Origin of the sequence: Pseudomonas sp. ACM7 (assembly GCF_004136015.1) — a bacterium.
Lineage (GTDB): Bacteria > Pseudomonadota > Gammaproteobacteria > Pseudomonadales > Pseudomonadaceae > Aquipseudomonas > Aquipseudomonas frigoris.
On the sequence record NZ_CP024866.1, the window covers coordinates 4,768,523 to 4,824,704 of the forward strand.

At 58.8% G+C, this 56,182-nt stretch carries 59 protein-coding genes (1 of these 59 only partly in view); 46 read left to right on the forward strand and 13 right to left on the reverse strand.

The genetic code is table 11. The features are described from left to right. The 21 genes from CUN63_RS22650 to CUN63_RS22750 all read left to right on the forward strand — a co-directional run. Positions 1–292 carry the 3' portion of a structural protein gene (locus CUN63_RS22650; protein ID WP_129442652.1) on the forward strand. The gene continues 200 nt to the left of window position 1, outside the view, so only the last 292 of its 492 coding nucleotides appear in the window; the start codon falls outside the window, past its left edge; it ends in the stop codon at positions 290–292. Then, positions 289–507: a hypothetical protein gene (locus tag CUN63_RS22655; RefSeq protein ID WP_129442655.1), complete on the forward strand. Its 219-nt coding sequence runs from the start codon at positions 289–291 to the stop codon at positions 505–507. The genes CUN63_RS22650 and CUN63_RS22655 overlap by 4 nt, the downstream gene beginning before the upstream one ends. Next, the gene (locus CUN63_RS22660) at positions 504–716 is read left to right on the forward strand and encodes a hypothetical protein (RefSeq protein WP_129442658.1); all 213 of its coding nucleotides are present in this window, start codon (positions 504–506) and stop codon (positions 714–716) included. Before CUN63_RS22655 ends, CUN63_RS22660 begins: the two co-directional genes overlap by 4 nt. After that, positions 703–1,305 (forward strand): lysis protein, encoded by a 603-nt coding sequence (locus tag CUN63_RS22665; protein WP_129442661.1) that lies wholly within the window; start codon positions 703–705, stop codon positions 1,303–1,305. Before CUN63_RS22660 ends, CUN63_RS22665 begins: the two co-directional genes overlap by 14 nt. A gap of 6 nt (positions 1,306–1,311) precedes the next feature. After that, the gene (locus CUN63_RS22670) at positions 1,312–1,533 is read left to right on the forward strand and encodes a TraR/DksA C4-type zinc finger protein (RefSeq protein WP_129442663.1); all 222 of its coding nucleotides are present in this window, start codon (positions 1,312–1,314) and stop codon (positions 1,531–1,533) included. Beyond that, positions 1,530–1,835, forward strand: a complete 306-nt coding sequence (locus tag CUN63_RS22675; protein WP_129442666.1) for a DUF2730 domain-containing protein — start codon at positions 1,530–1,532, stop codon at positions 1,833–1,835. The genes CUN63_RS22670 and CUN63_RS22675 overlap by 4 nt, the downstream gene beginning before the upstream one ends. Further along, positions 1,832–2,125 (forward strand): ArsR family transcriptional regulator, encoded by a 294-nt coding sequence (locus tag CUN63_RS22680; protein ID WP_129442669.1) that lies wholly within the window; start codon positions 1,832–1,834, stop codon positions 2,123–2,125. Before CUN63_RS22675 ends, CUN63_RS22680 begins: the two co-directional genes overlap by 4 nt. Positions 2,126–2,127: 2 nt before the next feature. Then, positions 2,128–2,679 (forward strand): phage protein Gp27 family protein, encoded by a 552-nt coding sequence (locus CUN63_RS22685; RefSeq protein ID WP_129442672.1) that lies wholly within the window; start codon positions 2,128–2,130, stop codon positions 2,677–2,679. A 101-nt stretch (positions 2,680–2,780) separates the two neighbouring features. Then, a complete protein-coding gene (locus tag CUN63_RS22690) occupies positions 2,781–4,280 on the forward strand; it encodes a hypothetical protein (protein ID WP_256657570.1) in 1,500 nt (499 codons plus the stop codon). Further along, positions 4,277–5,773, forward strand: a complete 1,497-nt coding sequence (locus tag CUN63_RS22695; protein WP_129442678.1) for a DUF935 family protein — start codon at positions 4,277–4,279, stop codon at positions 5,771–5,773. Before CUN63_RS22690 ends, CUN63_RS22695 begins: the two co-directional genes overlap by 4 nt. Beyond that, positions 5,773–6,603, forward strand: a complete 831-nt coding sequence (locus CUN63_RS22700) for a phage minor head protein (RefSeq protein WP_129442680.1) — start codon at positions 5,773–5,775, stop codon at positions 6,601–6,603. The genes CUN63_RS22695 and CUN63_RS22700 overlap by 1 nt, the downstream gene beginning before the upstream one ends. 10 nt (positions 6,604–6,613) lie before the next feature. Beyond that, the gene (locus CUN63_RS22705; RefSeq protein ID WP_129442683.1) at positions 6,614–7,090 is read left to right on the forward strand and encodes a phage virion morphogenesis protein; all 477 of its coding nucleotides are present in this window, start codon (positions 6,614–6,616) and stop codon (positions 7,088–7,090) included. Positions 7,091–7,325: 235 nt separating this feature from the next. After that, on the forward strand, positions 7,326–8,432 hold the full coding sequence (locus CUN63_RS22710; RefSeq protein ID WP_129442686.1) for a peptidase: 1,107 nt from the start codon (positions 7,326–7,328) through the stop codon (positions 8,430–8,432). 12 nt (positions 8,433–8,444) lie between these two features. After that, complete coding sequence (locus CUN63_RS22715) at positions 8,445–9,368, forward strand: hypothetical protein (protein WP_129442688.1); 924 nt, start codon at positions 8,445–8,447, stop codon at positions 9,366–9,368. Between the two features lie 7 nt (positions 9,369–9,375). Continuing rightward, the gene (locus CUN63_RS22720; protein WP_129442691.1) at positions 9,376–9,729 is read left to right on the forward strand and encodes a hypothetical protein; all 354 of its coding nucleotides are present in this window, start codon (positions 9,376–9,378) and stop codon (positions 9,727–9,729) included. Continuing rightward, entirely contained in the window at positions 9,726–10,058 is a 333-nt protein-coding gene (locus CUN63_RS22725) for a DUF2190 family protein (RefSeq protein ID WP_129442693.1), read from the forward strand. The genes CUN63_RS22720 and CUN63_RS22725 overlap by 4 nt, the downstream gene beginning before the upstream one ends. An 8-nt stretch (positions 10,059–10,066) precedes the next feature. Beyond that, a complete protein-coding gene (locus CUN63_RS22730; protein WP_129442696.1) occupies positions 10,067–10,498 on the forward strand; it encodes a gp436 family protein in 432 nt (143 codons plus the stop codon). Further along, a complete protein-coding gene (locus CUN63_RS22735; RefSeq protein WP_129442699.1) occupies positions 10,498–10,986 on the forward strand; it encodes a Gp37 family protein in 489 nt (162 codons plus the stop codon). The genes CUN63_RS22730 and CUN63_RS22735 overlap by 1 nt, the downstream gene beginning before the upstream one ends. After that, positions 10,983–11,216 carry a hypothetical protein gene (locus tag CUN63_RS22740; protein ID WP_129442702.1) on the forward strand — a complete coding sequence of 78 codons (234 nt, stop codon included), beginning with the start codon at positions 10,983–10,985 and terminating at the stop codon, positions 11,214–11,216. The genes CUN63_RS22735 and CUN63_RS22740 overlap by 4 nt, the downstream gene beginning before the upstream one ends. A 5-nt stretch (positions 11,217–11,221) precedes the next feature. Next, a complete protein-coding gene (locus CUN63_RS22745) occupies positions 11,222–12,646 on the forward strand; it encodes a phage tail sheath subtilisin-like domain-containing protein (protein ID WP_129442705.1) in 1,425 nt (474 codons plus the stop codon). Next, positions 12,647–13,171: a phage major tail tube protein gene (locus CUN63_RS22750; protein WP_129442708.1), complete on the forward strand. Its 525-nt coding sequence runs from the start codon at positions 12,647–12,649 to the stop codon at positions 13,169–13,171. A 1-nt stretch (position 13,172) separates the two neighbouring features. Here CUN63_RS22750 and CUN63_RS22755 read toward each other — a convergent pair whose 3' ends face one another. Beyond that, positions 13,173–13,616, reverse strand: coding sequence for a hypothetical protein (locus CUN63_RS22755; RefSeq protein ID WP_129442711.1), 444 nt, complete (start codon positions 13,614–13,616; stop codon positions 13,173–13,175). Here CUN63_RS22755 and CUN63_RS22760 point away from each other — a divergent pair. Both CUN63_RS22760 and CUN63_RS22765 read left to right on the forward strand, forming a co-directional pair. Then, entirely contained in the window at positions 13,615–13,851 is a 237-nt protein-coding gene (locus tag CUN63_RS22760; protein WP_129442714.1) for a hypothetical protein, read from the forward strand. The two genes, CUN63_RS22755 and CUN63_RS22760, sit on opposite strands and share 2 nt — an antisense overlap. A 173-nt stretch (positions 13,852–14,024) precedes the next feature. Beyond that, on the forward strand, positions 14,025–14,339 hold the full coding sequence (locus CUN63_RS22765; RefSeq protein WP_129442717.1) for a phage tail assembly protein: 315 nt from the start codon (positions 14,025–14,027) through the stop codon (positions 14,337–14,339). Between the two features lie 59 nt (positions 14,340–14,398). On the opposite strand, the gene CUN63_RS22770 is transcribed toward CUN63_RS22765, so the two are convergent. Continuing rightward, positions 14,399–14,659, reverse strand: a complete 261-nt coding sequence (locus CUN63_RS22770) for a hypothetical protein (RefSeq protein WP_129442720.1) — start codon at positions 14,657–14,659, stop codon at positions 14,399–14,401. A 19-nt stretch (positions 14,660–14,678) separates the two neighbouring features. Between CUN63_RS22770 and CUN63_RS22775 the strand changes: the two genes are divergently transcribed. The 12 genes from CUN63_RS22775 to CUN63_RS22830 all read left to right on the forward strand — a co-directional run bounded on the left by CUN63_RS22775 (position 14,679) and on the right by CUN63_RS22830 (position 24,569). Continuing rightward, on the forward strand, positions 14,679–17,204 hold the full coding sequence (locus tag CUN63_RS22775; protein ID WP_129442722.1) for a phage tail tape measure protein: 2,526 nt from the start codon (positions 14,679–14,681) through the stop codon (positions 17,202–17,204). Then, positions 17,204–18,085: a phage tail protein gene (locus CUN63_RS22780; RefSeq protein WP_129442725.1), complete on the forward strand. Its 882-nt coding sequence runs from the start codon at positions 17,204–17,206 to the stop codon at positions 18,083–18,085. Before CUN63_RS22775 ends, CUN63_RS22780 begins: the two co-directional genes overlap by 1 nt. After that, positions 18,085–18,291, forward strand: a complete 207-nt coding sequence (locus tag CUN63_RS22785) for a tail protein X (protein ID WP_129442728.1) — start codon at positions 18,085–18,087, stop codon at positions 18,289–18,291. The genes CUN63_RS22780 and CUN63_RS22785 overlap by 1 nt, the downstream gene beginning before the upstream one ends. Next, complete coding sequence (locus CUN63_RS22790) at positions 18,279–19,388, forward strand: phage late control D family protein (protein ID WP_129442730.1); 1,110 nt, start codon at positions 18,279–18,281, stop codon at positions 19,386–19,388. Before CUN63_RS22785 ends, CUN63_RS22790 begins: the two co-directional genes overlap by 13 nt. An 18-nt stretch (positions 19,389–19,406) precedes the next feature. Further along, positions 19,407–19,958, forward strand: a complete 552-nt coding sequence (locus CUN63_RS22795; protein ID WP_129442733.1) for a phage baseplate assembly protein V — start codon at positions 19,407–19,409, stop codon at positions 19,956–19,958. Positions 19,959–20,013: 55 nt separating this feature from the next. Further along, positions 20,014–20,391, forward strand: a complete 378-nt coding sequence (locus CUN63_RS22800) for a GPW/gp25 family protein (protein WP_129442736.1) — start codon at positions 20,014–20,016, stop codon at positions 20,389–20,391. Next, entirely contained in the window at positions 20,375–21,496 is a 1,122-nt protein-coding gene (locus tag CUN63_RS22805) for a baseplate J/gp47 family protein (RefSeq protein ID WP_129442739.1), read from the forward strand. The genes CUN63_RS22800 and CUN63_RS22805 overlap by 17 nt, the downstream gene beginning before the upstream one ends. Continuing rightward, entirely contained in the window at positions 21,489–22,070 is a 582-nt protein-coding gene (locus tag CUN63_RS22810; RefSeq protein WP_129442741.1) for a phage tail protein, read from the forward strand. The genes CUN63_RS22805 and CUN63_RS22810 overlap by 8 nt, the downstream gene beginning before the upstream one ends. Next, a complete protein-coding gene (locus tag CUN63_RS22815; protein ID WP_129442744.1) occupies positions 22,070–23,008 on the forward strand; it encodes a hypothetical protein in 939 nt (312 codons plus the stop codon). The genes CUN63_RS22810 and CUN63_RS22815 overlap by 1 nt, the downstream gene beginning before the upstream one ends. An 8-nt stretch (positions 23,009–23,016) precedes the next feature. Further along, positions 23,017–23,448, forward strand: a complete 432-nt coding sequence (locus CUN63_RS22820; protein ID WP_129442746.1) for a phage tail assembly chaperone — start codon at positions 23,017–23,019, stop codon at positions 23,446–23,448. 165 nt (positions 23,449–23,613) lie between these two features. Continuing rightward, entirely contained in the window at positions 23,614–23,805 is a 192-nt protein-coding gene (locus tag CUN63_RS22825; RefSeq protein ID WP_129445140.1) for a Com family DNA-binding transcriptional regulator, read from the forward strand. After that, entirely contained in the window at positions 23,775–24,569 is a 795-nt protein-coding gene (locus CUN63_RS22830; protein WP_129442748.1) for a DNA adenine methylase, read from the forward strand. The genes CUN63_RS22825 and CUN63_RS22830 overlap by 31 nt, the downstream gene beginning before the upstream one ends. 38 nt (positions 24,570–24,607) lie before the next feature. Here CUN63_RS22830 and CUN63_RS32785 read toward each other — a convergent pair whose 3' ends face one another. After that, positions 24,608–29,068, reverse strand: a complete 4,461-nt coding sequence (locus CUN63_RS32785) for an RHS repeat-associated core domain-containing protein (protein ID WP_371928187.1) — start codon at positions 29,066–29,068, stop codon at positions 24,608–24,610. 263 nt (positions 29,069–29,331) lie between these two features. Here CUN63_RS32785 and CUN63_RS22840 point away from each other — a divergent pair, with 263 nt between their 5' ends. After that, positions 29,332–30,027, forward strand: a complete 696-nt coding sequence (locus CUN63_RS22840) for an HAD-IA family hydrolase (protein ID WP_129442750.1) — start codon at positions 29,332–29,334, stop codon at positions 30,025–30,027. 124 nt (positions 30,028–30,151) lie between these two features. On the opposite strand, the gene CUN63_RS22845 is transcribed toward CUN63_RS22840, so the two are convergent. Then, positions 30,152–30,898, reverse strand: a complete 747-nt coding sequence (locus tag CUN63_RS22845) for a 3-oxoacyl-ACP reductase family protein (RefSeq protein WP_008146002.1) — start codon at positions 30,896–30,898, stop codon at positions 30,152–30,154. Positions 30,899–31,023: 125 nt separating this feature from the next. Between CUN63_RS22845 and CUN63_RS22850 the strand changes: the two genes are divergently transcribed. Further along, positions 31,024–31,947 carry a LysR family transcriptional regulator gene (locus CUN63_RS22850; protein ID WP_129442751.1) on the forward strand — a complete coding sequence of 308 codons (924 nt, stop codon included), beginning with the start codon at positions 31,024–31,026 and terminating at the stop codon, positions 31,945–31,947. A gap of 117 nt (positions 31,948–32,064) precedes the next feature. On the opposite strand, the gene CUN63_RS22855 is transcribed toward CUN63_RS22850, so the two are convergent. The 3 genes from CUN63_RS22855 to CUN63_RS22870 form a co-directional block, all read right to left on the reverse strand. After that, complete coding sequence (locus tag CUN63_RS22855; RefSeq protein WP_129442753.1) at positions 32,065–32,793, reverse strand: aspartate/glutamate racemase family protein; 729 nt, start codon at positions 32,791–32,793, stop codon at positions 32,065–32,067. A gap of 56 nt (positions 32,794–32,849) precedes the next feature. Further along, complete coding sequence (locus CUN63_RS22860; RefSeq protein WP_129442755.1) at positions 32,850–34,391, reverse strand: NCS1 family nucleobase:cation symporter-1; 1,542 nt, start codon at positions 34,389–34,391, stop codon at positions 32,850–32,852. 571 nt (positions 34,392–34,962) lie between these two features. Further along, positions 34,963–35,703 (reverse strand): phosphoadenylyl-sulfate reductase, encoded by a 741-nt coding sequence (locus tag CUN63_RS22870; RefSeq protein WP_008042297.1) that lies wholly within the window; start codon positions 35,701–35,703, stop codon positions 34,963–34,965. 174 nt (positions 35,704–35,877) lie between these two features. Between CUN63_RS22870 and thrH the strand changes: the two genes are divergently transcribed. Beyond that, entirely contained in the window at positions 35,878–36,495 is a 618-nt protein-coding gene (thrH, locus tag CUN63_RS22875) for a bifunctional phosphoserine phosphatase/homoserine phosphotransferase ThrH (protein WP_129442758.1), read from the forward strand. Between the two features lie 99 nt (positions 36,496–36,594). Here the strand turns inward: thrH and pabB are convergent, their stop codons facing one another. The 4 genes from pabB to CUN63_RS22895 form a co-directional block, all read right to left on the reverse strand. Then, positions 36,595–37,932 (reverse strand): aminodeoxychorismate synthase component I, encoded by a 1,338-nt coding sequence (pabB, locus tag CUN63_RS22880; protein ID WP_129442761.1) that lies wholly within the window; start codon positions 37,930–37,932, stop codon positions 36,595–36,597. Between the two features lie 113 nt (positions 37,933–38,045). Further along, on the reverse strand, positions 38,046–39,032 hold the full coding sequence (locus CUN63_RS22885) for an alpha-L-glutamate ligase-like protein (protein ID WP_129442764.1): 987 nt from the start codon (positions 39,030–39,032) through the stop codon (positions 38,046–38,048). After that, a complete protein-coding gene (locus CUN63_RS22890; RefSeq protein WP_129442767.1) occupies positions 39,032–40,567 on the reverse strand; it encodes an inactive transglutaminase family protein in 1,536 nt (511 codons plus the stop codon). The genes CUN63_RS22885 and CUN63_RS22890 overlap by 1 nt, the downstream gene beginning before the upstream one ends. Positions 40,568–40,572: 5 nt before the next feature. Further along, positions 40,573–41,109, reverse strand: coding sequence for an ATP-dependent zinc protease (locus CUN63_RS22895; RefSeq protein WP_129442770.1), 537 nt, complete (start codon positions 41,107–41,109; stop codon positions 40,573–40,575). 303 nt (positions 41,110–41,412) lie between these two features. Here CUN63_RS22895 and CUN63_RS22900 point away from each other — a divergent pair, with 303 nt between their 5' ends. The 6 genes from CUN63_RS22900 (at position 41,413) to prpD (ending at position 50,090) form a co-directional block, all read left to right on the forward strand. After that, a complete protein-coding gene (locus CUN63_RS22900; RefSeq protein ID WP_177327884.1) occupies positions 41,413–42,132 on the forward strand; it encodes a GntR family transcriptional regulator in 720 nt (239 codons plus the stop codon). After that, complete coding sequence (gene prpB / locus CUN63_RS22905) at positions 42,129–43,019, forward strand: methylisocitrate lyase (RefSeq protein ID WP_129442772.1); 891 nt, start codon at positions 42,129–42,131, stop codon at positions 43,017–43,019. The genes CUN63_RS22900 and prpB overlap by 4 nt, the downstream gene beginning before the upstream one ends. A gap of 205 nt (positions 43,020–43,224) precedes the next feature. Further along, positions 43,225–44,352 carry a 2-methylcitrate synthase gene (gene prpC / locus CUN63_RS22910; protein ID WP_129442775.1) on the forward strand — a complete coding sequence of 376 codons (1,128 nt, stop codon included), beginning with the start codon at positions 43,225–43,227 and terminating at the stop codon, positions 44,350–44,352. 206 nt (positions 44,353–44,558) lie between these two features. After that, positions 44,559–47,156, forward strand: coding sequence for a Fe/S-dependent 2-methylisocitrate dehydratase AcnD (gene acnD / locus CUN63_RS22920; protein WP_129442777.1), 2,598 nt, complete (start codon positions 44,559–44,561; stop codon positions 47,154–47,156). 54 nt (positions 47,157–47,210) lie between these two features. Then, complete coding sequence (prpF, locus tag CUN63_RS22925; protein WP_129442780.1) at positions 47,211–48,413, forward strand: 2-methylaconitate cis-trans isomerase PrpF; 1,203 nt, start codon at positions 47,211–47,213, stop codon at positions 48,411–48,413. Positions 48,414–48,605: 192 nt separating this feature from the next. Further along, positions 48,606–50,090, forward strand: coding sequence for a 2-methylcitrate dehydratase (gene prpD, locus CUN63_RS22930; protein WP_129442783.1), 1,485 nt, complete (start codon positions 48,606–48,608; stop codon positions 50,088–50,090). Positions 50,091–50,204: 114 nt separating this feature from the next. Here the strand turns inward: prpD and CUN63_RS22935 are convergent, their stop codons facing one another. Beyond that, positions 50,205–51,137: a DMT family transporter gene (locus CUN63_RS22935; RefSeq protein ID WP_129442786.1), complete on the reverse strand. Its 933-nt coding sequence runs from the start codon at positions 51,135–51,137 to the stop codon at positions 50,205–50,207. Between the two features lie 92 nt (positions 51,138–51,229). On the opposite strand from CUN63_RS22935, the gene CUN63_RS22940 reads away from it, so the two are divergent. Continuing rightward, entirely contained in the window at positions 51,230–52,639 is a 1,410-nt protein-coding gene (locus CUN63_RS22940; RefSeq protein ID WP_129442789.1) for a PLP-dependent aminotransferase family protein, read from the forward strand. A gap of 124 nt (positions 52,640–52,763) precedes the next feature. Here CUN63_RS22940 and CUN63_RS22945 read toward each other — a convergent pair whose 3' ends face one another. Then, entirely contained in the window at positions 52,764–53,582 is an 819-nt protein-coding gene (locus tag CUN63_RS22945) for a pyruvate, water dikinase regulatory protein (protein ID WP_033055694.1), read from the reverse strand. 174 nt (positions 53,583–53,756) lie between these two features. On the opposite strand from CUN63_RS22945, the gene ppsA reads away from it, so the two are divergent. Beyond that, the gene (ppsA, locus tag CUN63_RS22955; protein WP_129442792.1) at positions 53,757–56,132 is read left to right on the forward strand and encodes a phosphoenolpyruvate synthase; all 2,376 of its coding nucleotides are present in this window, start codon (positions 53,757–53,759) and stop codon (positions 56,130–56,132) included. Positions 56,133–56,182 lie beyond the last annotated feature (50 nt).

Consider the following 56,182-nt stretch of genomic DNA (forward strand, 5'->3'; position numbering starts at 1 on the left):
CCGCATCGACAGCGTGAGAGAGATCATCGAGCGCTGGGCGCCGGCCTCCGAAAACAACACCGAGGCCTATGCGCTCACCGTGGCCCGTGCCCTTGGTATCGATCCTGATTACGAAGGTCTGGACGTCTATAACTTCGACACCATGCGAGCCCTGGTGCGAGCGATCATTCGCCATGAAAACGGACCCGGCCCGTTACCAGGTGGTCAGTGGTATGGCGACGCGATCATTGCTGACGGTCTGGCGCTGGCAGGTATCGAACGCGGCATCGTGCACGGTCAGGTGGCAGCATGAGACTGATCTGTGATTGGCGTTGCTGCTACAAACTCTACAGCGTCCAACTTGGCGTGTTGATCGCCTTGTTTGGCTTCGCTCAACTGGAGCTGCTGCCGTTGTGGCAGGCACAGCTTTCCCCAAGAGCCTACGCCGCGTTCAATAGTGGTCTGGGCTTGCTGCTCTTTTTCGTTCGCCTGATCAAACAAGGCCCTGATCAGGAGGTTCAGTCATGAGATTGAATCTGTTTGGTCGAACCTTCGCCGCGCTGATGGCGGGGTTGATTGGGGCCTGGCGCTGGACCATTCCCACCGCAGCGGCTGGCAGCTGGATCAAGCCCACGATCATTCATCCTTCCCGTCACGGCAAGACCGGTATCGCAGCGGCAAAACGTCGTGCGCGTAAATCCCGCAACCGTATGAGGCATCACCATGGTCGTGCTTGATCGGTTGCCGTCAGGGTTGGCGGTCGCCGCGCTGGCCTGCGTGCTCAGTGCCACGGCGGCCGGCTCAATCGCCTATGGCGTCGGCTTTCGGTATGCCCAGGCCTTGGGCAAGTCCGAGCTGGAAACCCTCAAAACCAACCATGCGGAACAGGCGCTCGCCGCCGATTCCGCCAATCGCGTGCAACTCCTGCAGCAAATCACCCGTGCCACCGAAGCCGAGGCCCTGCTGTTCGACGCCTTCGACCGTTTTACCGAAGAAAAACGCCAGCTCCAGGAGCGCATCCCCCATGTCACGACCCAATACATTGCAGCGCCTGGCGCTGTTGCTAAGCCTATCCCTCGTTGCGTGTTCACTGCTGGCTGGTTGCGCGACTACAACACCGCCCTCGGTGTGCCCACCTCAGGACAAGGCACCGCTGCCACGTCTTCTGAAAAAGCGGCCTGGCCCGCCACCGGCACTGACACCGAGCTACTGGAAAGCGGCGTCACTCCGGCCGACATCCTTGCCCACGCCCAGGACTACGGCGTGTGGGCCCGATCCAACCTGGTCCAACTCAATGCCCTGCTTGATCTCCAAGAAAAGGACTGACGCCCTATGGATGTAGCTGAACACGCTACAGAAGAAGACGACATCGAAGAGGCCGTATTGCGAGTCCGACATAGCGGATTGCAGCGGCGCTCGGGCCGTTCGGCCTATCGCTGCGAGGAATGCGGTGACGCCATTCCCGAAGACCGTCGCCAGGCGGAGCCTGGTACCGAACATTGTTTTGATTGCATAGACGCCTTGGAACACTTGGCCACGCGGGGTTTTGAATGAACTTGAACGAACTCAACTTCGGTTTCCAAACCGTGCAGTGGTTGATCCTCACGGTACTTGGTTTCTACACATGGCTGACCAAACGTCAGGCCGCCAGCGCTCAGGAGCTGCTGGAGCTGCGCACACGCATCGTTGCCCTGGAAGAACACGTCCGACACCTTCCAGACCAGACGGCCGTTACCGATCTGCTGGGCGACATGAAAGCCGTACGCGCCGAACTGTCGGGGGTCAAGGAAGCGCTCGGCCCTTTAGCTCGTTCGCTGGACCGGATCAATGATTACTTATTGCGAGAAAAAGCATGACTCAATACGCCGATTTTATCCGCCAAGACGTTCGCCTGGTGATCCTGCGCCTACTGGTCGAGATGACGGCTTATCGCGCCAACAGTTCTGTGCTGACCATGGCGCTTGATAGCTATGGCCACACCCTCAGCCGTGACCAGGTGAAAACCGAGCTGCATTGGCTGGCTGAGCAAGGCGCTCTGACTGTTGCCGATGTCGGCCCGGTGCTGGTGGCCACACTCACTGAGCGTGGCCAAGACATTGCTGCGGGGCGCGCTCGCGTTCCTGGTATCAAACGGCCGGGGGCATAACCATGGCGGGCAAGTCATCCATCAACCGTCTGCCGCCGATGGTCAAGGCGTACATCCAGAAGCTGCTGCGTGAAGATCGCATGACGCTGGATGACATGCTCTCTGACATCCAGGCGCGCTTCCCCAATGAGAAAGCCCCCAGTCGTAGCGCGCTGGGTCGCTTCAAGATGGGGTTTGACCTGCTGACCGAAAAGGCCCGCCAGCATCGTGAGCAGGCGGAAGCGTTTGTTGGTGCGTTCGGTGAGGACTCCACCGACAAAACCGGCGCCTTGCTGGTCGAGGCAATATCGACCCTGGCTTACCAGGCCGCTATGGGGGCGCATGAAAAAGATGAGGTGACCACCAAGGAAGTTGCCGAGTTGGCGCGAGCGGCCAAGAACACCATGCAGGCTCGCACGTTGAGCATGAAGGAGCGTCAAGCTGCAGAACAGGCCGGACGTGATCGCCTGCTCCAGGAGCAAGCAACTGAGCTGGATAGCGCCGTTAAGGCCAAGGGCATGACCGAAGACCAGGCCATGTTCTGGCGCCAGAAATTCCTGGGCGTGAAGCAATGAAACCCTCAGCCAGCACGCTACGTGTCATTGAATGGGATGAACTACCACCGAGCGTTCGGGAAATCCCCGAAGGATACAACCCGCTTATCGAAGGGATCTTAATGGCCCACCAGTCTGAATGGCTGGGCATCGATGCGCAGATCAAGCTTTGTGAAAAAGGCCGACGTACCGGCATCACCTTCGCCGAGGCATTGGATTCGGTCATCACCGCTGCTTCGCAAAAATCTGCGGGCGGCATGGATTGTTTCTACATCGGCGACACCAAGGAAAAGGGCCTGGAGTTCATCGGCTACTGCGCCAAGTTCAGCCGGGTGATGGCCGAGGCTCAGGCGTCGGGCGTCAGCGAGATCGAGGAGTTTCTGTTCGACGACCAGGACGAAGCGGGCAACACCCGGCAGATCAATGCCTACCGTATCCGCTACGCGTCGGGCTTCAAGATCGTCGCCTTGTCCAGCAACCCGGCTGGCGTGCGTGGTTTGCAGGGTAAGGTCATCATCGACGAAGCCGCGTTTCACCGTGACGTGTCTGCCGTGCTGGATGCCGCCACGGCGCTGCTGATTTGGGGCGGCCGGATCGTCATCATCAGTACCCACAACGGCAAGGGCAATCCGTTCAACCAAATGGTCAACGATATCCGGGAAGAACGCTACGGCGACAGCGCCGAAGTCTACCGGGCCACCTTTGACGATGCCGTTGCCAATGGTTTGTATGAGCGGGTGTGCTTCATGGCCGGCAAGGTGGCCACTGCGGAAGAAAAGGAAGCCTGGTACAAGAAGATCCGCAACGCTTACGGCCCACGGAAGGCGCAGATGCGCGAAGAGCTGGACGCCGTTCCCCGCGATGGCAACGGCGTATGCATTCCTGGTGTGTGGATCGAGGACGCCATGCGCGCAGGTCGGACGGTGTTACGTCTCGCGCTGGACGATGATTTTACGCTGCAGTCGCTTGCCCGCCGTGAAGCGTACGTCGATGACTGGATTGAACGCTATCTCGCGCCACTGGTGCAGGCGCTGACGCCCGAACTTCGGCATTACCTGGGCATGGACTATGCGCGTCATCGGGACTTTTCGGTCATCTGCCCGATGTCCGTCGACCAGTCTCGGCACCGCGACGTGCCCTTCGTGGTGGAAATGCACAAGGTGCCATACCGTCAACAGAAGCAGATCGTGCTTTACATCCTGCGCCGACTGCCGCGCTTTGTCGGTGCGGCTTTCGACGCCACGGGTAGCGGTGAAACCCTCGCCGAGGAAATAGCGGATGAACTTGGCCATGACCGCATTCAACAAGTGAAACTCAGTCGTGCTTGGTACGGCGCCTGGATGCCGAGGTTCATCCAGCTCTTTGAGGACGGCACGATCACCATCCCTCAGGATGATTCGCTGCAGCAAGACGTTCGCTCGATTGAGATGGTCGAGGGCATTCCTCAGATTGTTAAAGCCCGCTCGCAAGACCTCAAAGACCCGGATCTCTACCGTCACGGTGACTTCGCAGGCGCTGGTTCATTGGCCAACTTCGCAACACTGGAGAGCGATGCAGGACCGGTCTCCGTTAAATCCCGTCGTCCACGTCAGGGCGCCCGTATGACTCAGGGGTACGCATGAAAAGTAAAGGTGTGTGGGTTACCCCCACCGAGTTCGTCAACTTCGCCGAGCCGAAGCGTGACAAGGGGTTGACCGACCATATCGCCAGCCGAGCCCGTAGCTTTGACGCTCAGGCGCTCGGCATGTACCTGCCGAACCCCGACCCAATCCTCAAAGCCCAAGGCAAAGACATCACGGTCTATCGCGACCTTCGCAGCTCGGCCCTTGTCGGCGGCAACATCCGCCGCCGCAAGTCGTCGGTGCTCGCCCTGGAGCGAGATCTGAAGCGTGGCGATGCGCCCGTTCGGGTCGAGCGCTTCATTCGTGATTGGCTGACCGACCTTGATCTTGATCGAATCATCCGCGAGATGCTGGATGCACCGTTGTTCGGGTTTCAACCCATTGAACTGATGTGGCGTCCTGTGGGGCTCAACCTTGTTCCTGAGGATCTGCTGGGCAAGCCCGCTGAGTGGTTCCTGTATGACCAGGACAACAACCTGCGTTTCCGTGCACGCGATGCAGGCTTGACCGGTGAGCTGTGCAATCCGCAACGCTTTGTCGTGGCCCGCCAGGATGCGACCTACAACAACCCGTATGGCTTCGCTGATCTGTCCATGTGCTTCTGGCCAGTGATCTTCATGAAAGGCGGGCTGAAATTCTGGGTCCAGTTCACTGAGAAGTACGGCTCGCCTTGGGTGATTGGCAAGCATCCGCGTGGCGCCACCTCAGGTGAAACTGATCTGCTGCTCGACAGCCTGGAGGCAATGGTCCAGGACGCGGTTGCCGCGATCCCGAATGACTCTAGCGTTGAGATTGTCGAAGCCGCAGGCAAGGCTGGCAGCGCCGAGGTCTATCGTGAGCTGCTGGTTTATTGCCGCAGTGAGATCAACGTTGGACTGCTGGGGCAGAACCAAACCACCGAGGCGAGCAGCAACAAGGCCAGCGCGACGGCAGGTTTGGAAGTTGTCCGCGAGATCCGTGATGGTGACAAGGGCATTGTCGCCGCGACCATGAACGCGATCATTCGACGAATCGTCGATCTGAACTTTGGCGAAAACGTCGCGGCACCGATGTACGAATTGTGGGAACAGGAAGAGATCGACAAAACCCAGGCCGACCGCGATAAATCGCTGAGCGAGTCGGGGGTGAAATTCACACCGCAGTATTGGAAGCGCACCTACAACCTGCAGGACGGTGACCTGGACGAAACAGCAGCACCAGCTGAGTCATCGGAGTTTGCCGAGTCCACGTTGAAACCCATCCTCGACCAGGTGGCGCTCGACCAGGTCATCAACAATCTACCTGCCGATCTGCTCCAGAATCAGAGCGAACAGATCATTGCTCCGGTGATCGAGGCGTTGTTGCGAGCGCGCTCTGATACCGAAGCCCTCGGCCTTCTGGCCGAAGCGTTCCCGCAGATGGATGACCAGGCACTTCAGGAAAACCTCACACGGCTGCTATTCGTGGCGGACATCTGGGGCCGCTTGAATGCCAGTGCGGATCGGGTGGACTGATGGCAACCACCACGAAAGCCCCGAATCCGGCCGACCTCAAGGCCATCTTCGGCCTTGAGCCGGAAAACGCCTTGGCCTACCTGAAGTCCAAAGGCTACGCGATCACCTGGAACTGGCAGGAAATGCTCGACCAGGCGCACGACCAATCCTTCACCGTGGCCAAGGCCATGCGCCTTGATCTGCTGTCGGACATTCGCGGCGCCCTGGAAACCGCATTGCAAGATGGCCAGACCCTCAAACAATTCATCGCCGCGTTGCAGCCCACTCTGGAATCGCAGGGCTGGTGGGGCCAGCAGGTCATTGTCGACAGTGAAGGTGTCGGTGAGCTGGTCCAGTTGGGCAGCCCGCGCCGTCTCAGGACGATCTATCAAACCAACCTGCAGAGCGCCTACATGGCCGGCCGCAAGGCCAGCATGGAAGAAACCACCGACACCCATCCGTACTGGATGTACATCGCCATCCTGGACGGCAAGACCCGGCCGAGTCACCGGGCGCTGCACGGTCAAGTGTTCCGTCATGATGACCCGATCTGGGCGGCGATCTTCCCGCCCAATGGTTTCAACTGTCGTTGCCGTGTTGTCGCCTTGAGCGAAGCCGCAGTGAAACGCCGAGGTTTGAAGGTCGTGTCGAGCGAAGGCCATATGTTCACCGAAACAGTGGAGACCGGCACCGACAAACGTACGGGCGAGATCAGAACCGCTCCTGTCACCGGCATCCGTACAACTGACGCCGCAGGCAAAGCCATCACATTCCGCACCGATCCTGGCTTCAACCACGCACCAGGTACTGGTCTCGCCGATATGCTCAAGCGCAAACAGGCAGCCGCTTAGGAGGTTTCAAATGTTCACCGTCGAACTGGACCACCAACGTTTACAGACCGTCCTGCGTAAGGTTGAGTGGGCCGTGGGTGATCTCGCGCCACTGATGCGCGGCATCGCTGCTGAGCTGGGCAGCCAGACCGAGGAAAACTTCGAAGAGGAAGGTCGCCCGGATTGGGCCGACCTCTCCGATGTCACCACCACGCGCCGCGAAAAAAACGGCAACTGGCCAGGCCAGATGCTTCAGGTCAGTGCGGCAGGGTTGGCCGCTTCGGTCACTACTCGTGCGACTGACAGCTCAGCACTGGTCGGTAGTAACAAACCCTATGCGGCAATGATGCAGTTCGGTGGTGACAAGTCGGACTTCCCCCATCTGTGGGGCGACATTCCAGGTCGCCCATACTTGCCGATGAACGCCGAGGGTGAGCTGCAGCCCGAGACAGAGGACGCCATCCTGGAACTCGCCATGAGTCACCTGGAAAAAGCCGCTCGCCTGTAAGCCCTTCAGAAGCGCCTGAGCGCGTATGTGGCTGCGGTTCATCGAACCTCACAGGTCAAGATCGTTGTAAAAGCTTTATAAAGCCTTGCCGCCTCACTCCAACCACACTGCGCGGGTGCCAATCGCACCTCGACCGCATCAAGCCTCCCGCAGCACTCTTTAAACTCGATTAAAAGTCCTGGGCCAATCATTGGCTCAGGCTGTGCGTATCACCTTCAACCGAAGCGCACAGCCCATGAAGCCACTCCATATTTTCAAGCCAGGTACGCACGTCGCCATGAACGGCGTCAGTATCAATTTCGGCGAGTCAGATTTGGCTGCCACAGTGCTTGCCTACGATCCAGCCTTGCACGAAGCCCCTTTGGTCATTGGCCATCCCAAGCACGATGCACCGGCCGCTGGATGGGTTAAGGCGTTGTCGGCATCCGCGCTGGGGCTGATGGCCGAAACACAACAAGTCGATGTTGCGTTCGCTGAACTTGTGAGCAAGGGCAGTTACAAGAAAATCTCTGCCTCCTTCTATCACCCCGATGCCGCGAACAACCCGGTACCGGGCGTGTACTACCTGCGCCATGTCGGCTTCCTCGGTGCGCAACCGCCATCCGTGAAAGGCCTGCGCCCCATCGAGCTGGCAGAAGATGAGGAAGGCGTCATCGAGTTTGGCGACTTCGGCGACAGCATCACGGCCGGCGTCTTCCGTCGCTTACGCGAATGGCTTATTGGTCAGTTCGGCCAGGAAGCGGCTGACCAGGTAGTGCCTGGTTGGGACGTGGACAACCTGGCTGCCGAAGCCCTCCGCGACGATGTCCGACCCTCATTCACCGAACCCAACCAACCCCGCAAACCCATCATCGAGGAACACACCGTGAGCCCAACGGAACAGGCCGCCCTGACGGCGGAGAACAAGCGTCTCCAAACCGCGCTGGATGAACATTTGGCCCAGCAGCGAAAGGATCAGGCCGATCAACGTCATACCAAGAATCTTGCTTTCGCTGAAGAACTGGTCGGTGCGGGCAAGCTACTGCCCAAACACGTTGCCGCGCTGATTGCTGCACTGGACTTCGCCGAAGCCGGCGATGAACCGCTGGAGTTCGGCGAAGGCAAAGAGCGCAAGCCGGTCATCGAAGGGCTCAAGGCGATCTTCGACGACCTGCCGGCACAGATCGACTTTGCTGAGCAGGCGAGCAAAGGCCGTCAAGGCGACCTCAACGTCAGCGTCGATCTGGAGTTCGCCGAGAAGAACACCGATCCGGATCGCTTGAGCCTGCACAACCGTGCAAGTGCTTTGGCCGCTGACAAAAACATTCCCTACGAGTCGGCGGTTCGCCAGCTCATCAAGTAACAAGGAGTCATCATGGCTGACCGTTTGAGCAAACTGCGGGTCGTTGACCCGGTCCTCACCAACCTGGCGCGGGGCTATCGCAACGCCCAGTACATCGGCGAGGGCTTGTTCCCTATCGCGTTGATGGACAAGGAAGCCGGGATCATCCCGCTGTTCGGTAAAGAGGCTTTCGAGCTTTACGATACCGAGCGGGCCATTCGTGCCCAGTCCAACATCATGACCCCGGATGACCTGGATGGTCTGGATGTTGTGCTTCGTGAACATGACATCGCTTATCCCGTCGACTATCGCGAGCAGAACGAATCCATGTTCGACGCCGAATCACGGGCGTCTCGTCGCGTGGTCAATGTCATCGATCTGCGCCGTGAAGTGACCTGCGCCAAGCTTGCGCAGAACCCGAGCACTTTCGCGGCGGGCGCGAAGGTCACCCTGGCCGGCTCCAGCCAATGGAGTAATGGCGGTGGTGACCCCATCGGTGTGGTGGAAAACGGCAAGGAAGTGATCCGTAGCCGCATCGGTATTCGCCCTAACACGATGACCATGGGTGCCTCTGTGTACCAGTCGTTGAAGTTTCACCCCAAGCTTTGGGCTGCCCTGGGTGCCGATGAGCGCAAGCTTATTACCGTCGAGCACCTCAAGGCGTTGTTCGGTATCGAGAACATCCTGATCGGCGAAGCCCTCTCTGGTGCCACCAATACCTCTGACATCTGGGGCGACAACCTCACCCTGGCCTATGTGGCCAAGCCAGCGGGAGGCTCACAGACGGACTACGAAGAGCCGAGCTTCGGCTACACCCTGCGTCGTAAGGGCATGCCGGAAATCGATACGTTCGATACCGCTGGCGGCAAGGTTCGTTACGTTCGTAACACCGACATCTATAAGCCCGTGGTCGTGGGCTCGGATGCTGGTTACCTGATCTCCGACATCAACGGCTGAGGTTCCCATGGCAGCTAAGAAGACAGAGCAAGACCAGGGTGGCACTTCGGAAAAGGCCGCTGATGTGGCTCAGGGTGATGTCAACCAAACCACAGCAGCGGCTGCAGTACCTCCGCTGGCAGAGGCTGCACCTGCTGCTCCGGCAATCCCGTCACCAAGCGCACCGGCTGCTGATGCAGCTGCTGCTCCAGGTGGTGTCACGGGCACGCCGGAACTGGCTGGCTATCTGGTGACCGAGGTTTCGTCCGTGCTGCACGACGGCACCTGGTATCACCAGGGCGACGAAATTTTCTTGAGTGATAAGGAGGCGAGTCCACTGTTGTATCGCCGAATTATCGAACCGTCCTGGAGCAAAAAATGAAGACTCAACAACCTATTCTCATCACTTCGGTCGTGGCCCTGGTCGATCTGCCACGTAACCGTTTCGCCGGCTTCTCTGGCGCCTTGTGCGCTGCCGGTGCCAAGGCCCTGGGCACAGTCCAAGCCGACACCGAAGCCGACAACGTGGCTCCGATCAGTGTTCTGGGTATTTGCCTGATCACCAGCGGTGGTGCAGTGGCGGTCGGTGACCAAGTGGAGTCTGATGCCACTGGCCGAGCGGTGAAACTCGCTGCAGGCGTGCCCAACGGTTTCGCCATGGATGTTGCGACTGCCGCTGGTGATGTTATCCGCATCGTTCGAGGCATCTGAGGTCAACCATGCGCTACTGCACTCGCGCCGATATCGGCAACGCTATCCCTGTAATGACGCTGATTCAGCTCTCGAATGATGATCCAGCTGCGGAGTTACCGAATGAGAGCGTCATCGAGGACAGCGTCCGTCAGGCTGAGGAACTGGTCGATGGCTATCTTCGCGGTCGCTACGACTTGCCGCTCGATCCGGTTCCAACTGTCTTGCGCGATGCAGTGGTGTACCTGGCGCGACACTGGCTGTATCAGCGCCGCCCCGAGGGGGCATTACCTGATGCGGTTAAGGACAACCGCAAGGACACCATCAAGCTCCTGGAAAGTATCCGCGATGGCGTAGTCACCTTGGGCATGCCCAGCGGCCAAGCCACGCCAGAACCTGGTGAAATTCGTACTCGCGCACGCCGCCAGCAATTTGGTGGCGATCTATGGGAGCGCTACTGATGAGCGGAGCCCGGCCAAAAACTCAAACCGAGCAATTGCTGGAAGCGATGCGCGCTCGACTGCAGGAGTACTTCGGCAAGGAGTTGATGGTCGAGTTGTTTCCGGAGAATCCAGCGGGTTACCGACTCAACCATCCGCGTGGGGCGATCTTGCTGGCTTACGGAAAATCGACATTCGGTGGATCCGAAGCTGGTGACGCGATGTTCCAGGCACGCAACATCGTCGTCAGGTTGACCCTGGTGTTTCGCCAGCTCAATGGCAAAGACGGTGTGATCAGCTACCTCGATCAGATCCGCACATGCCTGACCGGCTGGTATGCACCTCACTGTGACCAGGCGTGCCGTCCTGTTGCCGAGCAATTCATCGGCCAGATAACTGGGCTGTGGCAATACGGCCAGGACTTCGCTCTTCGTGCCACTCAGCTGCAGATCATGGATCCCGAAGGTGGACCGCTGCTCAAACAAGCTCATTTCGAGGAAGACCAATGACACTTACCCGCTACATTTATAACGGCCCGCAAAGCGCCGCCTCCCTGCGGGTAGGCGAATCCCGCGAGTTGCTTGAAGTGCAACTGCTCTCTGGAAAACCCGTAGAGCTACCGGCCGATCACGAGTACACCCTGGTGTTGTTGGAACTCAAGCATCTGGTACTTGCACCACCTGACGCGAAACCTGCCAGCAAGTCTGCAGTTGCGCCTCAGAAATCTGGACAGGAGTAACGCCCATGCCTGCTAACTATTTGCACGGTATTGAAACGACCGAGGTTGAGCGCGGCCCTCGGGCCATCCGGGTAGTCAAATCGGCAGTGATCGCCCTGATCGGTACGGCGCCCATTGGTCCGGTCAATGAGCTGATCTTGTCCTTGAACGATAAGGATGCAGCGCAGTTCGGCTCACATCTCACCGGCTTCAGCATTCCGGAAGCGCTGGAGGGTATCTATGATTTCGGCACCGGTACGGTGCTGGTAGTCAACGTGCTCGATCCGGCCATCCACCGCACCAATGTGGCCGACCAGGTGAAACAGTTCGGGGATAACGATCTGCTGCAGCTGGGGCACGGAGCATTGCAACTGCTGCAACTGAAGTCCGCTGACGGTGTTACGTCGTTCGTACTCGACACCGATTACACGGTGACCATGCTCACCGGTCGCGTGAAGCGCCTGGCTACAGGAGCCATTCCTGCAAACGCCCAGGTAAAGGCCAGCTACACCCACGCCGACCCGAGCAAGGTAACGCCGGCCGATATCATCGGCGGTGTCACCGTCGCCGGACGTCGCACTGGCCTGAAGGCGTTTCAGGACAGCTACAACTTGCTGGGCTTTTTCCCGAAGATCTTCATTGCGCCAGGCTTCAGTACTTTGAATTCGGTGAGTGTTGATTTGATCGCGGCCGCTGGCCAGGTCGGTGCAGTGACCTACGTTGATGCTCCCATCGGTACCACGGTGCAGCAGGTGATCGCTGGGCGCGGTCCTGCAGGTGCCATCAACTTCAACACCAGCAGCGACCGTGTCCGTCTGTGTTATCCGCATGTAAAGGTGTACGACGCAGTAAGCAATGGCGAGCGTCTGCAGCCGCTCTCGATCCGAGCCGCAGGTCTGCGGGCTAAAGTCGACAACGACAAGGGCTACTGGTGGAGCAGCTCTAACCAGGAGCTGGTTGGCGTGATCGGTCTGGAGCGGCCATTGACCGCTCGCGTGGACGATGCCAGCAGCGAGGTCAATCTGCTCAATGAGAACGGCATCACCACTGTCTTCAATTCGTTCGGTACCGGACTTCGCTTATGGGGTAACCGCACTGCGGCTTGGCCCAGCGTCACGCACATGCGCAACTTCGAAAACGTGCGGCGCACCAAGGATGTGATCGACGAGTCGATCCGTTACAGCTCATTGCAGTTCGTGGACATGCCGATCACCAGTTCGCTGATTACCAGCATCACAGAAAGCGTCAACTTATTCATGCGCAAGCTGATCGGCGACGGCGCGTTGATCGGTGGCGAGTGCTGGTATGACCCTGCACGTAACCCGCAGACGGAGTTGGAACTGGGCCATGCGCTGTTCAACTACAAGCTGACTGTGCCGTTGCCATTTGAGCGCGGCACCTTTGAAACTGAAATCACCGGGGAATACCTGGTCAATTTGGGAGCCGCATAAATGGCAGGCTTTAGTGCTCACCGTATTTCCAACGCCGCTATCTATCTTGATGGCGCGAGCTTCTTCGGCCGCGCCGAAGAGATTGATCTGGGCGCGATCAAGACTGTGACCAGCGACTTTCAAGGGTTGGGCATGGTAGGCCTGATCGAGCTGCCTGACGGCATCGATAAGCTGGAAGGCAAAATCACCTGGAACAGTTTGTACTACGATGCCGCCGTCAAGCTGGTCACACCGTTCAAAAGCATCCAGTTGCAGTGCCGGTCCAACGTCCAGGTCTTTAACAACGGCGGCCTGGTCAATGAGATCGCGTTGGTCACGATGATGACTATCACCGGCAAGGAGTATCAGCTGGGCAGTCACAAACCGCGAGACCCGACCAAATACGAGACGCCTTTTTCGGCAACGTATGTTCGACAGGTGCTCGATGGGCAAGAGGTAGTTCTGCTGGATTACCTGGCCAACATCTTCAAGGTTGGCGGGCAGGATCAGTTGGCCAAGTACAGGCAGAACATCGGGCAGGCGTGAGTTAGCCAGGTAGACCTAAGTGAGTGGTAGCAAACTTGACGCCGATGGACAAGGCTTGTCCGGCCAGGTCACCGATCAAGCCTTTGGCGCCTGTCTTGGTCGCGTCCACCAACTGATCCCCAAGGCTTGATTCGGTGCTGAGGCTATCTGGGGTTGCCTTCAGCACCTCAAGACCTTTAGCGGTAAGTACACACTCGGCGTACCCAGACGCTTGAACCTTCTCCTTGAAGCGTAGGTAGCCCGATTCGGCTAGCCAGTCGATACAGGCAAAAAGGAACTCGCCTTGTTCGTTGGGGACATCGAATCCCACAAAGTCATCGAACGATAAACCATCGGGAAAGAGATCTTTCAGCAGTAGATGACGTGGTACCGGAAAACTCTCATATAAAGCACCGAGTATCTGGCCGGTGAGTTCGTCGAACCGTTTGATATTGGAGGTGGTCATGTCCTTGACTCCTGAAGTACAGCAAGTAAGCGGGAAAAGTCGCGATGAAATAATTCAAAGCATGGATATGCAGGTACGTCGAGATATCGACTTCATGCGTGCGCAACATTACTGGGGCAAGGTTCTGGATGGAACCCCGAAAGAAGTTTTGATTGAGGCACTGAGTATGGCGTTGGCGACCGGCCGCTATCAGATCACACTGAAGTGTCGCTGCCAGGGCTGCTCTCAATGTTGACGCATGACCAGGACTAGCTCCAACGGACTGGAGCCGCCAGGACGGCAACCCGAAGCCCCGCCATCGTGCGGGGCTTCTCTTTAAACTCGATTAAAAGTCAGCGCCACGACCAGGTGCAATGCTCAAGGCTCATTTAGAGCAGTCGATCAAACCGACAACCTGGAGCAACAAAGATGGCCGAAACAATCAGCTTGACCCTCAAGTTCCCTTTCAAGAGTGCCAGCGGCGAGACGATATCGAAGCTGCCTATCAAGCGCCTCAAACGCAAAGACATCAGCGCCGCGCAGGCCGTCACCAAAGACGAAGGCGCGCTCGAAGACATGCTCGTGGCCAAGATGCTGGGTATCACCTTGGAGGACCTCGGTGAATTCGATATCGCTGACTCTAAGTCAGCCACCGAGGTGTTGCGGGAAATGTCCAATGGAGGAGACCTTGCTGCAGTCCTGGGACGAGGCACTGTTGCTAGTGCTGAGGATGCAGCCGTCTGAGATTGTCCGACTGGACATGGTGGACTACTGGCGGTGGGTTGAAACCTGTAAGCGCGAGATCAATCGTCGCATCGAACTCGCCGAGCAAATGAATGGCTAATCACGACCACTAGTCCGATCACCACTCCCGCCAACATCGCGCCGCCCGCTGCAACAGGGGCGGCTGCTAGGGCCAGCAATGGCAGACCCAGACAAAACATCAGAACCGCTGCCCACACTGGCAGGCTCGTCAAGCAGAGCCAGGCAAGCCAGATCACACCGACGCCGATGGCCAGTGCATAGAGGATTTTAGCGGTGCGTAAAGCGGTCTTCTCAAACATGCTCACAGCGTAGCAAATTATGGCTAATGAAGTTCTGGTTGGACTAAAGATCGGCGCCGCTGTATCGGGCAGTCTGAGTGCTGCATTCGGTTCGGCCAAATCCACCGTGCAGCAACTTGGTCGTGCTACTGATGGATTGACGGCCAAACAGAAACTCATCGGTACCGAGCTGGTGGCATCCCTGGCGCGTGGCGGCACCGGCATCGAGCGCATGCGTCGGCAGTACGACCAGGTCGGCCGCACCATTGATCAACTCAAGGTTAAGCAAGACCGTCTCAACACCAGCATCGCCAGGGGTGAAACCCTCAAAAACAAACGGGGTGAGCTGCGTGGCCAGGCCATGGAAACGGCTGGAACAGCGGCTGTAATTGGTGCGCCAGTTGTCCAGTCGATGCGGACGGCCATCGACTTCAAAGACAAAACTAATGACATCGCAATCACTGGCGGCTTCAATGCAGAAGAGGAAACGCAGCTCGGCAATGTAATGAGAGGCGCCGCACTCAAGTGGAATCAAACTCAAACTGAAGTCGCTGCTGGCACAGCAGTGTTAATCGCAGGTGGGGTCTCCAGTGCCAAGGAGCTTGCTGCATACGCACCGGTCATGGCCAAAGCAGCTACCGCCACCCGTGCCAGCATGGATGACCTCGGCTCTGTAGCCATCGCGTTGAATGACAACCTCGGTATCGGCGCCGCAGGACTTGAACGCTCAATGAACATGCTGGCCTTTGCCGGCAAAAGCGGTCAGTTCGAACTGGCGGACATGGCCAAATGGCTGCCGCAACTTACGCCCCAGTTTGCAGCCCTTGGTGTGACTGGTGAGCGGGCAGTCGCCGAAATCGGTGCTTCTCTACAGATCGCCCGACGAGGTGCTGGCAGTAACGATGAAGCGGCCAACAACTTCAAAAACTTTTTATCGAAAATAACTGCACCAGACACCCTTAAAGCGTTTGAAAAGTCTGGTATCGATCTTAAAAGCAGCATGAAGAATTTGGTCAGCGAGGGGCTTTCTCCCGCTGAGGCAATGATAAAAATCCTGACTACTCATCTCGGCACCAAAGCTCCCGCAGCTGCTGCCGAGTACGGAAAAGCGCTTGATCTTAAAGACGATAAAGAGCGCCAGACTGCGTTAGCTCGATTGGATGAGGCTTACAAATTAGGTGAGCTGTTTGCTGACCAGCAGGTACTTTCATTTATTCGCCCTGCGTTGGCTAATCAGAAGGATCTTAGTGGTATCCAGAATGGTAGTAAGGACGCAGCCGATAAGGGTGTGCTCGATACCGACTGGAAAAAACGGATGGAGAGCCCGAAGGAGCAGCTAAAAGCGCTGACGATCAATCTTTCGGAGATAGGAATAACCATCGGCAGCACGTTGTTGCCAGCACTCGTCGAAGTTACACAAGCTGTCATCCCAGTGATGCAGTCATTCGCCACCTGGGCCGGTGAGAATCCTGCGCTTATCAAAGGTGTCATCGGCCTGGTCGGTGGCCTGTTGCTCGGCAAGATGGCCTTCATCGGCGCTGCCTACGGGGCCAACCTGGTGCTTTCGCCCTTCGTGGCCATGAGCACCACCATCACAACACTGTCCTCTAAATGGACCTTGCTGCGCGGCATGTGGCAGATGGGTAAGTTTGCCCCCCTTATCAATGGTATGAGCAAAGGTGCCGGAGCCGTGAAATGGCTGGCTCGGGGTAGCGTTGCACTTGGCCAAGCGCTGGGCGGGAAGTTACTTTTCGGTCTGCGCGTTGCAGGCCAAGCGATTCTGTGGCTGGGTCGAGCCTTGATGATGAACCCTATCGGACTGCTGATCACGGGAATCGCCGTGGCGGCTTACCTGATTTATCGCTACTGGGAGCCGATCAAAGGCTTTTTCGCCGGTTTGTGGACGGAGATCAAGGCCGGCTTCAGCGGTGGTCTCTCAGGCATTTTGGGGTTGATGGCTAACTTCTCTCCGGTCGGCATGTTCTACAGAGCCTTTGCCGGAGTGATGAGTTACTTCGGAATTGAACTGCCGGGCAAGTTCACCGAGTTCGGCGGCATGATCATTGATGGTTTGGTCAATGGCATCAGCAATGCCTTAGGTGCCGCCAAAGAAGCTGTCGTCGGTGTCGGGACTTCGGTCAAAGGCTGGTTTACCGAGACGCTCGGCATCCAGTCTCCAAGCCGAGTGTTCATGGGCTATGGCGCCAACATCAGCGAAGGCGCCGCTATTGGTATCAGTGCGCAGTCAGATCTGGTCCGAAAAGCGGCACTGGGCATGGCTGAACAATCGGGTGTCGACCTTGCGTCGCCGAATCCGGCTGATGTCTCCAGGGCGAGCATGATGGGGAACGCTGGAGGCGCATCTGCTGGAATGGGTTCCGGCATGGGCGGCGGCCCAAGCTTCACTTTCTCCCCGCAAATCAACGTACCTGGTGGTGCGGAAATACAGCAGCAAGTTCAACAAGGGCTGCAGGCCGGCTATGTCGAATTCACGCGGATGATGGATCGCTACATGCACGACAAGCGCCGCCGTAGCTATGGCCCATCTGATGAGGGGATCGCCTGATGTTTGCAATCCTGGGTGATATCGAATTCACCGTGGCCGGTGGCATCAGCGGTATGGAGCAAAGCGGATCGGCCGACTGGGCAGAGCACGCACGTATCCAGGGGAAACCTTTGCTGGAGTGGATCGGTGAAGGTCTGGATGAGTGCAACCTGACCATCGAGCTGCACCCGGTCCTGGGCGATCCCGAGGAGCGGTTGCGAACCCTGCGCCTGGCCAAGAGCAAACATGAGCCTCTGGCCTTTGTGATGGGAAGCGGCGAGTACCTCGGTGCCTACGTCATCACTAACATCTCCAATGCCATCCGCCGCTCAACGGCCGTGGGCCAGATCAAGGCTGCCACTGTTCAGTTAAGCCTGAAGGAATACACTGGGGCATTCACTCGTAAGGTCGCTCGGCCGGGACTGCTCGATTCGGCCTTAAATGGCACAACGGCGGCGGCTGCTGGTAAGCCCGGACTAATCTCGCGGCTGATGCCATCCCCCAGTACTGTCCAGGCGGTGATTGGTCATGCGAAAACAGCCGGGAACATCCTGAAGGCAGGCCAGAACCTGTATGAAACGGTCAAGAGCGGCAACGCCTCGATGATCCTCGGTCAAGTTCCGCAATTGCTGGGTGTTACGGCCAGGGCCATTGGACCGCTTCAAGGACTGACGTCAGTGGCCGGGTTGCTTGATGACGGCGCCGATCTGTCGCGTCTAGGTGAGGACGTATTGGGCAGTGTGATGGGTGCTCGATCAGCCCTCAACCCGGTCGACCTGGGCAACATCGTCGACCGGTTCTCCGCGTCCCGCGAGTCGCTTGGCCAGGCGCTCACCACAATGGACGGCTCCCGCATCCGTTTGGCAGGGTTGGCGGCGCAAGTCTTGACCAGGAGGGCTTAATGTTTATTCCCCATATCACCACCGATGGCGAGCGTTGGGACCAGTTGGCATGGCGATACTACGGTGATGCTCATCGGTATTTGCCGATCGTAGAGGCCAACTCCCATGTGCCGATTACCGCCGCTTTACCAGCAGGTTTGACCTTGGCCATTCCCGTACTTGAACCCGTGGCCACCACTGAGGATCTTCCACCATGGATGCGATGATCCCCAAGCAAGTACCGGAAGCTCGCTTCGTGCTGGCCTATCAGCAGAGCAACATCACCCGAAACGTCAGCCAGCACTTGATCTCTTTGTCTTACACCGACTATCTCACAGGCCAGGCTGACAGTCTGGAGGTCGAACTGGAGGACACCGAGGGTAAGTGGCGTGATGGCTGGTATCCAGGGCATGGCGACAGCTTGACCCTGTCCATTGGCTGGGAAGGCGAGCCGCTACGCGCCCTTGGCCGGTTTGAGATCGATGAGGTAGAGCTTAATTGCCCGCCCTCGACGATCACCATTCATGGCTTGGCCACCGGTATTAAGGCGGCATTGCGGACCACCGAACACCACGCTTATGAAAACACCACCCTGGATGCCGTGGCCAAGCAGATCGCGGCACGTCAGGGGCTGGAGCTGATCGGCAGTATTGAGCCGATCAAGCTCGACCGGCTGACTCAGCAGGAGTCCGATCTGACCTTCCTGCGCAACTTGGCAGCCGAATATGACTACGCTTTCAAGGTGACCGGCAACCGTATGGTCTTTCATGCCATCAGTGAGTTGGCCAAGGGCGCCCCGGTGGCAACGCTGGTGCTCCAGGACTTAACCAGTGTGAACTTGCGCGATCAGATCAAAAGCGTCCCTCAAGCCATCGAGGTAAAGCACAAAGAACCCGCAAAGAAGAAACTGATTGCCTACAAAATCGAAAATGGTGAAACCGTCGCGGTGCCCAGCAGCGTGAGCAAGGCGACCACCAGCGGTGATACCAAAAAGAGCCGCAAGCGCAGTGCCTCCGCCGAAGAGTCCAAGGCCAAAGCCAAAGCGGACCTGGCCAAGGCTAACCGCGAACGCACTACCGGCAGTTGGGGCGCGATGGGTCGGCCGAACCTGCTCAGCGGCAATGTGGTGACCTTGGTAGCGGCGGGTAAACTCGGCGGGAACTACCTGATCACATCTTCACAACACCGGATGACTCGCAGTGGTTACACCGTGGAAAAGTCAGTCTGCCGCATCTCGGCACCCTCGATCACATTGACCCAAGAGAGCACCAAGCCGGACCTGGCTTTAACAACCTACGGCATTCAGCAAGAAGTGGTGGCGTGACAATGGGGAGCCAAACTGATGGGTGTTGAGTTGGAGTACGGTGAAGTCAGCGCCGTGGATCACCTGACTTGTCGCATCCGAGTGCGTCTGGATGACCGCGATGGGGTTGAGAGCTACTGGCTCAACGTGCCCCAACGCAACACACAGGGCACGAAGCGGCGGCCTTTGATGCCAGAGCTGAATGAACAGGTCGCCGTGTTGCTGGACTCTGATGGCGTGGGCGGTGTTTACCTGGGCGGAATCTACTCATCGGCCGAACCGCCGCCGGTTGTCGATGAAGACACTGACTATGTGCGCTTCAGTGATGGAACTGTCTCGACATACGACCGTGCGGCCGGGGTAATGACGTTGGACAACGTCGGGGCTTTGCTTTTGAAGTGCGGCCGGAACATCACCGTTGAATCGGGTGAACCGGTGTTGGTGAAGGCACCGTCAGCAACGTTGCACATACCGCAGGTCACCTTGAATGGAAACCTGAAGTTGAACGGCAACCTGATGGTAGATGGCAACGTCAATGCAACAGGTACGGTCATGGATGGCGGTGGAAACTCAAACCATCACACCCACTAGCTCTCTTTAAACTCGATTAAAAGCCTCACCGTCCACTCCCTCGCATCATGGGTGCATGACGACACCCATTCCCTACACCAGCATCACCGCCGCCCACTGGCAGCCTGCCCTCGGAACATCCGGCGAGGTGGTCGAGGGCCTGCGCGATATCGACCAAGCCATCCGCATTGTCCTTACTACACCCAAGGGCAGTGACGCTCATCGGCCGGACTTCGGCAGTGATCTTCATTTATATATCGACTGGCCCGTCAACCGTGTTACCCCGCACCTGGTGCGTGAAGCGGTCGACGCTATCCGTCGCTGGGAGACCCGAGTCTCAGTCGTCCAGATACTGGTGCGCATTGAAGACTCGCGCATCATTTTGCGCGTGCAGTGGCGGGTTGCGGATGGTGTCGCCCAGATGACAGAGGTGCCCTATGCGCGAGCTGCCTAAGCCAATATTCATCCAGATTGATCCGGCTGCAACTGAGGCGGATCTGATCGCAAGGTACGAGGCGAAGGCGAACAAAACACTTTATCCAGCCCAAGTTGAGCGGCTGTATATCGACCAAATCGCCTACGCCGTGACCCGTCTGCAGATGGGTATTCAGAATGCGGGTGAGCAACTGCTGGTTCGGTTTGCGAAAGGACCAATCCTTGACTACCTCGGTGAGTTGGTCGCCACACCTAGACTGTTGGCGGTGTCTGCGCGTTGTGCGCTTCGATTCAGCATGCCAGCGGCAGTGCAGCAGCCCTTACTCATTCGGGCCGGAACTCGCGTCAGTACCCAGGACGCCAAGCTCGCCTTTCTCACTGACCAAGACGTCATCATCCCCGTTGGCCAGGCCCAGATCAGCGTGACGGCAACCTGTCTGACCGCTGGTGAGCTTGGCAATGGCTGGGCTGTGGGCCAAATCAGCAGTATTGGTAATCCGCCTGCATCTGGACTGACTGCGACAAACACCATTGTCACGGCGGATGGTGCCGAGGACGAAGAAGACGACCGCTATCGCGAGCGGATCATCCTGGCACCCGAAGCCTTCAGCAATGCCGGTAGCCGTGGAGCTTATCGTTACCACGCCCTGGCCGTGCATCAGTCGATCGTAGACGTTGCCGTTCATGGACCGGATGAAGGGCAACCGGATGGTCATGTTGCGCTATTCCCTCTGACCGACGCAGGCCTGCCCTCGGCGGATCTGCTGCAACGGGTCAAAGACCAGGTCAGTGGCGAAAAGCTGCGCCCCCTGTGCGATACGGTTCATGCCTATCCACCAACCGAAGTCACCTACCAGATCAAGGCTCGCATTACCTTTTACGACACGGCAGATCGTATTGAAGCTATGAAGGATGCCAAAGTTGCGGCCGAGGCTTATGCCGTTGAACGCCGTGCAGGTCTCGGTCGCGATATTGTCCAAGAACAACTGACCGCGCTGCTGCAGGTGAATGGCGTCTATCGGGCTGATCTGGAGTTCCCGAGCGCTCTGCGTGAATTGGTCGGTAACGAGTGGGCTAACTGCACCTCGATCCAGCTGGTCGACGCAGGTATGGCACATGGCTGACCAGCAGCTACCACCAGCCTTGGCGGGTGACGAACGTTTTGCTCTGCTGTGCGAGCTGCTCAATGAGACGCTGGACGGCCTCGATATTGACGCAATGTTGGTTTACCTGGTTGACCTGGTGAAGCCTCAGTTATTACCGACCTTGGCAGAGCAGTTCTCTCTCCTCGATGAGGCCGCCTGGATGCTGGCCGAGTCGGAGGACGCTAAACGCAGCCTGATCAAGAACTCTGCTCAGCTGCATCGCTACAAAGGCACGCCCTGGGCAATCCGCGAAGTCATACGTCTGCTCGGCTTCGGCGAGGTGACGCTTCAGGAAGGCTTGGGGAACCAGGTGCGTGATGGTTCCATCACCAGGGATGGGAGCCATGTCCACGGAGATCCTTCTGCATGGCCGCTTTATAGGGTCTTCCTTGAGCGAGCCATCACCAATGACCAAGCTGCGCTTTTGCGCCGCCTTCTTCTTTCCGTCGCTCCGGCTCGCTGCCGGCTGGTGTCGCTCGACTATCAGTCGGTCGCTATCAGGCATAACGGCTTCGCTCGCCGCGACGGCCAATACAACCATGGGAGCAGCTAATGGCCGATCTACCTGAAATAGCCGAATGGACAACGGGCATTTACCAGCTTGAAACATCCGACCCCGTATTGGGCGGCCCGGAAGGTATCGACAACCTACAAGGCAAACAGCTGGCCAACCGAACCGCTTACCTCAAACAGCATATAGGCGCTCTGGAGTCTGGCGATACGGCCTCGGGCAAGGCCAGTGTTCTGGCGACTGCCCGCACGATTTCGTTGACCGGTGATGGGACTTGGTCGGTTTCTTTTGATGGCAGCGGTAATGTGTCCGCAGGGTTCACCCTATCCAATATCGGCGTCGTTGCGGGTACCTACGGCAAAGTCACTGTCAACGCCAAGGGATTGGTTACGGCTGGGTCCAGTCTCGCGGCAGGTGACATACCCTTGTTGGACTGGTCGAAAATCACCACTGGACGGCCAACCACTCTTGACGGCTATGGGATTGGTCTGCCGTCCCAGCTGCAGGCAGAAACCGGAACTGATAACACCTTGCCCATGACTCCGTTGCGTGTTTTTCAAGCCATCGCAAAGGTCATCACCCAGGCTACAGAGGGAGCGTTTGGATGGTTAAAGATTGCTACGCAGAGCCAGGTTGTCGCGGGTACCGATGATACTGCCGCCGTTACCTCAAAAAAGCTCAGAGCAGGATTCGTTCTCTATTGGTCAGCTCCGACGGGTGCGGGGTACATCGCCCTTCCAACCTGGCTAGGGGGATACATCATTCAAACTGGCCAAGTGAACTCGGCAGTAGATGACGTCATTACCATTCTTCCAACCGCCTTCCCCAACACCTTCATGCAGGTGATGGTCTGTAACGGATACACGGCAGGGTCGGGATCCATTGGGTATCTGGCAGCTTCAGCTAGGGATGCGTCCTCAATAGTGTCAAGAGGATCAAGCGCATCACTTGGGGCTCGATACATTGCAATCGGAAAATGAGGTTCTAAATGAAGATTTATTGGAGTTCTGAAACGGGTGGTTTCTATGACTCAAGAATCAACAGCGCTTTGCCCGCTGGATCGATAGAAATTACTAGCGAGTATCGCGAATTGCTCATTAAAGGCATGCAGGAAAAGCGTGTGGTGGTAGCAACCGCTGACGGTTATCCGGTTCTACAAGCCCCTCCACCCCCAACTGCTGAACAAGTCGCGATGGTCGAGCGCGCATGGCGAGATGAAGCGCTGGATGGCATTAAATGGCTCCGAGATCGTCATCGTGACGAGCAGGACATGGGCTTGCCCACGACTCTTGGAGTAACCCAATTCTCTGAGCTTCTAAGCTATATGCAAGCACTACGTAGCTGGCCGCAATCGCCTGAGTTTCCCAACGTAGAGGGCCGACCTGTGCCCCAGCAATGGATTGTCGACCAAGCGTCCTAGCGACCTGTGAGAAGCGATTAGCTCTAGAAAGAGGGCTGTCAGCTCAAGTGTTCGAGCACTTGAGCTGACCGCCAACCAGCAGACGAATCCTGCAAGCCAGCCAAGGCCCTCTGCTCACGCGCGAGCGGCAGGGAGCCTACCAGAAGCCCAAAAGGTTTGCAGATGATGCAAGAAATACGTTGTGGGCACTGCGGTCGGAAGTTGGCCGCAGTGCATGGTTTTATTGAATTACAAATCAAGTGTCCGCGTTGTCGAACACTCAATCACCTGAAGGCCGAGAGCCTCCTGACACCGCCGTTGAGCGCACCAAGCCATCAGGAGGCACCATGTACGCACAACCGATCATCCCTTGGATAGGCGGCAAACGCCGCCTCGCCGACCGGATTTTCCCACTGTTTCCAGCTCATAGCTGCTACGTCGAACCGTTTGCCGGAGGTGCTGCGCTGTTCTTCCTCCGGCCAGTGCCGGCCGAGGTGGAGGTGCTCAATGACGTCAACGGTGACCTGATCAATCTTTACCGTGTCGTTCAGAACCACCTGGAGGAGTTCGTCAGGCAGTTTAAATGGGCTTTATCGAGCCGCCAGGTGTTCAAGTGGCTGCAGATGACCCGACCGGAGACACTCACCGATATACAGCGGGCAGCTAGGTTCTATTACCTGCAGCAGTCGGCCTTCGGTGCCCGTGTAAACGGCCAAAGCTACGGCACCGCCACGACCACACCACCAGGCCTCAACTTGCTGCGACTAGAAGAAACCCTATCAGCTGCTCACCTTCGGTTGAGCAGCACCTATATAGAACACCTGAGCTGGTACGAGGTGATGAAGAAGTACGACCGCGAACACACGCTGTTCTATTGCGACCCGCCGTACTGGCAGACCGAGGGCTACAGTGTACCGTTCGAATTTGATCAGTACGAGTTGATGGCCAAGCTCCTGGGCGAGATCAAAGGCAAGGCCATCATCAGCCTCAACGATCACCCAGATATTCGCAGAGTTTTTGCCGGCTATCACATGGAGACAACCGACATTAAGTACACCGTTGGCGGTGGGAAAGGGAGCGAGGCGAAGGAGGTACTGATATTCAGCTGGGACATTCAGGCCGAACCGGCCGGCCTGTTTTGAAATTCTATTGCAAAGGGTGCAAATGAACCTGAAGCTATTTATCTCGCATCAGGGCGCGTATTTTTCGCGCCCGGCATCACCTCATCCCCAAACGCCGGCCGCTTACACCCATCCCCCCCAGGGCACTCACTCAACCCCAACGGATCAACCCACCCTGTCGGGCTCCGCGTGTACTGATACCCGTTTAACCCGCCCGCCAACTTGCTCGGATCCGGCGTCAAATACCGTCCAATATCCGGATTGTAGTAGCGATGCCGGTTGTAATGCAGGCCCGTTTCCGCGTCGAAGTACTGCCCTTGAAACCTCAATGGCTGATCAAGCACCTGATGGGTGTCGCGGTTGAGGCGAGTCAGGCGGCCATAGGCTGTGTATCGGGCGGCCCAGATGATGTCGCCGCTGTAGTCGGTGAGTTCTTGCGGTGTGCCGAGGTGGTCGAGTTGGTAGTAGAACGGGCAGGCCTGGTGTGGGCCTTTGCCGTCGAGCATGGCCAGCGGGCGGAAGCTGCCCGGTTCGTAGACGTAGCTGCGGTAATGCTCGCGGTTGCTTTCGGCGATGAGGTGGTCGCCCTGCCAGAAGAACTCGGTGGTTTTGCCGTCGACGGTTTTGCTGATGCGGCGGCCGAAGGCGTCGTAGCGGTAGGTCGCCTGGCTGCCGTTGGGCAGGGTGGCTCCGATCAGCCGATGTTGGCAGTCGTAGCGGTACTCGGTGATCAGTTTTTGCCCGGTGCCGCGGCGCTCGCGGATCAGGTTGCCAAAGGCGTCGTAGTCGTAATGGCGGTCGCCTTGCATGAGCAGGCGGTTGCCTTTGACGGTGGCCGGGCCAGGACGATCCTGCATCAGCAGGTTGCCCGCCGGATCGTGGGCGAAGCTTTCCGGTTGTTGATCGCGGGAGTGTCGGACGCGAATCAGACGGTCGAGTGGATCGTATTGGTAGCTGCGTTGGCCGTGTCGCGTGTCGGCAATGTAGTCGAGGTTGCCGTTGGCGCTGTAGGCATAGTCGCGGCGATACAGCGGTTGGAGGTGTTGGCTGACGGCGTGGGCTTTCAGACGGCCTTGGTCGTCATATTGATAGTCACTGAGCAACAGGCCTTGTTGGCGGTTTTGTTCGCGCCCGGCGAAGAATGTATGCGCCGTCAATCGGGTGCCGTTGAGGTCGATGGCCGTCAGCGCACCGCCCTTGGCGTGGTGGTAATCGAGCTTGCTGTTGTCCGGCAGGCGCAGGCGATTCAGCTGACCGCAGGCGTCGTAGCCATAACGTAACGTGCCCCAGCCTTGGTGTTCGCAGATCAGCCGGTCCTGCTGGTCGTACTCGAACTCCAGCGGATGATCGTGGCCGTCGTCGACGCTGACCAGGCGGCCGAGGCTGTCGTAGCGATATTCGACCTTGATGCCGTCGGGCAGGGTTTTGACCAGCAATCGCCCGGCCGAATCCCGCTGATAAGCCGTCACCAACTGCGAGCCATCCTCGCCGAACTCGGTTTTCTCCAGCAACTGGCCGTTGAGGTCGTAGGCGTACGCCGTGCGTTGGCCGTCGAATCCGGTTTCCTGTCGGATCAAGCCGTTGGGCGTGTAGTCCAGGAGATATTTTTCACCGGATTCGTTTTCGATTTCCGTGAGCAACAGCTGCGCGTTGTCGTAGCGGTACTTCAGCTGGGTGCCGTCGGCATTGAGGCGGCGGCTGACCAGGTGCAGATCGTCGACGTATTCGTAGCGGGTGACGCGACCCAGTTCATCGCGTTCGGCGGTGATCTTGCCGTAGGCGTTGTAGCTGAACGCGCGGCTGGCGCCTGTAGGAAGCGTCGTCTGGATCAGTCGGTCGACGGCATCCCATTGGTACTGGGTAACGGCGCCGTGTTCGTCCTGACGGGTAATCTGCCGCCCCAACGCATCATAGGAAAACCGCCGTTGACCACCGTCCGGCAAGGTCTCTTCGAGCAATTGCCCCAAGGCGTTCCAGACGAACACATGCCGGCTGGTGTCCGGGTAACGGATCGACAGCAGCTGACCTTTTTCGTCGTAGTGATAGTGGGTGACATGACCGTCAGGATCGGTCGCTTCGGTGATGTCACCATGGGCATTGCGCTGATACTTCCACACGACTTTGCCGCGATAGCGCGCATGCAGGAAACCGTGGCGATACTCGTAGGCCGTTGGTTCGTCTTCCGGCGGAATCAGCGCGATCAGCCGTCCGACCTCGTCGTAACGGTATTCGGTGACGGCGCCGAGCGGATCCTGCTCGGCAATCAGCCGGCCTTGATCGTCGTAGACCTTGAGGTGTTCGCCGCCGTCCAGCTCGACCTTGCGCACCAGCCGCGCCCGGTCGTCGTGCTCGTAAATCTCTTCGCTACCGTCGGCGTTCTTAACCAGCACATTGCCGTTGTTGTCCCAGACATATCGCGTGTCCATCTGCGAAAAAGTCGCCCAATGCCGCACGCACCGGGCCGCTTTGCCGGCACGCTCCCACTCCCAGTAGAAACTCGCCCCCCCGGCTAACTGCCGCTGCAGAATCACGTGCTGATCGTCGTAGTCGTAGCGTTCGCTTTCGCCGGCGGCATTGGTCGCTTCGATCAAGCGATGACGAGCATCGTAGCGGTAGGCAACCAGTGTTTGCTCAGTACGCCAGGCGTCTTCCAGGGTGTCGGCCGGATGAAAACGCTGATACTCGACGGCGACCATGTGCCGGCGCTCATAGCGCAACAGAAGGGAGCGCCCTGCGCCGTTATCGAGGCGCTTGATCCTGTCAGAAAAGTCCCGCTGCACCATCAGCCGATTGCCGTAGGCATCGCTAATGGCCGTCAGACGTCCAGCACAAAAGTGAAAAAAACGCGCTTTTTCGCCAGCCAGGGCGAGGATCAATTCTTCGGGTTCATCGCCGAGATAAATCGCCGCCCGCGATAGGCTGTTGTGAATCGTCGGGCGCTCGCTACTCGGTAGCGGAAAGGTCGTACGACGGTTTTCGTGGTCGATCCAGATGACGGTGTCGCCATCGATTTCCAGGTGATGCGCGAGGGAGTGACTCCAGCCGAATCCGAGCCCGCAATCGATCTCCACCGCACTGGTGCGATAGAGTCGGGTGAAGTCGAACGGCAAAATCCCGTCCAGCGCACCGTCGGTCAGCGTGAGCAGTTCCTCGCCCGTGACCATCGATACCGGACAGCCATTGGTACAGGTCAACGGTCCGCAATCGGCGCTGTCGCCGTTGGGGTTTTTCGCCTGATCCGGGGCATCGTCGCGATGTTCCTGCCTGCCAATCCTGGTCATGGCTTCAGACTTGTCGCGAGCAATGGCCACCGGATTTTTCACCAACAGAAGCGGCGCAACCCCAGCGGTGATTTGCAACGACACGGCGGGCGCAGGTTTGATCGGTGCATTCCGGGCATTGACCATCAGCGGTTTGAGCGCGCCAGCGTGGGCTGTCAGGTCGGACCTGGCGGTGAGCTTAGCCAATCGCAAACTGGCGGCCGCCAGCCATTGCCGGGACTGCGGGGACTTGATCCTGGACAGCACCTTCTCACTCAGACGCAATTCCAGTCCCGCAGGACCGGTAAGGCACATGAGTAAGAAACTGATCAATATCTCCGTACGAATTTCCGCCACGACCTCGGCGATGTACTGCGGCGGCAGCATCCTCAGCCAACTGGTGAACGCCGCGAGATGAATGAACATCAACGGCTCGTCGCTCAGCATCAGCAACACCTTCGCGATGGACTCCGCCGAAGCGTTCAGCAGTGTTTCAAGCTCGGATCGGGTCAGGTATTCCAGGAGTTTTTCGCTGTTGGCCTGCAGGTCCGCGATCAGGGCGTAAATCTGCTTCACGTCATCCCACAAACCGTTCAGCGAGTTCTCGAAGCCGCGCCAGTCAGCCTGTTGCAGCATGCCGTAGCGCTTGATGAAACCGGCCTGGGAGAACCCCGCCCACGCTGGTTCGAACTCGGTCGTCCACTCGTTGCGCAGCCAACCTTCCAGCTCGCCGATGACGTCCTGATAGGAGGCGTAAAGTGCTTTGACGTGATCAGCGGATACATCGGGAAAAAAGGTGATGCGATAACGCTGGCCGCGCTGGCAATCGGGGATTTCCAGGATGCCGCCGGGGCCGATCTCGTCGTAGATCGGTTCGCCAAATGTCTGCTTGCCTGCCACGTCGGAAATCAAAGGTTCAAGCATCACCGGGGTATTGCCGATCGGCACGAAACGCGCTGCCTCAAACATATGCACCAGAGTCAACGGACCGCTGGCCGGGCACGCGGCGACTGTCGCACTGACAGGCGTAGTCGAATTCTTCGGCGCGCTTAGACGGACTTCGTTGCCGACCTTGAAAACTTGCTCGACATCCAGGGCCTTGCTGGTCCAGAAACTTTCAGCCCAGGCGTCGTAGTCGTTCAGGCACAGTCGAAAATCACCCAGCAGCGCTTCGACATTCGGCTGGTCAGGGTCCATGGCGGCGAGCACCAACAGCCCGATGGTGTTGTTCAAGGCCAGGAGGTTGTCAGGTATGAACATTCGCAGTCCCTCGCGCGGATCAATTCAGAGCGCGAGACTTTGCGGGGGATCGGCGGGGAAAGAAGTCGGGAAAGTAAGTGTTTGGTGTAGGGGAAATCGCTAAATGACGGAGAGCACTTCGGCGCAGGTTTTAGCACCGCTCAGGCATTGCCCGTTGCCCTATGTCCGCCGCGCTCGCTATGCTGCTGAATCCTTTAATCGATCGCGGACCCGGCCGTACCTGAGCCGCCTCTGGGATGTCATTAGAAAACGGATCAGATGCGATGAATGCACCACTGAATGAATTCGGCCCGATCAAGGCCGTGATTTTCGATATGGACGGCTTGTTGCTGGACACCGAGGGCATTTACACCGAAGTCACGTCGATGATTGCCGCGCGTTACGGTCGTGTCTTCGACTGGAGCGTCAAACAGAACATCATCGGCCGTGGCGCGGGTGATCTGGCGCGTTATGTGGTTGAGGCGCTGGACCTGCCGATCACCGCCGAAGAGTTCCTGGTGATCCGCGAACCGCTGATGCGCGAGCGTTTTCCTACAGCGCTGGCGATGCCTGGCGCACAGGAGCTGGTTCGGCATCTGAAGGCGAACAACATTCCGATCGCGGTGGGCACCAGTTCTTCGCGTCAGTCGTTCGGCCAGAAAACCACCTTGCACCGCGACTGGTTCGCACTGTTCGATTTCATCGTGACGGCCGATGATCCGGAAGTCGGCGCGGCCAAACCGGCGCCGGACATTTTCCTCACGGCGGCGCGGCGCCTGGGTGTTGCGCCTGAGGATTGCCTGGTGTTCGAGGATTCGCCGTTCGGTGTCACGGCGGCGAAAGCGGCAGGAATGACCGCGATTGCGATCCCGGATGCGGCGATGGCTGATGAAAAATACGCACACGCCGATGGCATTCTTCGTACGCTGAAGGCGTTCAGACCGAGCGCATTCGGCCTGCCGGCGCTTGAATGGGCTTGACGACAGACATGTGGGAGCGGGCTTGCTCGCGAAAGCGTTGTGTCAGTCGACATTAATGTTGGCTGATATTCCCTCTTCGCGAGCAAGCCCCACACACATTTGATTTGCGTTTGGCTGACCCGTATCAGGCGCCGAAACCACCGTCGATGGTCAGGCTGGCACCGGTGATGTAGCCGGCTTCCGGCCCCACGAGGTAGGCGACGAAACTGGCGATTTCTTCCGCTTTGCCGTAACGACCCACTGCCATCAACGGGATCAGGCTTTCGGCGAAGTCGCCACTGGCCGGGTTCATGTCAGTGTCGACCGGGCCCGGCTGCACGTTGTTGATGGTGATGCCACGCGGGCCGAGGTCGCGCGCCAGGCCTTTGGTCAGGCCGACTAGCGCCGACTTGCTCATGGCGTATGGGCCACCACCGGCAAAGGGCATGCGGTCGGCGTTGGTGCTTCCGATGTTGATGATGCGACCGCCTTCTGTCATGTGTTTGGCTGCGGCCTGGGTGGCGATGAATACGCTGCGCACGTTGATCGCGAGGGTCTGGTCGAAGTCTTCGAGTTTGAAATCTTCCAGCGGTGCAACGGCCAGCACGCCAGCGTTGTTGACCAGAATGTCCAGGCGGCCAAAGGCTTTTACGGTGGCGGTCACGGCGTTGCGGATGGCCTCGGCGTCGGCGCTGTCAGCCTTGATGGCGAGGGCTTTGCCGCCGTTACCGGTGATGCTGTTTTGCAATTCTTCGGCTTTGGCCGTGGAGCTGACGTAGGTGAAGGCGACTGTCGCGCCTTCAGCGGCCAGGCGTTTGACGATGGCGGCGCCGATACCGCGGGATCCGCCTTGAATCAAAGCCACTTTGCCGCTGAGGTTCTGAGTAGTCATATCGATCTCCAAAGTCCCGAGGCGAGATGCGTCGGTTGATGGAGCCTAGTATCGATTCAGGATTGCCGGCTGTGTAGACGGTAATTGCGATAGTCTGTGTAAACCAAAAGTTTATAGTGGCGCTTATGGAAACCTTCAGCAGTATCGAATGCTTCGTGCGCAGTGCCGAGGTCGGCAGCTTCGCCGAAGCCGCGCGTCGCCTGAGTCTGACCCCGGCGGCGGTGGGCAAGAGCGTCGCCAAACTTGAGGCGCGGCTGGGTGTGCGGCTGTTTCAGCGCAGCACTCGCAGCCTGACGCTGACTGAAGCGGGTCATGTTTTTCTCGGCGAAGTGAGTTCCAGTCTTCACACGATCCAGAATGCCGTGGCCAATCTGGCCAGCGCCGAGGGGCTACCAGCGGGGACGTTGAAGGTCAGCATGGGCACGGTGTTTGGGCGTTTGTACATCGTGCCGTTGCTCGGGGAGTTTCTGCGGCGCTTTCCGGCGATCAACCCGGACTGGCATTTCGATAACCGTCAGGTTGATCTGATCGCTCAGGGGTTCGATGCGGCGATTGGTGGGGGATTCGAGCTGCCGCAGGGGGTGGTGGCGCGCAAGCTGACCCCGGCGCATCGGGTGTTGGTCGCTTCAGCCGACTATCTTGCAGGGCGTGAGGTGATTGCCGAGCCCGATGATCTCAAACATCATGATGGCATCCTGATTCGATCGCCACAGACAGGTCGTGTGCGTTCCTGGCAATTGACCAGTCGCACCCAGCAACACAGCCCGCTGACGCTCAAGGCGCGGATGACCATGAGTGATTCGGAGGCGGCCTGCGCCACGGCCGCCCAAGGATTGGGCATTGCGCTGGTGAGCATGCCGTTTGCCGTGGGCTATCTGGAGGCCGGGACCTTGCAGCGGGTGCTGCCGGACTGGTATGTCGACGATGGCAACATTTCGATCTATTACGCGGAGCACAAACTGCTGCCCGGCAAGACCCGGGCGTTTGTGGATTTCATCATTGAGCAGTTTGCGGAGCAGGGGTTGGGGCAGCGGTTTAGTGCGCTCTGAGTCTGATTCAGGACCGAGGTGTTGCCATCGCGAGCAAGCTCGCTCCCACATTGGATCTGCGGCGTTCACAAGTCCCCTGTGGGAGCCGAGCTTGCTCGCGATGAACGATAACGCGGTCTACCGCCCGAAACGCCCGGGCCAGCCAATAATTTTCTTCGGCCGCGGCGTCGCATAAGTCCGCACCTTGGATGTCGACAAGCCCAACCGCACCAACGACTCGGCGATGGTCACCGCCGCCGTCACGCCATCCACCACCGGCACGCCAGTGCGCTGCCGAATCTGTTCATCCAGCCCGGCCATCCCCCCGCAGCCCAGGCAAATCACCTCCGCCTTGTCTTCCAGTACCGCCAATTCTGCCTGACGAATAATTGCCTCCAGCGCACGCTCAGGATCGGATTCCAGTTCCAGCACCGCCAAGCCACTGGCCCGCACAGACGCGCAACGGTCCCAGAGTCCGGACAGTTTGAGGCGATCCTCGATCAGCGGCACGGTGCGGTCCAGCGTGGTGACCACCGAGTAGGCATGGCCGAGGAACATTGCCGTGCTGGCCGCCGCATCGGTGATGTCCACCACCGGCACGTTGAGCAACTCCTGCAAACCCTCGCGGCCGTGTTCACCGTAACCGGCCTGGATCACGGCATCGAAGGGTTGGTCGTAGGACATCACCCGGTCTATCACCGCGATAGCGGCCAGGTAACTTTCGAAATTGCCTTCGATGGAGTCAGCACCGAAGTAGGGCGTCAGGCCGATGATTTCCGTGCCCGGCGCGGCCACGGACTGAGCCGAACGGGCGATGGCCTGGGTGATGGACTCGGTGGTGTTGACGTTGACCACGAGAATTCGCATGGGAAGTCCTTATAGCGGGTGGTTCTGCGGCCCGAAGGTGCCGGGCCACGAGGGGATTAATGGCTGACGTTATCGACGGCGATGGCTTCACCGCTGACGTCTGCGTAATGGGGCTGCCGTTTGGCGATGATCAGGTAGAGCATCCCGGCAATCCCGGCACCAATCAGCCAGGAGAAGGGCGATACGCTGTCGAAGCCCGGTACCAGCGCCAGGACGATAGCGATCAGCGCGGCAGGAATGAACGCCGCGACGGCGCGTAAATTGACTCCGCGGCTGTAGTAATAAGCGCCGTTAGGGTCTTCGCTGTACAACTGCGGCACGTTGACCTGACCTTTTCGTACGAGCCAGTAGTCGACCATGATCACCCCGTACAAAGGGCCGAGCAGGGCGCCGAGGCCGGACAGGAAATACACGATCACCAGGGGGCTGTTGTAGAGGTTCCACGGCAGGATCAGCACCGCGATGGTCGCGCTGATCAGGCCGGCGCGGCGAAACGTCAGGTATTTGGGCGCCAGGTTGCTCAGTACGAAGGCCGGTGCGACGAAGTTGGCCATGATGTTCACCGCCACGGTGACGATCAGGAACGCCAGGCAACCGAGCACCAGAAAGAAGGTGTTGGGAATCGAGGCGATGATCTCGGTCGGGCTTTCGATAATCCGGCCATTGATCTGAAATTGCGCGCCACAGAGCAGGACGGTGATGCTGGCGAACACCAGAATATTCACCGGCAGGCCCCAGAAATTGCCGACCTTGATGGTCTTGCGGCACGGCGAAGAACGGGCGAAGTCGCAGAAGTTGAGGATCAGCGTGCCGTAGATCGACAGCCACAACGCACCACCGGCAAAGATGTTGCGCCACATCTCGCCGCCGGTCAGCGGTTCGCGGATCGACCAGGCGATGGTCGCGTTGGCCTGAAAGTACATCCACCCGGCGAGGGCGGCGACGGTCAGCAGAATCACTGGCCCGGCGAACGCCTCGTAGCGCCGCACCATTTCCATGCCATAGGCGAGAATCGCCAGTTGCACGAACCAGATCGCCACGAAGCACACCCAGCCCAGGCTCGATAGACCGAGGATCGAGTTGTGGTCGTAGTCCGCGAAGCCGGGATGAACCGCGATCAGCAGCACCCGAAAGACCACCGAGGCCAGGTAGGTTTGAATTCCGAACCAGGCGATGGCGATAACGGCGCGGATCAATGCAGGAATTTGCGCCCCGTGAATGCCGAAACTGATCCGGCTGATGACAGGAAACGGCACGCCGGTCTTTTGCCCCATGTAGCCGGAGAGGTTCATGAAGCAATACACCAACGCCGCGCCGATCCCCAGGGACAGCAGGATTTGCCAGCCGCCCAGTCCGAGGGCATACAGCCCGATGGCGAATGAGTAATTGGCGATGTTGTGAACGTCGTTGGTCCACAGGGCGAAGATGCTGTAGCGGCCCCAGCGTCGACCTTCGGCCTTGGTCGGCGCCAGGTCCTTGTTGTGCAGGCGAGGGCTGAGTACGACGGGTTCTTGAAACGTTTGGTCGTGAGGGGGTGAAGTGGGTGGGAAGGAGGGCAGATCCAGCGCGATGTTGTTATTGGAGAGGCTAGTACGCATTCCGGCAGGCTCCGAGCTTGGCGTCGCGATGACTGTGCATGAGCGTCGGCTCGACAAATCTTCGTCGCGGGCAGTCAGCATCATTGGTTACGGGGCATCTGCAGCCTGTACGGGATAGGGCGCTTCAGGCTTGCGGATCTAAAGTGTGTGTATGTTTTGATGTGATTGTATACAAAACATGTATGCACTTAAGCCAGATCCATGCCAGTCAGCGATCTATGAATTTCGCTATTAATTTCGTTTTGTTATCTGTATGCGATAAGTATCTGAAATAAAGGCGATATAAATTGACTGTTTGAACAGGTATTTATTTTTCAGAGGGATGTGTATGAAAGGTCGACTGAGGGAGTCAGGGCAGGGGCGTGTAACTTTTTGGGGCGCTTAAATGAAAAGTGCACACACAAATGGCGCCTATGGTGACATTCGTGTGTACACATTTTTGGAGCCGATCATAGAACCTGTGGGAGCGGGCTTGCTCGCGAAAGCGTTGTGTCAGTCGACATCAATGTTGGATGTCAGTCCGCTTTCGCGAGCAAGCCCGCTCCCACATTGGATCTCACAAGGCTCAAGATTACGCCTTGGATTTGCTGATGATGTTGCCCGCATGCAGCCCGCATTCTTTCTGCGTCGCTTCTTCCCACCACCAACGACCTTCGCGCTCGTGCTGGTTTGGTAACACCGGGCGGGTGCAGGGTTCGCAGCCGATGCTGATGAACCCGCGCTCATGCAGGCTGTTGTACGGCAGCTCCAGCATGCGGATGTAGCCCCAGATCTCTTCACTGGTCATTTGCGCCAGTGGGTTGAATTTGTACAGGGTGCGTTCTGGGGTGGAGAACGCGGTGTCGATTTCCAGCACGGCGACGGCGCTGCGTGTTCCAGGGCTCTGATCCCGGCGCTGACCGGTGGCCCAGGCCGTCACACCGGAGAGCTTGCGACGTAGTGGCTCGATCTTGCGGATGCCGCAGCATTCGCCATGGCCGTCCTTGTAGAAACTGAACAGGCCTTTTTCCTTCACGAAAGGTTCGAGCTTGGTGTAGTCCGGCGACACCAGTTCGATGTCGATCTTGTAGTGCTCACGCACCTGATCGATGAAGCGATAGGTCTCGGGGTGCAAGCGGCCAGTGTCGAGGCTGAACACTTTGACGTTCTTGTTCAGCTTCCAGGCCATGTCTACCAGCACCACGTCTTCGGCGCCGCTGAAAGATATCCACAGGTCATCGCCAAACTCGGCGAACGCGAGTTTCAGGATGTCCTGGGCGGATTTGTTGGCATAGGTCGTGGCGAGTTCCACGACATCGAACGATGGGCTCATCAGGGCGGCTTCCTACAGGTCGGTGGCGCTGGGCGCTCTATATGTGGCTGATGGTAACAAAATCCTGCAGCGACTGGCGCGCCCTATGCGTTGCACCGGTCAGCCTGAGTCGCTAGAGTTCGGCAGTCTTTTTGGCTCGCTCGACTCAATAATCAATACAAATGGGAGTGTCTTGTGGAAATTGCCTGTCTGGATCTTGAAGGTGTGCTGGTCCCGGAAATCTGGATCGCCTTCGCCGAAAAAACCGGGATCGAGTCCCTCAGGGCTACCACCCGGGACATCCCCGACTACGACGTGCTAATGAAGCAGCGTCTGCGGATTCTCGACGAGCACGGCTTGAAACTCACCGACATCCAGGAAGTGATCGCCACGCTGAAGCCGCTGGAAGGCGCCATCGAGTTTGTCAACTGGCTGCGTGAGCGCTTTCAGGTGGTGATTCTGTCGGACACATTCTATGAGTTCTCCCAGCCGTTGATGCGTCAACTGGGCTTCCCGACCTTGCTCTGCCATCGTCTGATTACTGACGATTCCGGTCGGGTGACGAGCTATCAGTTGCGTCAGAAAGATCCCAAGCGCCAGTCGGTTTTGGCCTTCAAGAGCCTTTACTACCGGGTGATCGCGGCGGGGGATTCCTACAACGACACCACGATGTTGGGTGAGGCAGATGCAGGGATTCTGTTCCATGCGCCGGACAATGTGATTCGCGAGTTTCCGCAGTTCCCGGCGGTGCATAGTTTTGAAGAGCTGAAGCAGGAATTCATCAAGGCTTCGAATCGGGCGTTGAGTTTGTAGTCGTCTGGGAGGACGTCATCGCGAGCAAGCTCGCTCCCACAGGGATCGGTGATCACCTGTGGGAGCGAGCTTGCTCCGGGCGGCGTTCCGACGATGCTTTTAAAGGCTCTGCAAGGTATCGAGCAGTACTTTTACCTTGGTAATCGATTCCTGATACTCGGCCTGCCACTCGGAATCCGCGACGATCCCGCCACCGCCCCAGCAACACACCTGCCCATCCTTGACCAGCAAACTGCGAATCGCGATGGAGCTGTCCATCTCGCCGCGCACGTCCAGATACAGCAAAGACCCGCAGTACAACCCGCGACGCGTCGGCTCCAGCTCGTCGATGATCTGCATCGCGCGAATTTTCGGTGCGCCGGTAATCGAGCCGCCAGGGAAGCTGCCAGCGATCAGGTCCAGCGCGTCCCGGTCATCTGCCAGTTCTCCGGTGACACTGCTCACCAAGTGATGCACGTTCGGGTAGCTTTCCAGGCTGAACAACTCCGGCACCCGCACCGAACCGATACGGCACGTACGGCCGAGGTCGTTGCGCAGCAGGTCAACGATCATCAGGTTTTCTGCGCGGTCCTTGGGGCTGGCCAGCAGTTCGGCGGCGTTTGCCGCATCTTCGGCAGCGGTCAGTCCGCGAGGGCGGGTGCCTTTGATCGGGCGGGTTTCCACATGGCGTTCGCTGACTTTGACGAAGCGTTCTGGCGACAGGCTCAACACCGCACCGCCGTCGGGCAAGCTTTGAAAACCGGAAAACGGCGTCGGGCACGCCGCCCGCAGCGCGCAATACGCGGCCCATGGATCGCCCTGGCACTGCGCGCGGAAACGCTGGGCGAAGTTGACCTGGTAACAGTCGCCGGCCTGGATGTAATGCTGAATGCGTTCTAGCGCGTGGCGATACTCGTCAGCGCTAAGGTCTGCCTTCATCGGGGCTTTCAACTTGAAAGACTCGACTGCTTCAGCCGTCGGCTCACTGAATAGCGTGATCAGACGCTGACGTTCGCTGTCGATCAGCGACGGGTGGAAGACCAACTGACTTGTACTCAGTTGGTGATCGCTGATCAGCGCCCAGTCATACAGCCCGAAACGTGCGTCGGGCAATTGCAGATCGTCCTGCGCCTGACTCGGAAGATTCTCCAGATGCCGACCGAAGTCGTAGCTCAGGTAACCGATGAGGCCGCCAGCGAAGGGCAAGTTGCAAGGAACAGCCGCTTCACCGAGTCGTGTCAGATTGTCGCGAAGGCGTTGCAGGAAATCGCCGCCACTTTCGTCAGGCAGTACCGCTATTTGCTCCAGTGGCCAGGCACTGAGCAAGTCGTAGCGGCCGCGATCGGCGGTTGGTCGACCACTGTCGAGCAGCACGGCACCGGGGGCATGACGAATCGCCGCGAAGTACTCGGCGGGGTTGGCGCGATAGGGAAGCGGGTGTACGGAACAGGTCAACATGGGCGGGGCAGATCAGCCATCGAGGCGGGGTGGCGATTGTAGTCCCCTCGGGGAATTGCTCCTAGAGGGGATGTCGGGGATTGGTAGATTGGGGGCAATGGGTGAGAGACAGGTCAGCCCTCAACGGCCGGAATATGCCCAAACATCTCCTGAACAAACTCCACTCGCTCCCTCACCGTCTCAGTAATCCCGCGAGCCTTCATCTCCTCCAGGCGCGCTTCGACCGCATGGGTGCGCAACGTCAGCCCGCAATCATTGGCAATCTGAATGTTCAGCCCAGGCCGGGCGTTGAGCTCAAGAATCAGCGGCCCTTTCTCCTGGTCCAACACCATGTCGACACCGATATAACCCAGCCCGCACAGCTCGTAGCAGCCGGCGGCGAGCTTCATGAAACCGTCCCAGTAGGGCAGTTGCACGCCGTCCACCGCGTTGGTGGTGTCCGGGTGTTTGTTGATGATGTTGTTCAGCCAGGTGCCGCGCAACGTCTGCCCGGTCGCGAGGTCAACACCGACGCCGATGGCGCCCTGGTGCAGGTTGGCCTTGCCGCCGGACTGGCGCGTCGGCAAGCGCAGCATGGCCATCACCGGGTAACCCAACAGCACGATGATGCGGATGTCCGGCACGCCTTCATAGCTGATGCTTTTGAAAATCTGGTCCGGGATCACCCGGTATTCGATCAGCGCGCGGTCGCGGTGCCCGCCCAGGGAATACAGGCCGGTGAGGATGCTCGAGATATGGTGCTCGAGCTCCTCATGGTCGATGATCTTGCCGGACACTGTGCGATAGCGCCCCTCGAACCGGTCGGCAACCACAATGATGCCGTCACCGCCCGCGCCCTGGGCCGGTTTGATCACGAAGTCGTTGCGCCCGCCGATGATGTCGTCGAGGTTGTCGATTTCTTTCTCGGTGGAGATCACGCCATACAGTTCCGGCACATGAATGCCGGCGGCGATCGCGCGCTCCTTGGTGATGATCTTGTCATCGACGATCGGGTACAGACTGCGCTTGTTGTACTTGAGCACGTAGTCCGCGTTACGCCGATTGATCCCCATGATGCCCCGGGCTTCCAGGGCCTTCCAGGTTTTCCAGAAGCCGAACATCAGGCGTCAGCCTTCTTCAGGAAAGCCTTGAAACGCACCAGTTCGGTCAGGCGGTAGCCGCGATAGCGACCCATGGCCAGCATGAAGCCCACCAGAATCAGCAGGATCGCCGGGAAGGTGAACACGAAGTAAATTAGCTCTGGCACGGTCATGATCAGGTGCGCCAGAGACGCAGCGAACAGCGTACCGATCGCCACTTTCATGGCATGGCCGGAACCGCGTTCTTCCCAGGTAATCGACAGGCGTTCGATGGTCATCGTCAGAATTACCATCGGGAACAGCGCTACCGACAACCCGCGTTCCAGGCCGAGTTTATGGCTGAGCAGGCTGATCGTCGCGATCAGCACCACCACGAAGGTCAGTACCACCGACAGTCTCGGCAGCATTTGCAGCTTCAAGTGTTCAAGGTAGGAGCGCAGCGACAGGCCCAACGCAGTGATGATCGTAAACAGCGCGATACCGAAGCCGAGCTGGGTTTCCCGGAACGCCAGGGCGATCAGCACCGGAGTAAAGGTGCCGAGGGTCTGAATGCCGATCAGGTTGCGCAGGATCAGGATCACCAGCACACCGATCGGGATCATCACCATGATCATGAAGGTCTGCTGGGTTTGCAGCGGCAGGCCGTACAGCGAGTATTCGAGGAAGTTGGCGTCGGTGTTTTCGTCAGTCAGCTTGGCCAGGCGAATCGCGTTCATTTCGCTGTTGTTCAGGCTGAAGGTCACGTTGGCCTTCTTGCCACCATCGACGGTGATCAGGTTTTCGTCGCCGGTCCACCACAGCAGGCGGTCGGTCGGCAGGCCCTGTTCACCGGTTTCCGGGTTGAAGTACAGCCAGTCGGTGCCGTTGAAGCTGCGCAGCCAGAGTTCAGGTATTTGCGGTTGGTCGGCCACCAGGCGAATGGTGTGGACCTTTTCTATCGGCACGTGGGCGATGGACAGTACCAGCTCGACGATTTTGGCTTTGTTCGCGGTGGATGGATCGCCACCCAGCAGCAGTTTCACATTGTCGTCGCTAAGGTTGTTGACGCGCTTGATGGCTTCGCCGATGAAGGTTTCGACGTCGGCCGAGTGCTGGCGGATCGGTGCGAGCAGGGCTTCGGCGGCGATTTTTTCCGCGCCTTCGACGGCGATGCTGTCGCGGAAGGTTGGCCCTTTGATCTTGGATTTTTCACCGGTGTAGCGCTTGGTCAGAACCAGGCGGTAATAAAGCGTTTGATTGCCCTTGGCCCGACGTGCCGACCAGGTGACTTTGCGGTTGCCGTCGGCACGGTTCACGGCCACGCCGTAGTTATTGGAAATGAAGCTCTCGTTGAGGCTGACGTAATCGCGGCTCAGCGGCGGCACGAACATCTGGATCTTGACCGGGTCCTTGGCACTGGCGACGAACTCGACTTTGGCGTCGATGTTCCACAAGTCGTCGGTGGCGTCTTCGGTCACGGGAATGCCAAGCACGAAGATTTGATAGGCCGTAACTGAAATGCCCAGCACCACCAGGATGGCGATCAGGAATTTCAGGTGAAGGGTAAGAGAGCGCATTGGAATTACTCTGCGGTATGAGCGTCGGTGGCGCAGGCGGGTTTGCCAGCAGCGTATTTAAGACTGGGATCAACCAGCGCGTCGAAGCGTTTGAGCGCGTCGGAGCCGATCAGGAGCGGGTATTGGAAGGCGCTGCGGTCGGTTAGGTTCACTTCGATGCTACGTAAAGCCGAACCCATGCAGATATCCAGCTCGATCACCGGACGGGCGGTGTATTTCTTGCCTTCTTCCGGGTCGTAGTCGCCGGCCCGGCGCTTGATCTTGCTGACGCGGGCCAGTGGCCGTTCGATCGGGTGCGAGTGAGCGGTGTCGATCGCCAGGTAAAAACGCACCCAGGACTCGCCATTGCGTTTGAAGCGTTTGATGTCTCGGGCGCTCAGGGACGCGGTTTTCGCCCCGGTGTCGAGTTTGGCGGCGACCTCCAGGTTGATACCGTCCAGGGAGGCGTACTCATTGAGGCCGTACACGGTCTTTTCCCCCGCCGCGGCGAAACCGGGCAGGCAAATAAGGTAAAGGAACGTCGGGAAGGGCTTGAGTCTCATAAATCCTGGTGCGCAGCGGTCCGTACTTCGATTCAAGACCCTGGCATCGCTGCGCAAGCTCCCTCGTATGCCTATCAGCTGTTTATGACAAGCAGTGCAGATGTCACAAACAAATGCGGGCGGCATTCTAGCACGGTGGTTTTATGGCGCCAGCGCCGGGGGGCGGCTATAAACAGGGAGGGCTGCGTCGTTATGGTGCAGTCGGTTATTAGACGATTGTCGACAATACCTATTTATCCTTTGACTAAAAGGTCTGTATTCGCTAGTTTTTGCGGCATCAGCTTTCAAGGTGTCGACAATATGCTGGATCAACTCGATCCCCCAGTCATTGCCCAAGACGATTCGGAGACACTTTCCGAGAACGTCTTCCGGCGCATTCAGGCGGCCATCGTCAAGGGCGAGATTGCCCCGGGCAGCAAGATCTCCGAGCCGGAACTGGCGCGCACCTATGGCATCAGCCGCGGGCCGCTGCGTGAGGCGATCCACCGTCTGGAAGGCCAGCGCCTGCTGGTTCGTGTGCCGCACGTCGGCGCGCGGGTAGTTTCGTTGAGCCATGCCGAGCTGCTGGAACTCTACGAAATCCGCGAATCCCTCGAAGGCATGGCCTGCCGTCTGGCGGCTGAACGCATGACCCTCGAAGAAATCGACGAACTGCGCCGGGTCCTCGAAACCCATGAGCGCGATGCGGCGTTTCAGGCCGGTGTCGGCTACTACCAGCAGGAAGGCGATTTCGACTTCCATTACCGAATCATCCAGGGCAGCGGCAACCGCACCCTGACTCAGATGCTCTGCGGCGAGCTCTATCAACTGGTGCGCATGTACCGCATCCAGTTTTCCACCACGCCCAATCGCCCGCGTCAGGCCTTTGCCGAGCACCACCGAATTCTCGACGCCATCGCCGACCGTGACGGTGAACTGGCCGAGTTGTTGATGCGCCGCCACATCGGCGCCTCCAAACGCAATATCGCTCGTCACTACCAGGACGGCGCAAACCAGACAGCCACTGAACGAGGTGAGTCATGAGTTCCAACAAGAGCACTCCAGGCCAGCGATTCCGCGATGCGGTCGCCAGCGAACATCCGCTGCAAGTGGTCGGCGCGATCAACGCCAATCACGCGCTGCTGGCCAAGCGCGCCGGGTTCAAGGCTATTTATCTGTCGGGTGGCGGGGTGGCTGCCGGCTCCCTCGGCGTGCCGGACCTGGGCATCACCGGCCTGGACGACGTGCTGACCGACGTGCGCCGCATCACTGACGTCTGCGACCTGCCGCTGTTGGTGGACGTGGACACCGGTTTCGGTTCTTCGGCGTTCAACGTCGCGCGCACCGTCAAGTCGATGATCAAGTTCGGCGCGGCGGCGATTCACATCGAAGACCAGGTCGGCGCCAAGCGCTGCGGTCACCGTCCTAATAAAGAGATCGTGTCCCTGCAGGAAATGGTCGATCGGATCAAGGCAGCCGTTGATGCGCGCACCGATGACAGCTTCGTGATCATGGCCCGTACCGACGCCCTGGCGGTGGAAGGTCTGGAATCTGCGCTGGATCGCGCCGCCGCGTGTATCGAGGCTGGCGCCGACATGATCTTCCCGGAAGCCATCACCGAACTGGACATGTACAAGCTGTTCGCCAGCCGCGTGAAAGCGCCAATCCTGGCCAACATCACCGAATTCGGCGCGACGCCGCTGTACACCACCGAGCAACTCGCCGCTGCTGATGTGTCGCTGGTGCTGTACCCGCTGTCGGCGTTCCGCGCGATGAACAAAGCCGCAGAAAACGTCTACACCGCAATCCGTCGTGACGGCACGCAACAGAACGTCATCGACATCATGCAGACCCGCATGGAGCTTTACGATCGCATCGACTACCACACCTTCGAGCAGAAGCTCGATGCGTTGTTTGCGGCGAAGAAGTAATGACGAACGCACACTTGTAGCAGCTGCCGAGCCTGCGAGGCTGCGTTCGAGGCCGAAGGACTCGCAAAACCTGGCGACCGCGTATGCAGGTTTTACGACTGCTGCGCAGCCGAACGCAGCCTCGCAGGCTCGACAGCTGCTACGAAAACAAGATAACCGTGTAGAAATTGCAGATTCCCTAACAAATTCAAGATTGGAGACAGCAATGGCCGAAGCAAAAGTACTCAGTGGCGCCGGGCTCCGTGGCCAGGTTGCCGGGCAAACCGCACTGTCCACCGTGGGCCAGTCGGGCGCAGGCCTGACCTATCGTGGCTACGACGTTCGCGAACTGGCGGCTGACGCACAATTCGAAGAAGTGGCCTACCTGCTGCTGTACGGCGAACTGCCGACCAAAACACAACTCGCCGCTTACATCAGCAAACTGAGCAAGCTGCGCGACCTGCCGCAAGCGCTCAAAGAAGTGCTGGAACGCATCCCCGCCGACGCCCACCCGATGGACGTGATGCGCACCGGTTGCTCGTTCCTGGGCAACATCGAGCCGGAGAAAGACTTCTGCGAACAACACGACGTGACTGACCGTTTGCTGGCCGCGTTCCCGGCGATCATGTGCTACTGGTATCGCTTCAGCCATGACGGCAAACGCATCAGCTGCGTGAGCGACGAACAATCCATCGGCGGCCACTTCCTGCACCTGCTGCACGACAAGAAGCCGAGCGAGTTGCACGTCAAAGTGATGAACGTTTCGCTGATCCTCTACGCGGAACACGAGTTCAACGCCTCGACGTTCACCGCACGGGTTTGCGCCTCGACCCTGTCGGACATGTATTCCTGCGTCACGGCGGCTATTGGCTCGCTGCGCGGTCCGCTGCATGGTGGCGCCAACGAAGCGGCGATGGAAATGATCGAGCGCTTCAGCTCGCCGGAAGAGGCGATCAAAGGCACCCTCGGCATGCTCGAGCGCAAGGACAAGATCATGGGCTTCGGTCACGCGATCTATAAGGACAACGATCCGCGCAACGAGGTGATCAAGGGCTGGTCGAAAAAACTCGCTGACGAAGTGGGCGACACCGTGTTGTTCCCGGTTTCCGAAGCCATCGACAAGACCATGTGGGAACAGAAGAAGCTGTTCCCGAACGCCGACTTCTACCATGCGTCGACGTACCACTTCATGGGCATCCCGACCAAGTTGTTCACACCGATTTTCGTTTGCTCGCGCCTGACCGGCTGGGCGGCGCACGTGTTCGAACAACGCGCCAACAACCGCATCATCCGCCCGAGCGCCGAGTACGTCGGCGTCGAACAGCGCAAGTTCGTGCCAATCGAACAACGCTGAATGGTGGGGGCTGACCACGCAGGTTGCTGAATGAACCGGGAACCATTGTGGGAGCGGGCTTGCTCGCGAAGACGGACTGACATTCAACATTGATGTCGACTGATACACCGCATTCGCGAGCAAGCCCGCTCCCACATTTGACCGAGTTCATTTCAGCGTCGGCGAAAGGCCCCACCTTTTGAAACTACCGTGACCGAGTCCTGACGATGAACACTGAATTCCGTAAACCGCTGCCCGGCAGCCATCTGGATTACTTCGACGTCCGTGCGGCTGTCGAAGCCATCCAGCCCGGCGCCTACGACACTCTGCCGTACACCTCCCGCGTGCTGGCGGAAAACCTGGTGCGTCGCTGCGACCCGGCCACGCTCACCGAATCCCTGAAGCAATTCATCGAGCGCAAACGCGACCTCGACTTCCCATGGTTCCCGGCCCGCGTGGTGTGCCACGACATTCTCGGCCAGACCGCTTTGGTCGACCTCGCCGGCCTGCGCGACGCCATCGCCCTGCAAGGTGGCGACCCGGCGCAAGTGAACCCGGTGGTGCCGACGCAATTGATCGTCGACCACTCCCTGGCCGTCGAGCGCGGTGGCTTCGATCCGGAGGCGTTCGAGAAGAACCGCGCCATCGAAGACCGTCGCAACGAAGACCGTTTCCACTTCATCAACTGGACCAAAAAGGCCTTCAAGAACGTTGATGTGATTCCGCCGGGCAACGGGATCATGCACCAGATCAACCTGGAGAAAATGTCTCCGGTGATCCAGGTGCGTGACGGTGTGGCGTTCCCCGACACGTGCGTCGGTACCGATAGTCACACCCCGCATGTCGATGCGCTGGGCGTGATCGCGATCGGTGTCGGCGGCCTGGAAGCTGAAAGCGTGATGCTTGGCCGCGCGTCGTGGATGCGTCTGCCGGAAAGCGTCGGCGTCGAATTAACGGGCAAGCTGCAACCGGGCATCACCGCCACCGACATGGTGCTGGCGCTGACCGAGTTCCTGCGTCAGCAAAAAGTCGTCGGTGCGTGGCTGGAGTTCTTCGGCGAAGGCGCCTCCGCGTTGACTCTGGGCGATCGTGCGACCATCTCCAACATGGCCCCGGAATACGGCGCCACCGCAGCGATGTTCTACATCGACCAGCAGACCATCGACTACCTCAAACTTACTGGCCGTGAAGACGAGCAAGTGCAGTTGGTCGAGAACTACGCCAAGCAAACCGGCCTCTGGGCTGACAGCTTGAAGAATGCGCAATACGAGCGCGGGTTGACCTTTGACCTGTCCTCGGTGGTGCGCAACATGGCCGGCCCGAGCAACCCGCACGCTCGCGTTGCGACCTCGGACCTCGCCGCCCAAGGCATTTCCGGCCAGTGGACCGAAGTGCCCGGCCAGATGCCGGACGGCGCGGTGATCATCGCCGCCATCACCAGTTGCACCAACACCAGCAACCCGCGCAACGTCATCGCCGCCGGTCTGCTGGCGCGCAATGCCAACAAGCTCGGGTTGACCCGCAAGCCGTGGGTCAAATCGTCTCTGGCGCCGGGTTCGAAAACCGTGGCGCTGTACCTGGACGAAGCCGGCCTGACCACCGAACTGGAGCAACTCGGTTTCGGCATCGTCGCCTTCGCCTGTACCACGTGCAACGGCATGTCCGGCGCGCTGGACCCGGTGATCCAGCAAGAGATCATCGACCGCGACTTGTACGCCACCGCCGTACTCTCCGGCAACCGCAACTTCGACGGCCGGATCCACCCGTACGCCAAGAACGCCTTCCTCGCGTCGCCGCCGTTGGTGGTCGCTTACGCCATCGCCGGCACCATCCGTTTCGACATCGAAAAAGATGTGCTGGGTCTGGACGCCGACGGCAAGGAAATTCGCCTGAAAGACATCTGGCCGAGCGACGAAGAGATCGACGCGGTGGTGAAAGCGTCGGTCAAGCCGGAGCAGTTCCGTCAGGTCTACATCCCGATGTTCGCCATCCACGAAGACACCGGCCCGAAAGTGACGCCGCTGTACGACTGGCGCGAGATGAGCACCTACATCCGCCGTCCGCCGTACTGGGAAGGCGCGCTGGCCGGTGCACGTCCGCTCAAGGGCATGCGCCCGCTGGCAGTGCTGCCGGACAATATCACCACCGATCACCTGTCGCCGTCGAACGCGATCATGCTCGACAGCGCCGCCGGCGAATACCTGGCGAAAATGGGCCTGCCGGAAGAGGACTTCAACTCTTACGCAACTCATAGGGGCGACCATTTGACTGCGCAGCGCGCCACCTTCGCCAACCCGAAACTGTTCAACGAAATGGTTCAGGAAAACGGCAAGGTCAAACAGGGTTCGCTGGCTCGCGTCGAGCCGGAAGGGCAGGTTATGCGCATGTGGGAAGCCATCGAAACCTACATGGAACGCAAGCAGCCGCTGATCATCATCGCCGGCGCCGACTACGGTCAGGGTTCGTCCCGCGACTGGGCGGCCAAAGGTGTGCGTCTGGCGGGTGTGGAAGCGATTGCAGCCGAAGGCTTCGAGCGCATTCACCGCACCAACCTGGTGGGCATGGGTGTGCTGCCGCTGGAGTTCAAACCGGGCACCGACCGCAAAACCTTGGGCATCGATGGCAGCGAAACCTACGACGTGATCGGTGAGCGCACCCCGCGTGCCGAGCTGACGCTGGTGATCAACCGCAAGAACGGCGAACGCGTCGAAGTGCCGGTGACCTGCCGCCTCGACACCGCCGAAGAAGTGTCGATCTATGAGGCGGGCGGCGTGCTGCAACGCTTCGCTCAGGACTTCCTCGAAGAATCGGCGGTTGCCGTTTAACACGATGAGTTCGGGCGGGGCCATGCGGTCCCGCTCGATCCTAAAAGGAACATCATGGCTCACGCACCTCAAATCGCCCCTCAAATTAAAATCGCCGCCACCTACATGCGCGGCGGCACCAGTAAAGGCGTGTTCTTCAGCCTGAAAGACCTGCCCGAAGCAGCACAGGTTCCCGGCCCGGCTCGCGATGCCTTGTTGCTGCGGGTGATCGGCAGCCCCGATCCGTACGACAAGCAAATCGACGGCATGGGCGGCGCGACCTCCAGCACCAGCAAAACCGTGATCCTGTCCAAAAGCATCAAGGCCGATCACGATGTCGATTACCTGTTCGGTCAGGTGTCCATCGACAAGCCTTTCGTCGATTGGAGCGGCAACTGCGGCAACCTGTCGGCAGCGGTCGGTTCGTTCGCCATCAGCAATGGTTTGGTGGACGCCAGCCGCATCCCGCACAACGGCGTTGCCGTGGTTCGCGTGTGGCAGGCCAACATCGGCAAGACCATCATCGCCCACGTGCCGATCACCAATGGTGAAGTGCAGGAAACCGGTGATTTCGAACTCGACGGCGTGACCTTTCCGGCCGCTGAAGTACAGGTCGAATTCATGGACCCGGCGGCGGAAGAAGAGGGCGGCGGTGGTTCGATGTTCCCTACCGGCAACCTGGTGGATGACCTCGAAGTGCCCGGCGTCGGAACCTTCAAGGCGACCATGATCAATGCCGGTATTCCGACGATTTTCGTCAACGCCGAAGACATCGGTTACACCGGCACTGAGCTGCAAGGCGCGATCAACAGTGATCCGAAAGCGCTGCTGATGTTTGAAACCATTCGGGCTTACGGCGCATTGCGCATGGGCCTGATCAAGGATCTGGACGAAGCGGCCAAGCGTCAGCACACGCCTAAGGTTGCCTTTGTGGCCAAGCCTGCGGACTACGTTGCTTCGAGTGGTAAAGCGATTGCGGCGGGTGATGTCGATCTGCTGGTGCGGGCGCTGTCCATGGGCAAATTGCACCACGCGATGATGGGCACGGCGGCGGTGGCCATCGGTACTGCCGCGGCGATTTCCGGCACGCTGGTGAACCTCGCAGCGGGTGGTATCGAACGCAATGCCGTGCGCTTTGGGCATCCGTCCGGCACGTTGCGCGTGGGTGCTGAGGCGAGCCAGGTGAACGGCGAGTGGACCGTGAACAAAGCCATCATGAGCCGCAGTGCGCGGGTGTTGATGGAAGGCTTTGTCCGTATTCCGGGCGACTCTTTCTAACCGACACATACCTTGTAGGAGCTGCCGAAGGCTGCGATCTTTTGATCTTGCCTATTAAAAGCAATATCAAAAGATCGCAGCCTTCGGCAGCTCCTACATTTGATCCCGTTGCCAAAATAAGAAAGCAGTAACCCGCTGAGTTTGCCCTGAACCGAGGTCCCATTAACGAACCACTTCAAGAGTGAATCGAACATGAGCACCAACGTCGACCTGAACAACCGCCCCGACTACGACACGGTCCTGCAGGACATTGCCGACTACGTCCTCAACTTCAAGATCCAATCCGTCGAAGCCCTCGACACCGCCCGCAACTGCCTGATGGACACGTTGGGCTGTGGCCTGCTGGCCCTGCGCTTTCCCGAATGCACCAAACACCTTGGCCCCATGGTGGAAGGCACCGTCGTCCCGTTCGGCGCGCGCGTCCCCGGCACCAGTTATCGCCTCGACCCGGTCAAGGCAGCGTGGGACATTGGCTGCATCGTTCGCTGGCTCGATTACAACGACACCTGGCTCGCCGCCGAATGGGGCCATCCGTCCGATAACCTCGGCGGCATTCTCGCGGTGGCCGATCATCTTTCGCAAAAACGCGTGGCCAATGGCGACGCGCCGCTGACCGTTCGCGTGGTACTCGAAGCCATGATCATGGCTCACGAAATCCAGGGCGTGATCGCGCTGGAAAACTCATTCAATCGCGTAGGCCTTGATCACGTCATCCTGGTGAAAGTCGCCTCGACTGCTGTCACCGCCAAGCTGATGGGCGCCAATCGAGAGCAACTGTTGTCCGCGTTGTCTCACGCCTTCGCCGACGGACAGGCGCTGCGCACTTACCGTCATGCACCCAATGCCGGGTCACGAAAATCCTGGGCCGCAGGCGACGCGTCCAGCCGTGGCGTGCGTCTGGCGGACATCGCAATGCGTGGCGAGATGGGCATCCCCGGCGTACTGACCGCCAAACAGTGGGGCTTCTACGACGTGCTGTTCAGCCACACCAACAACGACCTGGCGCTCAAGCCCGAAGACAAGCGCGCGTTCAGCTTCTCCCAACCATACGGCAGCTACGTGATGGAAAACGTGCTGTTCAAAATCAGCTTCCCTGCCGAATTCCACGCGCAAACGGCCTGCGAAGCGGCCGTGACGTTGCACCCGCACGTCAGAAATCGCCTGCACGAAATCGACAAAATCGTCATCACCACCCACGAATCGGCGATCCGCATCATCTCCAAGGTCGGCCCGCTGGCCAATGCTGCGGACCGTGACCATTGCATCCAGTACATGACGGCCGTGCCGCTGGTGTTCGGCAATCTGGTGGCCGAGCAGTACGAGGATGACTTCCACGCGGCGCACCCGATCATCGACGTGCTGCGCGAAAAAATGGTCATCGTCGAAGACCCACGCTACACCCGCGAATACCTGGAGGCTGATAAGCGCTCCATCGCCAATGCAATACAAGTGTTCTTCAAGGATGGCTCCAGCACCGAGAACGTGTTGGTGGAGTACCCGATCGGCCATCGCCGTCGCCGCACCGACGGCATTGCGCTGCTGGAAGACAAGTTCAAGGCCAACCTGGCGACCCGCTTCAACGCCCAACGCAGCGCCGAGATTTTTGCGTTGTGCAAGGATCAGGCTGCGCTTGAGGCGACACCGGTGAACCGGTTTGTCGACCTGTTCGTCATTTGATCGGATAAACACCAATCCCCCCGGAGCTGCCGAAGGCTGCGATCTTTTGATCTTCGCTTTTAAAAGCAGAATCAAGAGATCGCAGCCTTCGGCAGCTCCTACGCGTGCCCGTGTTTATCCGTTGAGCCATTTTTCGATGGGCAATTTGGTGATCGCAAACCCCGTCAGCAAAATCGCCGAGTACATCATCAGTTCCCGGGACAAGGTTTGCCCCTCGTACCAGGCACCGATGATCACCGCGAACACCGGAAAAATGATGAACACAAACGACAGAATGATCGGGCTCAGCCGCTTGAGTAGCAGGAAGTAAACGATAAACCCGCCCACCGACGCCACCAGCCCCAGATAGAGCAGGGCGCTCCACGAACGCGCGGTGATGGCATCGAACACCGGTGCTTCGACATTCAATCCGGCGACAAACAGCATCAGCCCGGCAATGCCAATCGGCAGCGTGTTGTAGGTAATTACGCTGATCGCCGTACCGTGTTTTTTCGTCACCACGTAACACAGCGCATGCATCACCGCGGCGCAGAGGATCGCCAATACCCCAAACATTTCGGCATGGTCCAGATGCAGCCCTTGGCTGCGGATGATCATGAACAGGCTGCCGAAACCGATGGCGATGCCTAGCATTTGCGAGGGGTAGACTTTCTCCCGCAGAAACAGCGCGGAAAACAGCAGGATGAACACCGGCATGCAGCTGAACAGCAGCGCCGTCAGGCCGGACGAAACGTGCATCTCGCCGTAGTTGAGCAAGTAATACGGCAGGCTGAAATACGTCAACGTGACGAAGACAAAGAACCAGCGACTTTCTCTGGGAAACAACAATGGTTCACGACGGATCAGGGCGAAGCCGAGAAATAGCGGGAAGGCGATGAGGAACCGCAGGCCGGCGGCGGTCAGTGGCGGCACGCTTTCAACGGCAATCTTGATCCCCAGCCACGTGGTGCCCCAGCTCAGGCACACGATCAGGAACAGCACGCTGGTGACCAAGGCGGCGAGCCAGGGTTTTGCGGTACATGAAGGTGCACTGACGGCAATGGACATGAGCGAGCTCCTTTTATGTTCGGAATTGACCTTCATCTGCAAAAGGTCTATCCCTGATTGAACCTGTTTCAAGCACGCTATTCGGGGCTGGAATGACTGTCAAAACAAGTATTGCCATGGTGTCAATCCTGCGCGACGGCCTGGCGAACGGTCTGGGGGTGAAATACAAACGCCTCGCCGACGCGATCGAAAAAGGCATCGCTGAAGGGCTGATCGAGCCAGGCTGCAAATTGCCACCTCATCGGTTGCTGGCGGATAGCCTCGGCGTGACCATCGGTACCGTCAGCCGCGCTTACGGTGAACTCGAACGTGTGGGATTGGTGGTCGCGCGGGTGGGCGACGGCACGTATGTACGTCAGCGCGGAATGGAACGACCGCGGGATGGTGGCTTTCGCAATGTCAGCGATGAACCGCGGGCGTTTTTTGACATGAGCCGCAATCAACCGATTCCGGGGCAGGAAGCGCTTTTTTTAAGTCAGAGCCTGCAAGCGTTGTCCCTTGATCCTGAGGCGTTGCAACACATCAGCGGCTACACCGCCGATGTCGGTTTGCCGCGCTATCGTGCGGCGGGCGCGCACTGGCTCAAGCATAAAGAGTTTGTCCCGAGCGCCGAGCATATCGTTTGCGTGAACGGCGGCCAGCACGGTCTGTTGTGTGCCTTGATGGGGTTGCTCAAGGCGGGCGATACGTTGGTGACGGAGCACATGACCTACCCGGGGTTGATCAGCGTCGCACGCCAGCTCGGGATAAAACTGATCGGCGTCGGGATGGATGATGAAGGACTGATGCCCGATGCCCTGGCGGAGGTTTGCCGCAACCATCGAGTGTCGGCGCTGTATTGCACACCGACGATCCAGAATCCTACGGCTGCAGTGATGTCCGTCGCACGGCGCGAGGCGATTGCAGAGGTCTGTCGGCAGCACAATCTGTTGATCTTTGAAGACGAAGCCCACGCGGTATTGGCTCAACAGCGGCCGTTACCCTTGAGCCATTTCGCCCCGGAGCGCTCAGTGCTGATCGGCAGCCTGAGCAAGGCGGTTTCGGCGGGTTTGCGAGTCGGTTACCTGCATGCGCCGCAACCGTTGATCGGACGCTTGAGCGCAGCGGTGCGCGGGACGTGCTGGATGGCCAGCCCGTTGTCGCTGGAGGTGGCGAGTCTGTGGATAGAAAACGGCATTGCCGAGCAGTTGCTGGGCCAGCAGATTGCCGAGATCGGTCGGCGCAAGGCGTTGGTGAGTGGTGTGCTGGAGGGTTTGGCGTACAAAACCCATTCCCATAGCCCGCACTTCTGGGTCGAGGTGCCAGAGCCGTGGCGGGCTTCGCAGATTTCTGAGGAGCTTAAGGAAAAAAATTATCTGGTGGCTACTGCCGAGATGTTTGCGGTCGGGCATGGGGCGGTGCCGCAGTTCATCAGGGCGAGTGTTTGTAATTCGGCGGGGGATGATCGGTTGTTGCTGGGTGGGTTTGACGCATTGGCGGCAGCATTGGCAGAGACCATGTAATCGTTCTTCGCGAGCAAGCTCGCTCCCACATTTGATCTTCAGTGAACACAGAGTTTGTGTTCGACATTGATCCCCCTGTGGGAGCGAGCTTGCTCGCGATAGCGGTGTTGTTGTCGCCGAAAACCTACTTGAAGCGCCGCTCCACACCTTTCTCCACCAAAATCTTCGCGGAAATTTCTTCAACGGAGAAGTGCGTGGAATTGATGTGCGGAATGTTCTCGCGGCGGAACAGATTCTCCACCTCGCGCACTTCGAATTCGCACTGGGCGTAGCTCGAATAGCGGCTGTTGGGCTTGCGTTCGTTGCGGATCGCGGTGAGGCGATCCGGGTCGATGGTCAGGCCGAACAGCTTGTGCTGGTGGGCGCGCAGGGTGGCAGGCAGTTGCAGGCGCTCCATGTCGTCTTCGGTCAGCGGGTAGTTGGCCGCGCGGATGCCGAATTGCATGGCCATGTACAGGCACGTCGGCGTCTTACCACAACGCGACACGCCCACTAGGATCAGGTCCGCCTTGTCGTAATAATGCGTGCGCGCACCGTCGTCGTTGTCGAGGGCGAAGTTCACCGCCTCGATCCGCTCCATGTAATTGGAGTTGCTGCCAATGGAGTGGGACTTGCCGACGGTGTAGGAAGAATGCTCGGTCAATTCCTGTTCAAGAGGCGCCAGGAAGGTCGAGAAAATGTCGATCATGAAACCATTGGACGTTGCGAGGATCTCACGGATGTCCTGATTGACAATGGTGTCGAAGATGATCGGCCGAAAGCCGTCGGTTTCGGCGGCTTTGTTGATTTGTTGTACCATGGCCCGCGCTTTATCCACGTTGTCGATGTATGGCCGCGTGAATTTGCTAAAGGTAATGTTTTCGAACTGCGCCAGGAGGCTTTGGCCGAGGGTCTCGGCTGTGATGCCGGTGCCATCGGAAATAAAGAAAGCAGATCGTTTCATTTGCACCTTGGGCCTTAAGCTAGTGACGATTCTTGGATATAGTAGGCGCGATTTGCCGGCCGCCAGTGGCCCGCATTCTCACTTATTTTCCAGGTCCAGGCCATACAGCTGGCAAACGCTCTAATGAGCAGCCGGCTTCTGAGCTTTTCCAACACAGTTAGTGGAGAGATCACCTTGGTAGAGTACGTAGTTTCCCTCGATAAGCTCGGCGTCCATGATGTAGAGCACGTAGGGGGCAAGAACGCATCCCTGGGCGAGATGATCAGTAACCTTGCAGGTGCCGGTGTATCGGTGCCCGGTGGCTTCGCCACGACAGCTCAGGCTTATCGTGATTTTCTCGAGCTGAGCGGCCTGAACGATCAGATCCACGCCGCCCTCGACGCCCTGGACGTCGACGATGTCAATGCCCTGGCCAAGACCGGCGCCCAGATCCGTCAATGGATCATGGAAGCCGAATTCCCCGAGAAGCTCAACGCCGAGATCCGCATCGCGTTCGCCACGCTGTCGGCCGGCAACCCTGACATGGCCGTGGCCGTGCGCTCTTCCGCTACCGCCGAAGACCTGCCGGACGCTTCCTTCGCCGGTCAGCAGGAAACCTTCCTGAACATCCGTGGTGTCGAAAACGTAATTCGCGCCGCCAAAGAGGTGTTCGCTTCGCTGTTTAACGACCGCGCGATTTCCTACCGCGTCCACCAGGGCTTCGACCACAAGCTGGTAGCCCTGTCGGCCGGCGTGCAGCGCATGGTCCGCTCCGAAACCGGCACCGCCGGCGTGATGTTCACCCTCGATACCGAATCGGGCTTCCGTGATGTGGTGTTCATCACCGGCGCCTACGGCTTGGGTGAAACCGTCGTACAAGGCGCGGTGAACCCGGATGAGTTCTACGTCCACAAAGGCACGCTGGCAGCCGGTCGTCCGGCCATCCTGCGTCGCAACCTGGGCAGCAAAGCCATCAAGATGATCTACGGCGAAGTGGCCACGGCCGGTAAATCGGTCAAGACCATCGACGTGGATAAGGCTGATCGCGCACGTTTCTGCCTGAGCGACGCCGAAGTCAGCGAACTGGCCAAGCAAGCAATGATCATCGAGAAGCACTACAAGTGCCCGATGGACATCGAATGGGCCAAAGACGGCGACGACGGCAAGCTCTACATCGTTCAGGCCCGTCCTGAAACCGTGAAGAGCCGTACCTCGGCCAACGTCATGGAACGCTACCTGTTGAAAGAAACCGGCACCGTGCTGGTTGAAGGTCGCGCCATCGGCCAGCGTATCGGCGCCGGCAAGGTCCGCATCATCAAGGACGTGTCCGAGATGGACAAAGTCCAGCCAGGCGACGTACTGGTCTCCGACATGACCGACCCGGACTGGGAACCGGTCATGAAGCGCGCCAGCGCCATCGTCACCAACCGTGGCGGTCGTACCTGCCACGCGGCAATCATCGCTCGTGAGCTGGGCATTCCGGCCGTGGTCGGTTGCGGCAACGCTACCCAGCTGTTGAAAGACGGCCAGGGCGTGACCGTTTCCTGCGCTGAAGGCGACACCGGTTACATCTTCGAAGGCGAACTGGGCTTCGATATCAAGAAAAACTCCGTCGATGCCATGCCGGATCTGCCGTTCAAGATCATGATGAACGTCGGCAACCCGGACCGCGCCTTCGATTTCGCGCAACTGCCGAACGCCGGTGTGGGCCTGGCCCGTCTGGAGTTCATCATCAACCGCATGATCGGTGTTCACCCCAAAGCGCTGTTGAACTACGACGGTCTGCCGCAGGACATCAAGGACAGCGTCGACAAGCGCATCGCCGGTTACGACGATCCGGTTGGCTTCTATGTCGACAAACTGGTTGAAGGCATCAGCACCCTGGCCGCTGCGTTCACCCCGAAAAAGGTCATCGTGCGTCTGTCGGACTTCAAGTCCAACGAATACGCCAACCTGATCGGCGGCAAGCTCTACGAGCCGGAAGAGGAAAACCCGATGCTGGGCTTCCGCGGTGCTTCGCGTTACATCAGCGAAGCGTTCCGTGACTGCTTCGAACTCGAGTGCCGCGCCCTCAAGCGTGTGCGCAACGAGATGGGCCTGACCAACGTTGAAATCATGGTGCCATTCGTCCGTACATTGGGCGAAGCTAGCCAAGTGATCGATCTGTTGGCCGAGAATGGCCTGGCCCGCGGCGAGAATGGTCTGCGCATCATCATGATGTGCGAGCTGCCGTCCAACGCGATCCTTGCCGAAGAGTTCCTCGAATTCTTCGACGGCTTCTCTATCGGTTCCAACGACCTGACCCAGCTGACGCTGGGCCTGGATCGTGACTCCGGGATCATCGCGCACCTGTTTGACGAGCGTAATCCGGCGGTCAAGAAGCTGCTGGCCAACGCGATTCAGGCCTGCAACAAGGCTGGCAAGTACATCGGCATTTGCGGTCAGGGCCCTTCGGACCACCCTGATCTGGCCAAATGGCTGATGGAGCAGGGCATCGAAAGCGTTTCGTTGAACCCCGATTCCGTGCTGGAAACCTGGTTCTTCCTGGCTGAAGGTCAAGCTTCGGCTTGATGTGAATGAAGCCTCGGTCATGTGGCCGAGGCTTTAAGAATCAAGTAGGG

Coding starts and splice junctions, on each gene's coding strand:
- CUN63_RS22655 (WP_129442655.1), top strand. CDS start 289: ATGAGACTGATCTGTGATTGGCGTTGCTGCTACAAACTCTACAGCGTC.
- CUN63_RS22660 (WP_129442658.1), top strand. CDS start 504: ATGAGATTGAATCTGTTTGGTCGAACCTTCGCCGCGCTGATGGCGGGG.
- CUN63_RS22665 (WP_129442661.1), top strand. CDS start 703: ATGGTCGTGCTTGATCGGTTGCCGTCAGGGTTGGCGGTCGCCGCGCTG.
- CUN63_RS22670 (WP_129442663.1), top strand. CDS start 1,312: ATGGATGTAGCTGAACACGCTACAGAAGAAGACGACATCGAAGAGGCC.
- CUN63_RS22675 (WP_129442666.1), top strand. CDS start 1,530: ATGAACTTGAACGAACTCAACTTCGGTTTCCAAACCGTGCAGTGGTTG.
- CUN63_RS22680 (WP_129442669.1), top strand. CDS start 1,832: ATGACTCAATACGCCGATTTTATCCGCCAAGACGTTCGCCTGGTGATC.
- CUN63_RS22685 (WP_129442672.1), top strand. CDS start 2,128: ATGGCGGGCAAGTCATCCATCAACCGTCTGCCGCCGATGGTCAAGGCG.
- CUN63_RS22690 (WP_256657570.1), top strand. CDS start 2,781: ATGGCCCACCAGTCTGAATGGCTGGGCATCGATGCGCAGATCAAGCTT.
- CUN63_RS22695 (WP_129442678.1), top strand. CDS start 4,277: ATGAAAAGTAAAGGTGTGTGGGTTACCCCCACCGAGTTCGTCAACTTC.
- CUN63_RS22700 (WP_129442680.1), top strand. CDS start 5,773: ATGGCAACCACCACGAAAGCCCCGAATCCGGCCGACCTCAAGGCCATC.
- CUN63_RS22705 (WP_129442683.1), top strand. CDS start 6,614: ATGTTCACCGTCGAACTGGACCACCAACGTTTACAGACCGTCCTGCGT.
- CUN63_RS22710 (WP_129442686.1), top strand. CDS start 7,326: ATGAAGCCACTCCATATTTTCAAGCCAGGTACGCACGTCGCCATGAAC.
- CUN63_RS22715 (WP_129442688.1), top strand. CDS start 8,445: ATGGCTGACCGTTTGAGCAAACTGCGGGTCGTTGACCCGGTCCTCACC.
- CUN63_RS22720 (WP_129442691.1), top strand. CDS start 9,376: ATGGCAGCTAAGAAGACAGAGCAAGACCAGGGTGGCACTTCGGAAAAG.
- CUN63_RS22725 (WP_129442693.1), top strand. CDS start 9,726: ATGAAGACTCAACAACCTATTCTCATCACTTCGGTCGTGGCCCTGGTC.
- CUN63_RS22730 (WP_129442696.1), top strand. CDS start 10,067: ATGCGCTACTGCACTCGCGCCGATATCGGCAACGCTATCCCTGTAATG.
- CUN63_RS22735 (WP_129442699.1), top strand. CDS start 10,498: ATGAGCGGAGCCCGGCCAAAAACTCAAACCGAGCAATTGCTGGAAGCG.
- CUN63_RS22740 (WP_129442702.1), top strand. CDS start 10,983: ATGACACTTACCCGCTACATTTATAACGGCCCGCAAAGCGCCGCCTCC.
- CUN63_RS22745 (WP_129442705.1), top strand. CDS start 11,222: ATGCCTGCTAACTATTTGCACGGTATTGAAACGACCGAGGTTGAGCGC.
- CUN63_RS22750 (WP_129442708.1), top strand. CDS start 12,647: ATGGCAGGCTTTAGTGCTCACCGTATTTCCAACGCCGCTATCTATCTT.
- CUN63_RS22760 (WP_129442714.1), top strand. CDS start 13,615: ATGTCCTTGACTCCTGAAGTACAGCAAGTAAGCGGGAAAAGTCGCGAT.
- CUN63_RS22755 (WP_129442711.1), bottom strand. CDS start 13,616: ATGACCACCTCCAATATCAAACGGTTCGACGAACTCACCGGCCAGATA.
- CUN63_RS22765 (WP_129442717.1), top strand. CDS start 14,025: ATGGCCGAAACAATCAGCTTGACCCTCAAGTTCCCTTTCAAGAGTGCC.
- CUN63_RS22770 (WP_129442720.1), bottom strand. CDS start 14,659: ATGTTTGAGAAGACCGCTTTACGCACCGCTAAAATCCTCTATGCACTG.
- CUN63_RS22775 (WP_129442722.1), top strand. CDS start 14,679: ATGGCTAATGAAGTTCTGGTTGGACTAAAGATCGGCGCCGCTGTATCG.
- CUN63_RS22780 (WP_129442725.1), top strand. CDS start 17,204: ATGTTTGCAATCCTGGGTGATATCGAATTCACCGTGGCCGGTGGCATC.
- CUN63_RS22785 (WP_129442728.1), top strand. CDS start 18,085: ATGTTTATTCCCCATATCACCACCGATGGCGAGCGTTGGGACCAGTTG.
- CUN63_RS22790 (WP_129442730.1), top strand. CDS start 18,279: ATGGATGCGATGATCCCCAAGCAAGTACCGGAAGCTCGCTTCGTGCTG.
- CUN63_RS22795 (WP_129442733.1), top strand. CDS start 19,407: ATGGGTGTTGAGTTGGAGTACGGTGAAGTCAGCGCCGTGGATCACCTG.
- CUN63_RS22800 (WP_129442736.1), top strand. CDS start 20,014: ATGACGACACCCATTCCCTACACCAGCATCACCGCCGCCCACTGGCAG.
- CUN63_RS22805 (WP_129442739.1), top strand. CDS start 20,375: ATGCGCGAGCTGCCTAAGCCAATATTCATCCAGATTGATCCGGCTGCA.
- CUN63_RS22810 (WP_129442741.1), top strand. CDS start 21,489: ATGGCTGACCAGCAGCTACCACCAGCCTTGGCGGGTGACGAACGTTTT.
- CUN63_RS22815 (WP_129442744.1), top strand. CDS start 22,070: ATGGCCGATCTACCTGAAATAGCCGAATGGACAACGGGCATTTACCAG.
- CUN63_RS22820 (WP_129442746.1), top strand. CDS start 23,017: ATGAAGATTTATTGGAGTTCTGAAACGGGTGGTTTCTATGACTCAAGA.
- CUN63_RS22825 (WP_129445140.1), top strand. CDS start 23,614: ATGCAAGAAATACGTTGTGGGCACTGCGGTCGGAAGTTGGCCGCAGTG.
- CUN63_RS22830 (WP_129442748.1), top strand. CDS start 23,775: ATGTACGCACAACCGATCATCCCTTGGATAGGCGGCAAACGCCGCCTC.
- CUN63_RS32785 (WP_371928187.1), bottom strand. CDS start 29,068: ATGTTCATACCTGACAACCTCCTGGCCTTGAACAACACCATCGGGCTG.
- CUN63_RS22840 (WP_129442750.1), top strand. CDS start 29,332: ATGAATGCACCACTGAATGAATTCGGCCCGATCAAGGCCGTGATTTTC.
- CUN63_RS22845 (WP_008146002.1), bottom strand. CDS start 30,898: ATGACTACTCAGAACCTCAGCGGCAAAGTGGCTTTGATTCAAGGCGGA.
- CUN63_RS22850 (WP_129442751.1), top strand. CDS start 31,024: ATGGAAACCTTCAGCAGTATCGAATGCTTCGTGCGCAGTGCCGAGGTC.
- CUN63_RS22855 (WP_129442753.1), bottom strand. CDS start 32,793: ATGCGAATTCTCGTGGTCAACGTCAACACCACCGAGTCCATCACCCAG.
- CUN63_RS22860 (WP_129442755.1), bottom strand. CDS start 34,391: ATGCGTACTAGCCTCTCCAATAACAACATCGCGCTGGATCTGCCCTCC.
- CUN63_RS22870 (WP_008042297.1), bottom strand. CDS start 35,703: ATGAGCCCATCGTTCGATGTCGTGGAACTCGCCACGACCTATGCCAAC.
- pabB (WP_129442761.1), bottom strand. CDS start 37,932: ATGTTGACCTGTTCCGTACACCCGCTTCCCTATCGCGCCAACCCCGCC.
- CUN63_RS22885 (WP_129442764.1), bottom strand. CDS start 39,032: ATGTTCGGCTTCTGGAAAACCTGGAAGGCCCTGGAAGCCCGGGGCATC.
- CUN63_RS22890 (WP_129442767.1), bottom strand. CDS start 40,567: ATGCGCTCTCTTACCCTTCACCTGAAATTCCTGATCGCCATCCTGGTG.
- CUN63_RS22895 (WP_129442770.1), bottom strand. CDS start 41,109: ATGAGACTCAAGCCCTTCCCGACGTTCCTTTACCTTATTTGCCTGCCC.
- prpB (WP_129442772.1), top strand. CDS start 42,129: ATGAGTTCCAACAAGAGCACTCCAGGCCAGCGATTCCGCGATGCGGTC.
- prpC (WP_129442775.1), top strand. CDS start 43,225: ATGGCCGAAGCAAAAGTACTCAGTGGCGCCGGGCTCCGTGGCCAGGTT.
- acnD (WP_129442777.1), top strand. CDS start 44,559: ATGAACACTGAATTCCGTAAACCGCTGCCCGGCAGCCATCTGGATTAC.
- prpF (WP_129442780.1), top strand. CDS start 47,211: ATGGCTCACGCACCTCAAATCGCCCCTCAAATTAAAATCGCCGCCACC.
- prpD (WP_129442783.1), top strand. CDS start 48,606: ATGAGCACCAACGTCGACCTGAACAACCGCCCCGACTACGACACGGTC.
- CUN63_RS22935 (WP_129442786.1), bottom strand. CDS start 51,137: ATGTCCATTGCCGTCAGTGCACCTTCATGTACCGCAAAACCCTGGCTC.
- CUN63_RS22940 (WP_129442789.1), top strand. CDS start 51,230: ATGACTGTCAAAACAAGTATTGCCATGGTGTCAATCCTGCGCGACGGC.
- CUN63_RS22945 (WP_033055694.1), bottom strand. CDS start 53,582: ATGAAACGATCTGCTTTCTTTATTTCCGATGGCACCGGCATCACAGCC.